This window comes from Streptomyces sp. NBC_01429, from assembly GCF_036231945.1.
GTDB lineage: Bacteria > Actinomycetota > Actinomycetes > Streptomycetales > Streptomycetaceae > Streptomyces.
Genome location: NZ_CP109599.1, coordinates 2,466,053 through 2,521,628, shown reverse-complemented (window position 1 = coordinate 2,521,628; position 55,576 = coordinate 2,466,053). Strand labels below are relative to the sequence as shown.

55 protein-coding genes, 2 tRNA genes, 2 pseudogenes and 1 riboswitch (2 of these 60 cut by a window edge) are annotated in these 55,576 nt (G+C 70.2%); of the genes and pseudogenes, 31 read left to right on the top strand and 28 right to left on the bottom strand.

The window, feature by feature from the left end; genetic code table 11:
* A protein-coding gene (locus OG627_RS10550) for an ABC1 kinase family protein (protein WP_329063730.1) crosses the window boundary here: on the bottom strand, positions 1-822 show its 5' portion. The gene continues 633 nt to the left of window position 1, outside the view; only the first 822 of its 1,455 coding nucleotides appear in the window; its start codon is at positions 820-822; the stop codon falls past the left edge of the window.
* A 58-nt stretch (positions 823-880) separates the two neighbouring features.
* Positions 881-2,029, bottom strand: a complete 1,149-nt coding sequence (locus OG627_RS10545; RefSeq protein ID WP_329063727.1) for a ThiF family adenylyltransferase — start codon at positions 2,027-2,029, stop codon at positions 881-883.
* A 184-nt stretch (positions 2,030-2,213) separates the two neighbouring features.
* Between OG627_RS10545 and OG627_RS10540 the strand changes: the two genes are divergently transcribed.
* The 4 genes from OG627_RS10540 (at position 2,214) to OG627_RS10525 (ending at position 5,926) form a co-directional block, all read left to right on the top strand.
* Positions 2,214-2,768 (top strand): M48 metallopeptidase family protein, encoded by a 555-nt coding sequence (locus tag OG627_RS10540; protein ID WP_329063725.1) that lies wholly within the window; start codon positions 2,214-2,216, stop codon positions 2,766-2,768.
* 108 nt (positions 2,769-2,876) lie between these two features.
* The gene (locus tag OG627_RS10535; RefSeq protein WP_329063723.1) at positions 2,877-4,457 is read left to right on the top strand and encodes a TerD family protein; all 1,581 of its coding nucleotides are present in this window, start codon (positions 2,877-2,879) and stop codon (positions 4,455-4,457) included.
* Positions 4,458-4,470: 13 nt separating this feature from the next.
* Positions 4,471-5,151, top strand: coding sequence for an AIM24 family protein (locus OG627_RS10530; protein ID WP_329063721.1), 681 nt, complete (start codon positions 4,471-4,473; stop codon positions 5,149-5,151).
* A gap of 16 nt (positions 5,152-5,167) precedes the next feature.
* Entirely contained in the window at positions 5,168-5,926 is a 759-nt protein-coding gene (locus tag OG627_RS10525) for an AIM24 family protein (RefSeq protein ID WP_329063719.1), read from the top strand.
* Positions 5,927-6,042: 116 nt separating this feature from the next.
* Here OG627_RS10525 and OG627_RS10520 read toward each other — a convergent pair whose 3' ends face one another.
* Positions 6,043-6,585: an NUDIX hydrolase gene (locus tag OG627_RS10520; protein ID WP_329063717.1), complete on the bottom strand. Its 543-nt coding sequence runs from the start codon at positions 6,583-6,585 to the stop codon at positions 6,043-6,045.
* The gene (locus tag OG627_RS10515; RefSeq protein WP_329063715.1) at positions 6,582-8,078 is read right to left on the bottom strand and encodes a zinc-dependent metalloprotease; all 1,497 of its coding nucleotides are present in this window, start codon (positions 8,076-8,078) and stop codon (positions 6,582-6,584) included. Before OG627_RS10515 ends, OG627_RS10520 begins: the two co-directional genes overlap by 4 nt.
* Before the next feature lie 314 nt (positions 8,079-8,392).
* Between OG627_RS10515 and OG627_RS10510 the strand changes: the two genes are divergently transcribed.
* The 4 genes from OG627_RS10510 to OG627_RS10495 all read left to right on the top strand — a co-directional run bounded on the left by OG627_RS10510 (position 8,393) and on the right by OG627_RS10495 (position 11,687).
* Positions 8,393-9,505: an SDR family oxidoreductase gene (locus tag OG627_RS10510; protein WP_329063714.1), complete on the top strand. Its 1,113-nt coding sequence runs from the start codon at positions 8,393-8,395 to the stop codon at positions 9,503-9,505.
* Between the two features lie 74 nt (positions 9,506-9,579).
* Positions 9,580-10,038, top strand: coding sequence for a molybdenum cofactor biosynthesis protein MoaE (locus OG627_RS10505; RefSeq protein WP_329063712.1), 459 nt, complete (start codon positions 9,580-9,582; stop codon positions 10,036-10,038).
* Positions 10,039-10,279: 241 nt separating this feature from the next.
* Positions 10,280-10,471: a hypothetical protein gene (locus tag OG627_RS10500; protein WP_329063710.1), complete on the top strand. Its 192-nt coding sequence runs from the start codon at positions 10,280-10,282 to the stop codon at positions 10,469-10,471.
* Between the two features lie 127 nt (positions 10,472-10,598).
* On the top strand, positions 10,599-11,687 hold the full coding sequence (locus OG627_RS10495; RefSeq protein ID WP_329063708.1) for a YlbL family protein: 1,089 nt from the start codon (positions 10,599-10,601) through the stop codon (positions 11,685-11,687).
* Between the two features lie 157 nt (positions 11,688-11,844).
* Here OG627_RS10495 and OG627_RS10490 read toward each other — a convergent pair whose 3' ends face one another.
* Positions 11,845-12,408 (bottom strand): PPA1309 family protein, encoded by a 564-nt coding sequence (locus OG627_RS10490; RefSeq protein ID WP_329063706.1) that lies wholly within the window; start codon positions 12,406-12,408, stop codon positions 11,845-11,847.
* A 160-nt stretch (positions 12,409-12,568) separates the two neighbouring features.
* Here OG627_RS10490 and OG627_RS10485 point away from each other — a divergent pair, with 160 nt between their 5' ends.
* The 5 genes from OG627_RS10485 (at position 12,569) to OG627_RS10465 (ending at position 18,495) form a co-directional block, all read left to right on the top strand.
* Positions 12,569-15,538: a UPF0182 family membrane protein gene (locus OG627_RS10485; protein WP_329072550.1), complete on the top strand. Its 2,970-nt coding sequence runs from the start codon at positions 12,569-12,571 to the stop codon at positions 15,536-15,538.
* A gap of 42 nt (positions 15,539-15,580) precedes the next feature.
* A tRNA-Met gene (locus OG627_RS10480) sits at positions 15,581-15,654 on the top strand.
* Positions 15,655-15,848: 194 nt separating this feature from the next.
* The gene (locus tag OG627_RS10475; RefSeq protein WP_329063704.1) at positions 15,849-17,945 is read left to right on the top strand and encodes a tetratricopeptide repeat protein; all 2,097 of its coding nucleotides are present in this window, start codon (positions 15,849-15,851) and stop codon (positions 17,943-17,945) included.
* Between the two features lie 96 nt (positions 17,946-18,041).
* Positions 18,042-18,347, top strand: coding sequence for a hypothetical protein (locus OG627_RS10470; protein WP_329063702.1), 306 nt, complete (start codon positions 18,042-18,044; stop codon positions 18,345-18,347).
* Positions 18,348-18,421: 74 nt separating this feature from the next.
* A tRNA-Met gene (locus tag OG627_RS10465) sits at positions 18,422-18,495 on the top strand.
* A gap of 204 nt (positions 18,496-18,699) precedes the next feature.
* Here OG627_RS10465 and OG627_RS10460 read toward each other — a convergent pair.
* Positions 18,700-19,116, bottom strand: coding sequence for a Fur family transcriptional regulator (locus tag OG627_RS10460; RefSeq protein ID WP_329063700.1), 417 nt, complete (start codon positions 19,114-19,116; stop codon positions 18,700-18,702).
* Positions 19,117-19,243: 127 nt separating this feature from the next.
* Between OG627_RS10460 and OG627_RS10455 the strand changes: the two genes are divergently transcribed.
* Positions 19,244-20,713, top strand: coding sequence for a catalase (locus OG627_RS10455; RefSeq protein WP_329063698.1), 1,470 nt, complete (start codon positions 19,244-19,246; stop codon positions 20,711-20,713).
* A gap of 133 nt (positions 20,714-20,846) precedes the next feature.
* On the opposite strand, the gene OG627_RS10450 is transcribed toward OG627_RS10455, so the two are convergent.
* Positions 20,847-21,251 carry a CBS domain-containing protein gene (locus OG627_RS10450; protein ID WP_329063696.1) on the bottom strand — a complete coding sequence of 135 codons (405 nt, stop codon included), beginning with the start codon at positions 21,249-21,251 and terminating at the stop codon, positions 20,847-20,849.
* A 103-nt stretch (positions 21,252-21,354) separates the two neighbouring features.
* Between OG627_RS10450 and OG627_RS10445 the strand changes: the two genes are divergently transcribed.
* On the top strand, positions 21,355-21,492 hold the full coding sequence (locus OG627_RS10445; RefSeq protein WP_329063695.1) for a hypothetical protein: 138 nt from the start codon (positions 21,355-21,357) through the stop codon (positions 21,490-21,492).
* On the opposite strand, the gene hisN is transcribed toward OG627_RS10445, so the two are convergent.
* Positions 21,486-22,286, bottom strand: a complete 801-nt coding sequence (gene hisN / locus OG627_RS10440) for a histidinol-phosphatase (protein ID WP_329063693.1) — start codon at positions 22,284-22,286, stop codon at positions 21,486-21,488. The genes OG627_RS10445 and hisN overlap by 7 nt on opposite strands.
* Positions 22,287-22,463: 177 nt before the next feature.
* On the opposite strand from hisN, the gene OG627_RS10435 reads away from it, so the two are divergent.
* A complete protein-coding gene (locus OG627_RS10435; protein WP_329063691.1) occupies positions 22,464-23,105 on the top strand; it encodes a TetR/AcrR family transcriptional regulator in 642 nt (213 codons plus the stop codon).
* On the opposite strand, the gene OG627_RS10430 is transcribed toward OG627_RS10435, so the two are convergent.
* The 4 genes from OG627_RS10430 to OG627_RS10415 form a co-directional block, all read right to left on the bottom strand.
* Complete coding sequence (locus OG627_RS10430; protein WP_329063689.1) at positions 23,071-23,394, bottom strand: DMT family transporter; 324 nt, start codon at positions 23,392-23,394, stop codon at positions 23,071-23,073. The two genes, OG627_RS10435 and OG627_RS10430, sit on opposite strands and share 35 nt — an antisense overlap.
* A 131-nt stretch (positions 23,395-23,525) precedes the next feature.
* On the bottom strand, positions 23,526-24,536 hold the full coding sequence (gene rsgA, locus OG627_RS10425) for a ribosome small subunit-dependent GTPase A (protein WP_329063688.1): 1,011 nt from the start codon (positions 24,534-24,536) through the stop codon (positions 23,526-23,528).
* A 4-nt stretch (positions 24,537-24,540) separates the two neighbouring features.
* On the bottom strand, positions 24,541-25,899 hold the full coding sequence (gene aroA, locus OG627_RS10420) for a 3-phosphoshikimate 1-carboxyvinyltransferase (RefSeq protein ID WP_329063686.1): 1,359 nt from the start codon (positions 25,897-25,899) through the stop codon (positions 24,541-24,543).
* A gap of 84 nt (positions 25,900-25,983) precedes the next feature.
* A complete protein-coding gene (locus OG627_RS10415) occupies positions 25,984-26,706 on the bottom strand; it encodes a M50 family metallopeptidase (RefSeq protein ID WP_443073447.1) in 723 nt (240 codons plus the stop codon).
* Between the two features lie 238 nt (positions 26,707-26,944).
* Here OG627_RS10415 and OG627_RS10410 point away from each other — a divergent pair, with 238 nt between their 5' ends.
* The 8 genes from OG627_RS10410 (at position 26,945) to def (ending at position 34,558) form a co-directional block, all read left to right on the top strand.
* The gene (locus OG627_RS10410; protein WP_329063683.1) at positions 26,945-27,760 is read left to right on the top strand and encodes an SOS response-associated peptidase; all 816 of its coding nucleotides are present in this window, start codon (positions 26,945-26,947) and stop codon (positions 27,758-27,760) included.
* Positions 27,761-27,782: 22 nt separating this feature from the next.
* The gene (locus OG627_RS10405) at positions 27,783-28,448 is read left to right on the top strand and encodes an alpha/beta hydrolase family protein (RefSeq protein ID WP_443073446.1); all 666 of its coding nucleotides are present in this window, start codon (positions 27,783-27,785) and stop codon (positions 28,446-28,448) included.
* Between the two features lie 249 nt (positions 28,449-28,697).
* Positions 28,698-29,357 (top strand): sigma-70 family RNA polymerase sigma factor, encoded by a 660-nt coding sequence (locus OG627_RS10400; protein WP_329063680.1) that lies wholly within the window; start codon positions 28,698-28,700, stop codon positions 29,355-29,357.
* Entirely contained in the window at positions 29,354-29,710 is a 357-nt protein-coding gene (rsrA, locus tag OG627_RS10395) for a mycothiol system anti-sigma-R factor (protein WP_329063678.1), read from the top strand. The genes OG627_RS10400 and rsrA overlap by 4 nt, the downstream gene beginning before the upstream one ends.
* Positions 29,711-29,848: 138 nt before the next feature.
* On the top strand, positions 29,849-31,318 hold the full coding sequence (locus OG627_RS10390) for an HD-GYP domain-containing protein (RefSeq protein ID WP_329063676.1): 1,470 nt from the start codon (positions 29,849-29,851) through the stop codon (positions 31,316-31,318).
* Positions 31,315-32,604, top strand: coding sequence for an HD-GYP domain-containing protein (locus tag OG627_RS10385; protein ID WP_329063674.1), 1,290 nt, complete (start codon positions 31,315-31,317; stop codon positions 32,602-32,604). Before OG627_RS10390 ends, OG627_RS10385 begins: the two co-directional genes overlap by 4 nt.
* Positions 32,605-32,715: 111 nt before the next feature.
* Positions 32,716-33,720 carry a tetratricopeptide repeat protein gene (locus OG627_RS10380; RefSeq protein ID WP_329063672.1) on the top strand — a complete coding sequence of 335 codons (1,005 nt, stop codon included), beginning with the start codon at positions 32,716-32,718 and terminating at the stop codon, positions 33,718-33,720.
* A gap of 181 nt (positions 33,721-33,901) precedes the next feature.
* Positions 33,902-34,558: a peptide deformylase gene (gene def / locus OG627_RS10375; RefSeq protein WP_329063671.1), complete on the top strand. Its 657-nt coding sequence runs from the start codon at positions 33,902-33,904 to the stop codon at positions 34,556-34,558.
* Here def and OG627_RS10370 read toward each other — a convergent pair.
* The 4 genes from OG627_RS10370 to OG627_RS10355 all read right to left on the bottom strand — a co-directional run bounded on the left by OG627_RS10370 (position 34,534) and on the right by OG627_RS10355 (position 40,586).
* Positions 34,534-36,690, bottom strand: coding sequence for a transglycosylase domain-containing protein (locus OG627_RS10370; protein ID WP_329063669.1), 2,157 nt, complete (start codon positions 36,688-36,690; stop codon positions 34,534-34,536). The genes def and OG627_RS10370 overlap by 25 nt on opposite strands.
* A gap of 129 nt (positions 36,691-36,819) precedes the next feature.
* Positions 36,820-38,877, bottom strand: coding sequence for a transglycosylase domain-containing protein (locus OG627_RS10365; protein ID WP_329063667.1), 2,058 nt, complete (start codon positions 38,875-38,877; stop codon positions 36,820-36,822).
* Positions 38,878-39,028: 151 nt separating this feature from the next.
* On the bottom strand, positions 39,029-39,994 hold the full coding sequence (locus tag OG627_RS10360; protein ID WP_329063665.1) for a helix-turn-helix domain-containing protein: 966 nt from the start codon (positions 39,992-39,994) through the stop codon (positions 39,029-39,031).
* A 157-nt stretch (positions 39,995-40,151) separates the two neighbouring features.
* On the bottom strand, positions 40,152-40,586 hold the full coding sequence (locus OG627_RS10355; RefSeq protein ID WP_329063663.1) for a ribosomal maturation YjgA family protein: 435 nt from the start codon (positions 40,584-40,586) through the stop codon (positions 40,152-40,154).
* Between the two features lie 81 nt (positions 40,587-40,667).
* On the opposite strand from OG627_RS10355, the gene OG627_RS10350 reads away from it, so the two are divergent.
* From OG627_RS10350 to OG627_RS10335, 4 genes are all read left to right on the top strand, one after another.
* Positions 40,668-41,500, top strand: a protein-coding gene (locus OG627_RS10350) for an IS5 family transposase (RefSeq protein ID WP_443073445.1) whose coding sequence is annotated in 2 segments (ribosomal slippage) — positions 40,668-41,010 and positions 41,010-41,500 — 834 coding nt in all. Because the reading frame shifts where the segments join, the coding sequence is not laid out codon by codon here.
* A gap of 833 nt (positions 41,501-42,333) precedes the next feature.
* Positions 42,334-42,816, top strand: coding sequence for a hypothetical protein (locus tag OG627_RS10345; RefSeq protein WP_329063659.1), 483 nt, complete (start codon positions 42,334-42,336; stop codon positions 42,814-42,816).
* Between the two features lie 24 nt (positions 42,817-42,840).
* On the top strand, positions 42,841-43,260 hold the full coding sequence (locus OG627_RS10340) for a hypothetical protein (protein ID WP_329063658.1): 420 nt from the start codon (positions 42,841-42,843) through the stop codon (positions 43,258-43,260).
* Positions 43,261-43,293: 33 nt separating this feature from the next.
* Positions 43,294-43,557 (top strand): hypothetical protein, encoded by a 264-nt coding sequence (locus tag OG627_RS10335; protein ID WP_329063655.1) that lies wholly within the window; start codon positions 43,294-43,296, stop codon positions 43,555-43,557.
* Positions 43,558-43,758: 201 nt separating this feature from the next.
* On the opposite strand, the gene OG627_RS10330 is transcribed toward OG627_RS10335, so the two are convergent.
* The 3 genes and pseudogenes from OG627_RS10330 to OG627_RS10320 form a co-directional block, all read right to left on the bottom strand.
* Entirely contained in the window at positions 43,759-43,986 is a 228-nt protein-coding gene (locus tag OG627_RS10330) for a hypothetical protein (protein ID WP_329063653.1), read from the bottom strand.
* A gap of 379 nt (positions 43,987-44,365) precedes the next feature.
* A pseudogene (locus OG627_RS10325) lies at positions 44,366-44,734 on the bottom strand (DUF6891 domain-containing protein); the annotation flags it as partial.
* Between the two features lie 133 nt (positions 44,735-44,867).
* Positions 44,868-45,044 (bottom strand): CsbD family protein, encoded by a 177-nt coding sequence (locus OG627_RS10320; RefSeq protein WP_329063651.1) that lies wholly within the window; start codon positions 45,042-45,044, stop codon positions 44,868-44,870.
* 345 nt (positions 45,045-45,389) lie between these two features.
* Here OG627_RS10320 and OG627_RS10315 point away from each other — a divergent pair, with 345 nt between their 5' ends.
* Positions 45,390-45,743 carry a PRC-barrel domain-containing protein gene (locus OG627_RS10315; protein ID WP_329063649.1) on the top strand — a complete coding sequence of 118 codons (354 nt, stop codon included), beginning with the start codon at positions 45,390-45,392 and terminating at the stop codon, positions 45,741-45,743.
* A 104-nt stretch (positions 45,744-45,847) separates the two neighbouring features.
* Here the strand turns inward: OG627_RS10315 and OG627_RS10310 are convergent.
* The 5 genes and pseudogenes from OG627_RS10310 to OG627_RS10290 form a co-directional block, all read right to left on the bottom strand.
* Positions 45,848-45,967 (bottom strand): annotated as a pseudogene (locus tag OG627_RS10310) (alpha/beta hydrolase); the annotation flags it as partial.
* A gap of 230 nt (positions 45,968-46,197) precedes the next feature.
* Positions 46,198-46,632, bottom strand: a complete 435-nt coding sequence (locus tag OG627_RS10305; protein ID WP_329063647.1) for a VOC family protein — start codon at positions 46,630-46,632, stop codon at positions 46,198-46,200.
* A 260-nt stretch (positions 46,633-46,892) separates the two neighbouring features.
* Positions 46,893-47,420, bottom strand: a complete 528-nt coding sequence (locus tag OG627_RS10300; protein ID WP_329063646.1) for a class I SAM-dependent methyltransferase — start codon at positions 47,418-47,420, stop codon at positions 46,893-46,895.
* 159 nt (positions 47,421-47,579) lie between these two features.
* Entirely contained in the window at positions 47,580-47,789 is a 210-nt protein-coding gene (locus OG627_RS10295; protein ID WP_329063644.1) for a DUF397 domain-containing protein, read from the bottom strand.
* Entirely contained in the window at positions 47,786-48,625 is an 840-nt protein-coding gene (locus OG627_RS10290; protein WP_329063643.1) for a helix-turn-helix domain-containing protein, read from the bottom strand. Before OG627_RS10290 ends, OG627_RS10295 begins: the two co-directional genes overlap by 4 nt.
* Positions 48,626-48,807: 182 nt before the next feature.
* Between OG627_RS10290 and OG627_RS10285 the strand changes: the two genes are divergently transcribed.
* A complete protein-coding gene (locus OG627_RS10285; RefSeq protein ID WP_329063641.1) occupies positions 48,808-49,308 on the top strand; it encodes an ATP-binding protein in 501 nt (166 codons plus the stop codon).
* A gap of 112 nt (positions 49,309-49,420) precedes the next feature.
* Positions 49,421-50,641: a phospholipase D-like domain-containing protein gene (locus tag OG627_RS10280; protein ID WP_329063639.1), complete on the top strand. Its 1,221-nt coding sequence runs from the start codon at positions 49,421-49,423 to the stop codon at positions 50,639-50,641.
* A 111-nt stretch (positions 50,642-50,752) separates the two neighbouring features.
* Here the strand turns inward: OG627_RS10280 and OG627_RS10275 are convergent, their stop codons facing one another.
* The 4 genes from OG627_RS10275 to OG627_RS10260 all read right to left on the bottom strand — a co-directional run.
* Entirely contained in the window at positions 50,753-51,775 is a 1,023-nt protein-coding gene (locus OG627_RS10275) for a ribonucleotide-diphosphate reductase subunit beta (RefSeq protein ID WP_443073444.1), read from the bottom strand.
* The gene (locus OG627_RS10270; protein WP_329063634.1) at positions 51,775-54,183 is read right to left on the bottom strand and encodes a ribonucleoside-diphosphate reductase subunit alpha; all 2,409 of its coding nucleotides are present in this window, start codon (positions 54,181-54,183) and stop codon (positions 51,775-51,777) included. Before OG627_RS10270 ends, OG627_RS10275 begins: the two co-directional genes overlap by 1 nt.
* A 157-nt stretch (positions 54,184-54,340) precedes the next feature.
* Positions 54,341-54,467: riboswitch (cobalamin riboswitch) on the bottom strand.
* 123 nt (positions 54,468-54,590) lie between these two features.
* Positions 54,591-54,809 (bottom strand): YbdD/YjiX family protein, encoded by a 219-nt coding sequence (locus OG627_RS10265; RefSeq protein ID WP_329063632.1) that lies wholly within the window; start codon positions 54,807-54,809, stop codon positions 54,591-54,593.
* Positions 54,806-55,576: the 3' portion of a carbon starvation CstA family protein gene (locus OG627_RS10260; RefSeq protein WP_329063630.1), read on the bottom strand. The gene runs 1,488 nt beyond the window's last position; only the last 771 of its 2,259 coding nucleotides appear in the window; the start codon falls outside the window, past its right edge; it ends in the stop codon at positions 54,806-54,808. The genes OG627_RS10265 and OG627_RS10260 overlap by 4 nt, the downstream gene beginning before the upstream one ends.

Sequence of the window (55,576 nt, the reverse complement as noted above, 5' to 3'; positions counted from 1 at the left end):
GCGCGCCGGACCCGAGAACAGGAACCGCGCCAGCAACTGCCCCGCCCGGTCCCGCTGCTCCGGCGTCCCCCCGGAGATCACCTCCGCCAGCGGCACGCCCTCCATCCACTCGGTGACCAGCACCTGCTCGCCCTGGTGCACCACATCCGGCACCACCACATCCGGGTCGTCCGCGAACTCCGCCGCGTGCGCCCGCTGCGCCTCGGCCTCCAAGGCGTAGTCCAGCTCCTCGGACACCCGGTCCCGCAACTCGGTGATCAGCGGCTTGATGTCCATCCCGGGGATCAGCGGCCCGAGCAGCCTGGCGAACCGGCTCAGCTGGGTCAGGTCGGAGAGCAGCGCCTCCCCGGCCCCCGGGTACTGCACCTTGACCGCGACCTCGCGCCCGTCGTGCCAGACCGCCCGGTGCACCTGCCCGATCGAAGCGGCGGCCGAGGGTTTGTCCTCGAACTCCAGGAACAGGTCGCGCCATTCCTCACCCAGCCGCTCCGCCAGCACCGCGTGCACCGTGCGGGTCGGCATGGGCGGGGCCGCCTCCTGGAGTTTGGTGAGCGCCGCCCGGTAGGGCCCGGCGATCTCCTCCGGCAGCGCGGACTCGAAGACGGACAGCGCCTGCCCGAACTTCATGGCGCCGCCCTTCAGCTCCCCGAGGACCTTGAACAGCTGGTCGGCGGTGCGCTGCTGCAACTCCCGGGTGACGATCTCGGCGGACTTCCCGCCGATCCGCTTGCCCAGGCCCCAGGTGGCCCGGCCCGCGAAGCCCAACGGCAGCGTGGCCAACTTCGCGGTGCGGGTGACCGCCTTACGGGGAAGATCGGACATGGGCCCCTCCTCGGATGTGCGGCGACCAGTCCCAGACAACCAAGCCGGTTAACGGCGGCTACCCCGCCATTGTGTCCTGCGCGGCCCCCGACACCGCGACGCGCACCCCTTCTTGATGCCCCGCAGCGCCGCAGCGGCAATCCGGATGCGGCGCGATGTGCTCGGGATGCCACTCCAGCAGTGGCGGCGACACCTCCCATCGCGTGCCGGTACTCGCCGGCAGCTCACCGTCCAGGAACGACAGGGCGTGCGCCGCCGCCAGCCCCGCCACCGCGGTGGCCAGCCCCAGATCGCACGCCGGTACGGGCGTGGCCCGGCGGCCGGAGGCCCACTGCGCCCGCATCCTCGGCCATCCCGGATCGCGCTCCGCCCTCGTCCGCGCGACACAGCCCGCGCACGCCGTGCCCCCCGGCAGGACCAGCGGCCCCACGAGCCCCGTGGCCTCGATCACCCCCGCGTAGAGATGGGGCGTGCCGGTGGCGATCCAGGGCTCGGCGGCCCGGGGGTCGGGCGCGTAGGCCGCGAGCCCGTCGCGCGGCGCCACGATCACCAGCGCGAGCCCCGGCTCCGGTCCCTCCCCGGGCCGCGCGTGCTCCGCCGCGCTCGGCGCCCGGCCCGGCGCCGAGCGCCGCACCAGCCGCCCCGCCGCCGCGTCCCTGCGCTCCCCGACGGACTCGGGCGGCAGCCCGCCGGGCGCCACATCCCCTTCCCGCGCGCACCCGCCGTCCAGCACATCGATCCGCCCCACCCCGGCGGCGGCGAGCACCGCAGCGACGACCGCCCCGACCCGTCCCGCACCCCTGACCTGGACCCGCATCGTCCGCCGCGCGGCCAGCAGCCGCATCCCCGCCCCGGGCTCCGGGTGGACGACGGAGAGCGAGGCGAGATCCGGACGCAGCCGCTCCACGGTCCCCGTCCGCCCGCGCAACGCCTCGGCCGCCGCGCCGCCCGCGCCCATGTCGTCGATCACCCCCGCCGCCGTCAGCCGCCGCACCAGCGCGTCCGCCCGGCCGTCCGGCAGCCCCATCGCGCGGGCCTCCTCCCGCAGCAGCGGCAGTCCGCGCGTCCCGTTCAGCAGCTCCAGAAAAGCGCCTGTCGCCGTATCGACCGGACCCACCAGCACCGCGTGCGCGGGGGTGACCCCGAACTGCACGGTCTGCCGCTCCCGCCAGGCGCGCCGCAGCGCGGGCTTCACCATCGGATGCATGTCCGGCTCCCCGTCCTCGATTTCCGCGTCCGTGTGCTCAGAATGCGGCTTCGCGGCAGACGGTGCGCAAAGTTATCCACAGGCGCGCTCATTAGTCGTTCAAAATGAGTGCGCCATGAAATGGATCAAGGCCGAACCAACGCGAGGCAGGACTTCTCGCACGGCCAGCGGGTAACGTCGTGGCGTGTCCGCCGATCCCGCCCCGCGCCGCTCGGCGACGAGCGCTGTCGAAGTCCGCAGAAGCGCCCGCCGCAGAAGAACGGTCTCGGCGTACCGCGAGGGCGACCGGACCATCGTGCTCATCCCCGCCAGGATGTCCGAGGCGGAGGAGCGGCGCTGGGTGACCGTGATGCTGGACAAGCTCGCCGCGCAGGAGAGCAAGCGCCTCCTCGGCGACGACGAGCTGACCGAGCGGGCCGAACGGCTGTCCGCCCAGTACTTCGACGGCCGGGCCAGACCGCTCACCGTGCGCTGGGTCACCAACCAGAACACCCGCTGGGGCTCCTGCACCCCCGCCGAAGGCAGTATCCGCCTCTCGCACCGCCTCCAGGGCATGCCCGAGTACGTCATCGACTACGTACTCGTCCACGAGCTGGCCCATCTGCTCGTACCGGGACACGGCCCGCGCTTCTGGGAGCTGCTGGAGGCGTACCCCCGCACCGAGCGGGCGCGCGGCTACCTCGAAGGCGTGGTGGCCGCCGAGCGGCTGCCCCAGCTGCCCGTCGTGCGGGAGGAATGAGCGACCGTCGATCGTGTACCGAGTCTGTACCTGCTTGGCCGATTGTCGGAGCCAGCCGTTAGCCTGGCGCGAAGGATTCATCTTCGGGACGGGGGACGGTCGTTACGCATGGCCAGGGAATTCCAGCGCGGCCACAAGGCCCGGGTCAGTGATCTCACGCAGGGAACGGATCTGTACGTCGGCGTACGGATCGAGGCTCCCGGACTGACCTTCGACATCAGCTGTTTCGGTCTCGACGCCGACGAACAGCTCTCGGACGACCGCTATTTCATCTTCTTCAACCAGCCGAAGTCACCCGAGGAATCGATCCAGTTGCTGGGTGCCCAGGCCGGTGACACCGAGTCCTTCAGGGTGACGCTGGACCGGGTCCCCGAATCCCTCCACAAGCTCTCCTTCACCGCGACCATCGACGGCGCCGGGCAGATGTCCGACGTCGGCCCCGGATACATCCGGATCGTCGCGGGCGGGGAGGAAGTCGTCAGATACGCGTTCACCGGCGCGGAGTTCACCACCGAGCGCGCCGTGATGCTCGGTGACTTCTACCGCAAGGACGTCTGGCGGTTCGCCGCCGTCGGCCAGGGCTTCGACGGCGGGCTCGACGCCCTCCTCAAGAACTTCGGCGGCGAGGTGGCCGAGGAGGAGCCGGTCGCGCCGGAGCCGCAGGCCACCGGCCCGGTCCCGGGCTTCGCCCCGCCCGCCGCGTCCGAGCCCGGTGTCGTTCCCGCGCCCGCGCCCGCTCCTTCCTTCGGCGCCCCGGTCGCTCCGCCGGCCCCCGCTCCGGCGCCGCGGCCGGTGCACGCCGCGCAGACGATCGTGGCGCCGCTGTCCGCGCCGCAGGGCGCCGTACCACCGCCCGCGCCCGCACCCGCCCCGTACGGACAGCCCGCACCGGCCCCGTACGGACAGCCCGTACCCGCCCCGTACGGACAGCCCGTACCCGCCCCCTACGGGCAGCCCGTCCCGTCCCCCTACGGACAGCAGTCGCCCGGCGCGCCCCAGGGCGTCCCGCAGGGGGCGCCGCCCGGTGGCGCCGGGCTCCAGGCCGCCCTCCAGAAGTACCGGGAAGTACCCACCGGGCAGCGCTGGACCGCGCAGAACGGCCAGCTGGTCAGGGTCGATCTCGGCATGGACGGCAGCCCGGTCCTCGCCCGGCAGGGCAGCATGGTGATGTACCAGGGCAAGGTCGACTTCGGTTACAAGGGCGCGGGCTTCGTCGGCCGCATCGTCGGCAATGTCACCGGCCAGGAGATGCAGCTGATGCGCTGCACCGGCAAGGGGCAGGTCTTCCTCGCGGAGGAAGGCACCCATCTGCACCCCGTCGAACTCCAGGGCGACGGCATCTGCGTCTCCGCCGAGAACGTCCTCGCCTTCGACGAGAGCCTTCAGTACGAGGTCCGCCGCATCGAGGGCCATGGCATCCCCGGCGGCGCCCTGTTCACCATGGTGTTCCAGGGCACCGGCACCGTCGTCGTGAAGACCCACGGCACCCCGGTGGTGCTGCCCGTGACCCCCACGACCTTCGCCGACTCCAACGCCGTCGTCGCCTGGTCGGCCGCCTCCCAGGTGATCGTCTCCAGCCAGGTCAGCCTGCGCCGCCACGCCTACCCCGGCCACAGCGGAGAGACCGTGAACCTTCAGTTCCGGGGAGCCCCCGGCAACTTCATCGTCGTCCAGCCGTACGAGGTCTGAGGGAGCCCTGACAATGAACCAGCAGCTCACGGGCTACGCCCCCACCCCCGTCGTGGCCCGGATGGAGAACCACGGCCACTCGATGCTCAAGGTCGCGATGGCCACCGGCCAGGACCTGTTCGCACGCACCGGCTCGATGATCGCGTACGAGGGCTTCATCCAGTACGAGCCCAACCCGCCCACCGTCCGCCGGATCGCCTCCCAGTGGGTGACCGGCGAGTCCACGCCGGTGATGAAGTGCTCGGGCGACGGACTGCTCTATCTCGCCGACTACGGCGCGGATGTCGTCGTCATCAACCTCGACAACGACGCGCTCTCCGTCAACGGCTCCAATCTGCTGGCCTTCGACGCGCACCTCCAGTGGGGCGTCGAGCGGGTCAAGGGGCTGGCCAAATTCGCCGGCCAGGGGCTCTGGAACGTACAGATCTCCGGGACCGGCTGGGTCGCCCTCACCTCGCGCGGAACCCCCGTCGTCGTGGACTGCGGCCGGGGCGAGGACGAGACCTATGTCGATCCCGACGCCCTCGTCGCCTGGTCGCCCGCCCTCAAGGTGAAGGGCAAGCGGAGCTTCAAGGCGTCCGCGCTGATCGGGCGCGGCAGCGGCGAGGCGTATCAGATGGCCTTCTCCGGCCAGGGCATCGTGGTCGTACAGCCCAGCGAGGACAGCACCGACCGACTGCGGATCCAGGGCTGAGAGGAGCGAGAACACCATGCAGAGTCCGCTTTTCGCGTACACCGAACAGCAGTCCCAGGACCGTTACGCGGTGCAGAATCCGCAGCTCCTGCGCGTCGCGCTGACCGGCCAGGACGATGTCCTCGCCCGCAAGGGCGCCATGGTCGCCTACCAGGGGCTGATCGACTTCGACGGCGAGTACGAGTCGCACAGCCGACGCCAGACCCGCGCGTACACCGGCGAGGGGCTGGAGCTGATGCGCTGCTCCGGGCAGGGCACGGTCTATCTGGCCAACCTCGCCCAGTACATCCACATCGTGGATGTCGACCAGGACGGCATGACGGTGGACAGCGCCTATGTGCTGGCGCTCGACTCCGCGCTGCACACCGAGGTCGTCGCCGTGGACAGCCAGTACGGAATCTCCGGCTCCGGCAAGTACCAGCTGAACATCTCCGGCCGGGGCAAGGTCGCGCTGATGACCTCGGGCCAGCCGCTGATGATGCGGGTCACGCCGGACAAGTACATCAGCGCGGACGCCGACGCGGTCGTCGCCTGGTCCTCGGCCCTGCGCGTACAGATGCAGGCGCAGACGCACTCCTCGGGCGTACGGCGGCGGCGTGGGAACACCGGCGAGGGATGGGAGCTGAGCTTCCTCGGTGAGGGCTTCGCCCTCGTCCAGCCCAGCGAGGTCATGCCCCCGCAGAACGCGGTGATCGGGCAGGGGCTCGGCGCGCAGTACGGCATCGGCGGCAACGGCGCGCACGGACAGAACCCGACCAACGACTGGGGCCGCTGACGGCGGTCCCGGGGACAGCGGACAGGGACCGCACACGGGGACAGCGCACAGGACGGCAGACGGGTGGGGGCGGGGCCGCGTACACGACGGCCCCGCCCCCCACCCGCTCGTCTCCCTCAGCCGCGCAGCACGGCCCGGGTGCGCTCCAGCAGCCGGACGACCGAGCCGTCGGCCACCTCCGCCACCTCGTCGTAGGCGAACCAGCGCAGGTCGAGCGACTCCTCGCTGATCCTCTCGACGGCTCCGGCCGGGGCCAGCGCCGCGTACTGCACATCCAGATGCCAGTGGCAGGGCGCCGGGATGGCGTGCCGGTCCAGCTGGACGGGCCCGCCCTCCAGCGGCCTCAGCCCCAGGATTCCGGACTCCTCCAGGGCCTCCCGCAGCGCCGCGCGCTCCAGCGTCCCGTCACCCGGCTCGCAGTGGCCGCCCATCTGGAGCCACATACCGAGCTTCTTGTGCAGGGTCAGCAGGACCCGCTCCCGCTCCGGATCGATCACCAGCGCGCTGGCCGTCAGATGCCCGGCCGAGCACGCCTTCCACATGGCGTCCGGATGGGTCGCCAAGTGGTCCAGATAGAGCCCGCGCAGCTCCTGCTGGCTCCCGTCCTGCTGGTCCCCGTACTCCTTCAGTACGAGGACGGCGTCGTCGTGCAGGCTCATTTACCGGTGTCGTCCTTGCCGTCGGTGCTGTCCTCGCCGTCGCCCCGCGGGTCGTCGCCCCGCCGGTCGTCGTCCTTCTTCTTCTGGAGGTCCGGCCCGCCGCTCGCCGCCTCGCCGAGCATCTTGTCCAGCTCGGAGAAGTCCGCCTGCTCGTGGTGGACGAAGCCGTCCGGGTCGTCCAGGTCGGAAGCCGTCGGCAGCATGTCCGGGTGCTCCCAGAGCCGGTCCCGGCCGTCGACCCCGCGCGCGTCCGTGAGCGAGGCCCACAGCCGCGAGGCGTCCCGCAGCCGGCGCGGACGCAGCTGGAGCCCGATGAGGGTCGCGAAGGTCTGCTCGGCGGGACCGCCGGAGGCCCGCCGCCTGCGCAGCGTCTCGCGCAGCGCGTCCGCCCCCGACAGCCTCGGCTTGGCGGCCTCGTGCACCACCGCGTCCACCCAGCCCTCGACCAGCGCGAGCGCCGTCTCCAGACGGGCCAGCGCCGTCTTCTGCTCCGGGGTGTCCTCCGGCTGGAACATGCCCTGCTGGAGCGCCTCCTGAAGCTCCTCGGGGTGCGACGGGTCGAACTGACCGACCACGTCCTCCAGCTTCGAGGTGTCTACCTTGATCCCGCGCGCGTAGCCCTCGACCGCGCCGAACATGTGCGACCGCAGCCACGGCACATGGGAGAAGAGCCGCTGGTGGGCGGCCTCGCGCAGCGCCAGATACAGCCGGATCTCGTCCTTGGGCACACCGAGGTCCTTGCTGAACGCCTCGATGTTCAGCGGGAGCAGCGCGGCCTTGTTGGCCGGGCCGAGCGGCAGCCCGATGTCCGTCGAGCCGACCACCTCACCGGCCAGCACGCCCACGGCCTGCCCGATCTGCTGCCCGAACATGGCGCCTCCCATGGAGCGCATCATGCCGATCAGCGGCCCCGCCACGGACTGCATCTCCTCGGGCAGCACCTCGCCCATGGCGGTGCCCACCCGCTCCGCCACCGGATCGACGAGCTGCTGCCACGCGGGCAGCGTCGCCTCGACCCACTCGGCGCGGCTCCACGCCACCGCCGTGTTCGCACCCGAGGGCAGGGAGGTCACGCCGTCCAGCCAGATGTCGGCGAGCCGCACGGCCTCCTCGACGGCGGAACGCTCGGCGGGCCCGATGCTCGAGTCCTTCGTGCCGTCGGACGTGCCCTGCGAGACGGTCTGGCGGGCGATCTGCTTCGCCATGTCCCAGTTCACGGGACCGCCCTCGTAGCTGAGCATCTGGCCCAGCTGCTGGAAGGCCGCCCCCAGGTCGTTGGGGTTCAGCGAACCGAACATCGCGGCGAACGGGTTGTCGGCGCCGCCGGGGCCGCCCGCGCCGCCCGGGCCCGGCAGCCCGAATCCTGCGAAGGGATTGCCGGGACCGCCCTGGCCACCGGCACCCTGACCACCTCCGGCAGGGTCCTTCTTCTTGCCGTCGCCGTCCTCCGGCTCCTCCGGCGGAAGGCCGAATCCGAATGGGGTGTCACTCACGGGGTTCCTCGGCTCGTAGGGCCACCGGCTTTCTGCCGGTGGCGGCTGCCCGACTGCACCACCCAGCCTAAGCGGGACGGGCTGAGCGGGCCTGGCACGTGGGCCGCGGGCCGCCCGGCGGCTGTGCCCGGACCCTGCCTTCGACCCGTTCCGTCCCCCCGTTTCCCCCGGTTTCACCGGCGGAAACGACCTCGACACCCCGGTGGCTTCCGGGCTCGATGCTCCGTCGGCGGATCGCCTGCGGCAGGATGGACGTCACCTGGTACGTACGTGTCATTCACGTACGTATTGAAGACAACCGCTGGAGACGCCCGGTGAGTTCCCCAGATCCGCAGGTTCGCGCAGCGCGAAACCGCTCAACCACGACCCCGTCCCGCGGCCCCGTCGTCGCGGTCACCGGCGCCGCCACCGGCGTCGGTGACCTGCTCACCCGGCGCCTGGCCGCGTCAGAGGAGATCAAGCAGGTCATCGCCATCGACGAGCGCAGAGGAGAGGTTTCCGAGGCGCAGTGGCACATCCTCGACGTCCGCGACCCGGCCATCGCGGACAAGCTGCGCGGCGTGGACGTGGTGGTGCATCTCGCGCTCGATCTCGATCTGGAGACCGACGCCGCCGCCCGCACGGCCTACAACGTCCGGGGCACCCAGACGGTGCTCACGGCGGCGGCCGCCGCCGGGGTGCACCGGGTGGTGCTCTGTACCTCCGCCATGGTCTACGGCGCGCTGCCGGACAATGACATCCCGCTCTCCGAGGACGCGGAGCTGCGCGCGACCGCCGAGGCCACCGGGGTGGGCGATCTCCTGGAGATCGAACGCCTGGGCCGCCGCGCGCCCCGCGCGCACCCTGGCCTCAATGTGACGGTCGTACGGCCCGCCGTCCTCGTCGGCGGCACGGACACCGCCCTCACCCGCTATTTCGAGTCGCCGAGGCTGCTCGTCGTCGCGGGATCGCGCCCCACCTGGCAGTTCTGCCACATAGAGGACCTGGTCAGCGCGTTGGAGTACGCCGCGCTCGAAAAGGCCGAGGGCGAGTTCGCGGTCGGCTGCGACGGCTGGCTGGAACAGGAGGAGGTCGAGGAGCTGAGCGGCATCCGCCGGATGGAGCTGCCCTCCGCCGTCGCGCTGGGGGCCGCAGCGCGGCTGCACCGGATCGGCCTGACGCCCTCGCCCGCCGGGGATCTCGCCTACACGATGCACCCCTGGGTGGTCAGCGTCAGCAGACTCCATGACGCGGGCTGGCGCCCCCGGTGGACGAACGAGGAGGTTCTCGCCGCTCTCCTGGAGGAGGTCGAGGGCCGCCACACCGTCGCGGGCCGCAGGCTCGGCCGCAAGGACGCCACCGCGGCGGGCGCTGCGGGGGCGACGGTGGCGCTGCTCGGTACGGCGGCGCTCGTGCGCAGGGCGCGCAAGGCGCGGCGCCGGCTGTAGGGGGCGCCGCCCGTGGCGCGCGGCGGGTACGGCGGATGTCCGGGCCGTGCGCGCCGTACGGCACGATGGACCGTATGGCGAGCACGCACCCCCATCCGGGCGAACAGGCTGCACAGGATCCCATCCGGCTGCTGGCGATCCGCGACACCCCGCTGAGCGTCGACGAGGTCTTCCGCGCGGTCGGGGACGACGCGGCGGGCGGCACCGCCCTCTTCGTCGGCACGGTGCGCGATCACGACGGGGGCGCGGACGTCGACGGCCTCGGCTACTCCTGTCATCCGTCGGCCGAGGCCGAGCTGCGCCGTGTCGCGGAGAAGGTCGTCGCCTCGCACGCGGTGCGCGCGCTGGCGGCCGTCCACCGTGTGGGGGATCTGGCGGTCGGTGATCTGGCGGTGGTCGTCGCGGTCTCCTGCGCGCACCGGGGCGAGGCGTTCGAGGCGTGCAGGAGGCTGATCGACGACCTCAAGAGCGAGGTCCCGATCTGGAAGCACCAAAAATTCTCGGACGGCACCGAGGAATGGGTGGGCGCGTAGCGCCTCGGTGAGGGGTGGTGGTCGGGTGACGGGAGGGCGGGTGGGCGCGTAGCGCCTCCTCCAGGGGCGGCGCCTACCGCCTTTCGGCGCAACCTGAAGCCGTGTCAGTGCCTCTACGGCACCCGTACGGCCCGATTTGCGTAACCGCATCCCGGACAGCAGCGTTGGTTCAGCAGATGGTTAATCTGCTGATCGGTCAGTCGTAGACCTCAGCAGACACACACTGAGTCCGGAGGTCGGTATGGCCGCACTTGCCTGGTTGCTGATTCCACTTTTCGCTGTCGTCGGCGCGGCGATATGGGGGAGCTGGGCTTCGAGGGATCGCACCACCGGGGACATAGCCGAGCTGAACGGCTATGCCCGGTTCCGTGACGCCATGGAGAAGGCGGTTCCCGGGGCGGTCCCGGGCGCTGCCGGGTCCGATCCCGTCTGACGCCTCCGCGCCTTCGTGCCTTTGCGTCACCGTGTCACCGGACGAGGCCGCCGCGACCCCTGCCGCGCGGCCCCGTACGGCCCGGCCCCCAAGGCGCACTGACAGACCCTTCCCGTACTGTCGTTCCATGCCACGCCGCACCGCGACGATGCTCGCCTCCACGCTCCTCCTCATCGCGCTTCTCTGCGCGGGAGTGCTGATCAAGGTTCCGTACGCGGAGATGAGCCCCGGGCCCACGGTGAACACCCTCGGTGACGCCGGTGGCGAGCCGGTGCTGCAGATCTCCGATCGCAAGACCTACCCGACGTCGGGCCATCTCAATATGACGACGGTCAGAGTCACCGGGGCGGACTACAACATGAACATCGTGGAAGCGGTCTACGGCTGGCTGGCGCACGACAATATCGTCGTACCGCACGACACCCTGTATCCGGACGGCAAGACGGAAGAGCAGTCCACGCAGGAGAACGCCGAGGAGTTCAGCCAGTCCCAGGAGAGCGCCAAGGTCGCGGCCCTGCGGCAGCTGGACATTCCGGTCTCCGCGCGCACCATCGTCGCCTCCGTGCTGAAGGACAGCCCCGCCGAGGGCACGCTGCACGCCGGAGATGTGATCAAGGCCGTGGACGGTACGGCGGTGAAGGCGCCGGCGGACGTCGCGAAGCTCGTCACCCGGCACAAGCCGGGCGAGGACGTCGTGTTCACCATCGTCCCCGCCAAGGAGGCGAAGGCGGCGGAGAAGGCGCGCAAGGAGCCCACCGTCACCGAGAAGGTCACGATCACCACGAAGAAGTCGGACGAGGGCGACCGCGCCGTGGTCGGCATCCAGGCCGGCACGGACCACACGTTCCCGTTCGACGTGGACATCAAGCTGGCCGACGTGGGCGGTCCGAGCGCCGGGCTGATGTTCGCCCTCGGCATCGTCGACAAGCTCTCCCCCGGCTCCCTCACCGGCGGCAAGTTCATCGCGGGTACGGGCACGATCGACGACGAGGGCAAGGTCGGCCCCATCGGCGGCATCGGGATGAAGCTGGTCGGCGCCCGCAAGGCGGGTGCCCAGTACTTCCTCACCCCGGACCAGAACTGCGCCACGGCCGCCTCGGACATCCCGGCCGGGCTCACCCTGGTCAGGGTGAAGACCCTCGCGGACGCCAAGAAGTCGCTGGACAGGATCAGCGCCGGGGAGACGGCCGGTCTGCCGAGCTGTTCGGCGAGCTGACCGGACGCACCCCCGGCGGGAAGGCGTATGGACTCCGGACGCCGCCGGGCGCCGGAGCGAGAACCCCGAAAGCGCCGGACAGGCCCCTGAGCGCCGCACCCGCGGGAGCGGCGCTCAGGGGCCGCCTGTCATGCCGGGAAGGGGTTCAAAAGGGGGGTCACGCCTCGAAGGTGGCGGCGAGCGCCTCGGCGAGCCCGGGGACCAGCCCCGAGCCGGTGAGGACCTCGTTGGGCGAGTCCTTCTCGCGCAGCCGCAGCGCCGACTCCCGGGCGCCGTCACGCAGCACGGCGACCGTCATCCGTACCTCCTGACGCTCCGGGTGGGCCGAGACCCACTTGGCGAGGGCGGCCTCGTCGAGACCGTCCGGTACGGACGCCTCCGCCGACGGCGGCAGCATGAGCCGCTCGACGGTCATCGCGCAGCCTGCCACCGCCCCGGGCCACGCGATGGTGCCGAGGAACTCGTCCAGCGGGGTGCCGGCCGGGATCTCGTCCTGCTCGACGGGGGTGAGCGGTGCGACGGCCCCGTCCTCGCCGTCGAGCCCGAGCTGGACCGCCAGCTCCGGCTCGTCGGCGCGCAGCCGCGTGGTGTCGACGAGCGCGAACAGCCGGGCGGGCTGATCCCAGCCGAGCCCCGAGGCGTACTCGTCGATTTCGAGCACCGCGCGGGTCAGCGGGCTCGCGGCCATGGGTGTGCCTGATGAGGGAGAAACATTGGACATGGCCAATATCCTGCCTCCTTCGGACCCGGGTGCGGGAACTAGGTAAAGCCTCAGTAAGTTGCATGAGTGGGCTCTACGATCGCGGGGCCCGCTTCAGACACCGAATTACCCGCTGAATCACACGACCGCGAACTTCGAGGTGCGCACGTTGGCTTTCCAGATGCCGGACCGCGGCGGAGGCCCGACAGGGCCACGGATCAGAGTGGGCCGGCCATCCCGTCGGGCCCGGACCCTGCTCATGACTTTGGGCGTGCTGGCCGTACTGGCCATGCTGTTCATCATGTTCGCGGGGTTCTGGACCGACTGGCTCTGGTACCGCTCGGTGAAGTACTCATCCGTTTTCACCACCACTCTCTGGACCAAGATCGGTCTGTTCGCGGTCTTCGGGCTGCTGATGGCCGCTGCCGTCGGGGTGAACATCTGGCTGGCGCACCGGCTCAGGCCGCCGCTGAGCGCGATGTCCATGGAGCAGCAGAACCTCGACCGCTACCGGATGGGCATCGCCCCGTACAAGAAGTGGGTGCTGCTGGCGATCACCGCCCTGATCGGGCTGATCTCCGGAGCCTCCGCCGCCGGTCAGTGGCGCACCTGGCTGATGTGGGTGAACGGGGTGCCCTTCGGGCAGAAGGACCCCCAGTTCAAGATGGACGTGTCGTTCTACGCGTTCGATCTGCCCTGGTACCGCTTCATGCTGGCCTTCGGCTTCGCGGCGGCCGTGCTGTCGCTGATCGCCGCCGCGGTGACCCACTATCTGTACGGAGGGCTGCGCGTCACCAGCCCGGGAGCGCGCGCGACGGCCGCGGCCACCGGGCATCTCTCGGTGCTGCTGGGCGTCTTCGTCTCGTTCAAGGCCGTGGCGTACTGGCTCGACCGGTACGGCCTGGCCGTGAAGTCCAGCGACTTCAAGGCGGCGGGCAACTGGACCGGTCTGCGGTACGTCGACGCCAACGCCTATCTCCCGGCCAAGACGATCCTCTTCTGCATCGCCGTCATCTGCGCCGTGCTGTTCTTCGCGACGCTGTGGCGCCGCACCTGGCAGCTGCCCATGATCGGCTTCGGTCTGATGGTGCTGTCGGCGATCCTCATCGGCGGCCTGTACCCCGGCATCGTGCAGAAGTTCCAGGTCCAGCCGAACGAGCAGGCCAAGGAAGCGCCGTACATCAAGAAGAACATCGACGCCACGCGTGAGGCGTACGGCATCAACACCGCCGATGTGCAGGACTACGGCGGCAAGGGTGACCCGGCGAAGAAGGCCGAGCAGCGCAAGGCCGCCGACTCGGCGGCCAGCTACCGGCTGGTCGACCCCAATGTGGTCTCGCCCGCGTTCCAGCAGCTTCAGCAGGAGCGTAAGTACTACCAGTTCCCCGCCACGCTGGACGTCGACCGGTACAAGGACGCCGACGGAAAGCCGCAGGACACGGTGGTCGGTCTGCGCGAGCTGAACATCACGGGTATCCCGAAGCGCAACTGGATCAACGATCACTTCACCTACACACACGGGTACGGAATGATCGCCTCGAAGGGCACCAACACGGTGACCGACGAGAACGAGGGCACCGTGGGCGCTCCCGACTTCACGGAGTCCGGCCTGCCGACGACCGGACAGATCGCCGGCAAGTACGAGCAGCGCATCTACTACGGCGAGAAGACCGAGCAGTACTCGATCGTCGGTGGTCCGCAGAAGGAGCTGGACTACGAGAAGAACGGCGAGCGGACGACGAGCTACAAGGGCAACAGCGGCGTCGACCTCTCCAACCCGCTGAACCGCGCGGCGTACGCCGTGGCGTTCAGCGAGCCGCAGATGGTCTACTCCGGCGCCATCGGCGAGGGCTCGCGGATTCTCTACAACCGCACGCCCAAGGACCGCGTCGAGGCCGTCGCGCCCTGGCTGACCATCGACGGCGACGCCTACCCGGCCGTGGTCGACGGCCGCATCCAGTGGATCGTCGACACGTACACGACGACCAACGGTTACCCGTACGCCTCGCGTACGACCCTGGGCGACACGACGGCGGACTCGCTGACCGACAGCCAGCGCGCGGTCGTCGCGCAGCAGAACCAGGTCAACTACATCCGCAACTCGGTGAAGGCGACCGTCGACGCGTACGACGGCACGGTCAAGCTGTACCAGTGGGACACCGAGGACCCGGTCCTCAAGACCTGGATGAAGGCGTTCCCCGGCACGGTGCAGCCCAAGAGCTCCATCGACGCCGACCTGATGGCCCATCTGCGCTACCCGCAGGACATGTTCAAGGTGCAGCGTGAACTGCTGACCCGCTACCACGTCACGGACGCCGCGCAGTTCTACAGCGGCAGTGACGCGTGGCAGGTGCCGGACGACCCGACCACCAAGGAGAGCAACTCCGTCCCGCCGTACTACCTCAGCCTGAAGATGCCGGGGCAGGACGACCAGAAGTTCTCCCTGACGACCACCTTCACGCCCAACGGGCGCCCCAACCTGGGGGCGTTCATGGCGGTGGACGCGGATGCCACGAGCAGTGACTACGGCAAGATCAGAGTCCTGAGAGTGACCTCCACGGTCCAAGGCCCACAGCAGGTACAGAGTGAGCTGAACGGTGTGCCGGAGGTCGCGGAGTTCGTCAGGAACCTGAGAGGCACCGACTCGGACATCGAGTACGGCAACCTGCTCACGGTGCCGCTCGACGGAGGCTTCCTGTACATCGAGCCGGTGTACGCGCGAGGCGGCAGCGCCAACTATCCGCTGCTGAAGAAGGTGGCCGTCTCCTATGGAGGCAAGCCGGTCTTCAAGGACAGCCTTCCGGAGGCGCTGAACGCGGTGTTCGGTGCCGAGAGCGAAGAGCAGCCGACGAAGCCGCCCACCGGAGACACCACCAAACCGCCGGCCACCGGCGAAAAGGCGCTCCAACAGGCCATCTCGGACGCCCAGAAGGCGTACGAGGAGGGTGAGTCGGCGCTGAAGAAGCAGGACTGGACGGCGTACGGCAAGGCCCAGAAGGACCTTCAGGACGCTCTCCAGCGCGCCGCTGACGCCGACTCGGGCGGTGGCTCGGGGTCGAGTTCCGGCTCCGGTTCCAAGTCCGGCTCGGACTCCGGCGCGGACGCCGACTCCGGCTCGGATTCGGGCTCGGGGAGCGGCGACAGCAGCTGAGCGGGCTCCACTCCGCGCCGTGGTACGGTTGGGACACAACGGCGCGGGGTGGAGCAGCTCGGTAGCTCGCTGGGCTCATAACCCAGAGGTCGCAGGTTCAAATCCTGTCCCCGCTACTTGAAGGCAAGGGCCCGGATCCTTTAAGGATCCGGGCCCTTGCTATGTGTCCGACCCGAACTGCGTTTCAGGTCGGACGAGTTGGGCCCGTGCGTGTTTGACTTGTCTCTCTGTGGGCATGTCGACAAAACGCTGAAGTGACCTTGATTGGTCGCGGTATACCAGCTGTACGCGCGTGGCAGGTGGTGCGACGATGGAAAATATGGGGGATAGGGCAACTCTGTTGGAGACAGGGCGGTTTGTGCGGCGACACGAAGAGGGCGCTGAGAGCGCTGCCGGCACCGCCGGCCCGGAAGACACCGCCGACGCCGAGGCGCGCCACCGGCGTGCCGCCGACGCCGGCGATACCGCGTCGATGAGTGTCCTCGGCGCACTGCTGCTGCGCCGTGGCGATCTCGACGCCGCCGAGCCGTACCTGCGGGCGGCCACCGCCGAGGGCGAGCGCGCCGCCGCCAACAACCTCGGCGTCCTGCTGTACCAGCGCGGCTACGTGGACGAGGCCTCCGGCTGGTGGCGCATCGCCGCCGTCGCCGGATCCGCGCCGGCCGCCCACGCGCTGGGCCGGCACTACCGGGAGCTGGGCGACGAGCCCGCCGCCGAGTACTGGCTGCGCCAGTCCGCCGAGCAGGGCCACGCCCTCGGCGCTTACGCCCTCGCCGACCTGCTGGAGCACCGCAGCGACGTCGGGGCCGAGCGCTGGCTGCGCGCCGCCGCCGAACAGGGCCACCGCGAGGCCGCCTACCGGCTGGCCCGCGCGCTGGAGCGGCGGGCCCGTGAGACGGCGCGCACCGGCGCCGACGTGGTCTACAGCAGCGGTACGGGACCGCCGACATCGGGCCGTATCCGGCTGAGGCCGCAGCCGGTCCGGCCCATGGACACCGGTACGGGCTTCAGCACCGGCACGACGTTCGGCACCGGTACGGGCACCGGCTTCAGCACGGGCACGGGCTTCGGTGCGGGCACGGGCTTCAGCACGGGCACGGGCTTCGGTGCGGGCACCGGCACCGGCTTCCCGACGGGCACCGGCGGCAGGGCGGCCGGTGGAGGGGCGACGGCGGCCGGTGCGGCCACCGGGTCCGCGCTGATCGCCGAAGCCGCCCAGTGGTACCGCCAGGCCGCCGCACGGGGCCACCGCAGGGCCGCGCTGTACCTCGGCGCGATCCTGGAGAAGCGCGGCGACCTCAAGGAGGCCGGCCGCTGGTACCTGTCCTCCGCCAAGGACGGCGAGTCCCGGGCCGCCTGCGCCCTCGGCTTCCTGCTGCGCGACGCGGGCGACGAGGAGAGCGCCGCCGTCTGGTGGCTGCGGGCCGCGCAGGAGGGCGACGGGAACGCCGCCAACGCCCTCGGCGCCCTGCACGCCGCGCGCGGCGAACAGCAGACGGCCGAGCGCTGGTACCGGGCCGCGATGGACGCGGGCGACGTCAACGGCGCCTACAACCTCGGGCTGCTCTGCACCGCCCAGGACCGTACGGCCCAGGCCGAGCAGTGGTACCGGCGCGCCGCCTACGCGGGCCACCGGGAAGCGGCCAACGCCCTCGCCGTCCTGCTGCTCCAGGCCGACGACCCGACGGGTGCCGAGCCCTGGTTCTCCAAGGCGGCGGAGGCGGGCAGCGTGGACGCCGCGTTCAACCTGGGGATTCTGTACGCGGGGCGGGACGACGACGCCACGGCCCTGGTCTGGTACGAGCGTGCCGCCGCGGCCGGCCACACCGAGGCGGCCCTCCAGGTCGGCATCGCCTGCCTGCGGGACGGCGACGACCGGTCGGCCGAGCGGTATCTGCGCTGCGCGGCGGGCGGCGGCAGCGCCGAGGCCGCCTTCCGGCTGGCGACCGTGCTCGACTCGCGCCAGCCGCCGCCCGGACCGCCCGCGCTCGGCGAGCCGCGCACGGCGAAGAGCGAGTGCGAGCAGTGGTACGAGCGCGCCGCCGAGCAGGGGCACCGCCGTGCCCAGGTGCGGGTCGGCATGCTGGCCGCCGCGCGCGGGGACAACGGCGACGCCGCCCGCTGGTACCGGGAGGCCGCGGAGGCGGGCAGCCGCAACGGCGCCTTCAACCTCGGGCTGCTGCTCGCGCGGGAGGGCGGCGAGCGGGAGGCCGCCCTGTGGTGGACCCGCGCCGCCCAGGCCGGTCACGGCAGGGCCGCGCTGCGGCTGGCGCTGCTGGCCGCCCGCAGGGGCGAGCTGACCGAGGGTCAGCGCTGGTGCGCGCGCGCCGTGGAGCTGGGTCCCGCCGAGGTCGCGGAGCGGGCGGCCCGGCTGCGCGAGGCGCTGCACCAGGAGCTGACCGCCTGACCGCGCCGGCCGGTCCGGCGGGTCGGTGCTGGTCCTGGGGGCCACCGGCACCGTGGGGCAGCTCGCCGTCCAGGGGGCCGCGCCACCGAGCAGGCCATGCCCGCGCCGCTGAAGGCCCGTACCGACCGTTCGAAGCCACTGGCCTGGATCGAGATCGGCTCCGTGGCCGGCCGGGAGATCACCTTGCCCTCGTCCGTACTGCGCGCCGCGAATCTGAACCTCATGGGCAGCGGCCAGGGTTCCGTGACCGCCGCCGGCATCCTCGCCGAACTGTCCTCCCTCGTCGCGGAGATCACCTCGGGCGCCGTGGCGGTGGACCCGCTGCCCATGCCGCTGGACCGGGTCGAGCGGGCCTGGAGCACGCCGACGGCTCCTGGCCGGCGCATCGTCCTGACCCCCTGAAGCGCCGGTGGTCCCACCCCCTCTCTCATGGATTTGCGCTGGTCGGCGGCGCGACGTAATGTTGCGTTCAGCGGCGCGGGGTGGAGCAGCTCGGTAGCTCGCTGGGCTCATAACCCAGAGGTCGCAGGTTCAAATCCTGTCCCCGCTACTGAAACCGAAGGCCCGGATCTCGTAAGAGATCCGGGCCTTCGGCATGTGCGCGACGTTCGCCGGTGTGCGCCAGGACATGCGTGCGTGGTGCCGGGAAACGCAGAATGCGCCGGTGCGGTACGCACCGGCGCATTCTGCGCGGGATGTTCTGTGGAAGTCGGGAGTGCCGCTGGCGCGGACGCGTTACGCGGACGTGCGGTCCTTACGCGGACGTGCAGTTCGGACAGGTGCCCCGGTAGGTCACCTCGACGCCCGAGATCGTGAAGCCGAAGCGCTCACCCTCGGGCAGGTCCGCCAGTGGGTCGCCCGCCGGGTGGACATCGCGGATGGCGCCGCACTGGGCGCAGACCAGGTGATGGTGCGGCCGGTGCGCGTTCGGGTCGTAGCGCTTGGCGCGGCGGTCCGTGGAGACCTCGATGACCTCGCCGAGCGTGACCATCTCGCCCAGGGTGTTGTAGACGGTGGCCCGAGAGATCTCCGGAAGCCTGGCGACGGCGCGTGCGTGCACCTCGTCGGCCGTCAGATGTACGTGGTCCCCGTCGAGGACCTCGGCCACCACGCGCCGCTGAGACGTCATGCGCCAGCCGCGTCCGCGAAGTCGTTCCAACAGGTCACTCATGGGGGCCAGCCTAACAGTGAAGGGACCCAGGTCCCGAACCAGTGCGACTTTGGATGTTTGCTTGACTTGGACTTAGTCCATTGTAGGATCGAGATCGGCAATCGCCAAGGGACAGGAATCGCAGTAAATGACGCTGGAGGCGCACGTGACGCAGGGACCGCTCACCACGGAGGCCGGAGCGCCGGTCGCCGACAACCAGAACAGCGAGACCGCGGGCGCCGGTGGTCCCGTTCTGGTGCAGGACCAGGCACTGCTGGAGAAGCTGGCGCACTTCAACCGTGAGCGCATTCCGGAGCGCATCGTGCACGCCCGGGGCGCCGGCGCGTACGGCACCTTCACGCTGACCCGTGACGTCTCCGAGTGGACCCGGGCGAAGTTCCTCTCCGAGGTCGGCAAACAGACCGAGACGTTCCTGCGCTTCTCCACCGTGGCGGGCAACCTCGGCTCGGCCGACGCGGTGCGCGACCCCCGCGGCTTCGCGCTGAAGTTCTACACCGAAGAGGGCAACTACGACCTCGTCGGCAACAACACCCCGGTGTTCTTCATCAAGGACGCCATCAAGTTCCCCGACTTCATCCACACCCAGAAGCGAGACCCGTACACCGGCTCGCAGGAGGCGGACAACGTCTGGGACTTCTGGGGTCTGTCGCCCGAGTCCACCCACCAGGTGACCTGGCTGTTCAGCGACCGCGGCATCCCGGCGACGCTGCGCCACATGAACGGGTACGGCTCGCACACGTACCAGTGGAACAACGAGGCCGGCGAGGTCTTCTGGATCAAGTACCACTTCAAGACCGACCAGGGCATCAAGAACCTCGCCCAGGCCGACGCCGACAAGCTCGCCGGTGAGGACCCCGACTCCCACCAGCGCGACCTGCGCGAGGCCATCGAGCGCGGTGACTTCCCGTCCTGGACGGTGCAGATCCAGGTCATGCCGGCGGCCGACGCGGCGACCTACCGCTTCAACCCGTTCGACCTGACCAAGGTCTGGCCGCACGCGGACTACCCGCCGATCGAGATCGGCAAGCTGGAGCTGAACCGGAACCCGGAGAACATCTTCGCCGAGGTCGAGCAGTCGATCTTCTCGCCGGCCCACTTCGTGCCCGGCATCGGCCCGTCCCCGGACAAGATGCTCCAGGGCCGCCTCTTCGCCTACGGCGACGCCCACCGCTACCGCGTCGGCATCAACGCCGACCACCTGCCGGTGAACCGTCCGCACGCCACCGAGGCGCGGACGAACAGCCGGGACGGCTTCCTGTACGACGGCCGTCACAAGGGCGCGAAGAACTACGAGCCGAACAGCTTCGGCGGTCCCTTCCAGACGGACCGGCCGCTGTGGCAGTCCGTCCCGGTCACGGGCGGCACGGGCAACCACGAGGCCCCGAGCCACTCCGAGGACAGTGACTTCGTCCAGGCGGGCAACCTCTACCGCCTGCTGTCCGAGGACGAGAAGGCCCGGCTGGTCGACAACCTCGCCGGGTTCATCTCGAAGGTCTCGCGCGACGACATCGCCGAGCGCGCGGTGAACAACTTCCGCCAGGCGGACGGTGACTTCGGCAAGCGACTGGATGCCGCCGTCCAGGCCCTGCGCGGCTGACGGTCCAGCCGAGACGGAAGGGGCCGGGTCCTTGACGGGATCCGGCCCTTTTCGCCGTTCTCGCGCGCGGCGGCGCGGGGCTCGGGCGCGGGCTCCGGTGCGGGGCTCCGGTGCGGGGTCGCCCGCGGCTGGCTCAGGCGCCCGTCAGTACGGCGGCCTCCCGCCGGGCGGGTGCCCAGCAGCGGATGATGTCGCGTACGGAGACGATGCCGACGGGCTCCCGGTCGTCGAGGACGATCAGGTGCCGGAAGCCGCCGGTCGTCATGGCCGCCGCGGCCTCCTCCAGCGTCCAGGCCGGCGCCGCGAAGACCACGGCGTTGGTGGTGTGGGAGCAGGCCGTCTCCGTATCGGGGCTCTGGCCCGCACCGAGCGAGTTGAGGATGTCCCGCTCGGTGAGAATGCCGATGCCGCAGTGGTCGGTGTCGAGGACGACGGCGGCACCGACGCGGCGCGCCGACATCAGCCGGGCCGCCTGGCGGAGCGTATGCGTGGGGCCGATGGTCAGAACCACCGAACTCATGGCGTCACGGACGAGCATGGGGTGGAGCCACCTCCTAGGTGAACCGTTCGCGAAGCGTTGTGAGGGGTTTCGAGAAACGATTCACAAGTTCACAAGTGGGGGGACTCTCAGGGTGGCACTCTTGAGCGCGGTCAGCAAGGGTCGCTGGGAGCGGGCGCGGGGCGTGCGCGAATCCGACAAACGCCCCGGCTCGGCCGCGCCGCCCGCCGCCGGCCGGGCGCGCGACCCGCTGCCGCCGGGGCGCGCGCACCGTCAGTAGCGCTGGTTCAGATAGCCGAGCAGCTCCTCGTGCAGTACCCCGTTCGACGCCGCCGCGTTGCCGCTGTGCGGCCCGGGACGCCCGTCGAGACCGGTGAAGCTGCCGCCCGCCTCCTGGACGACGATCGCGGGCGCCGCCATGTCCCACAGCGACAGCTCGGGCTCGGCGCAGATGTCCACCGAGCCCTCGGCGACCATCATGTACGGCCAGAAGTCGCCGTAGCCCCGGGTGCGCCAGCAGGCCCGGGTCAGATCCAGGAAGCCGTCGAGCCGCCCCTGCTCCTCCCAGCCGCTCAGCGAGGAGTACGCGAACGACGCGTCCCGCACCCGCGAGACGTTCGAGACGCGCAGCGGGGACGCCGAGGTCAGGCTGCGCCCGGTGTACGCGCCGCCGCCCTTCGCCGCCCACCAGCGCCGGCCGAGCGCCGGCGCCGAGACCACGCCGACGACCGGCTCGTAACCGCCCTCCGCGGCCACCATCAGCGAGATCAGCGTCGCCCAGACCGGCACGCCGCGTACGTAGTTCTTGGTGCCGTCGATCGGGTCCACGACCCAGCGGCGCGGGCCCGTCCCCTCGACGCCGTACTCCTCGCCCAGGATCGCGTCGCGCGGCCGTGCCCGCTTGAGATTGCTCCGGATCAGCTCCTCGGCGGCCTTGTCGGCCTCGCTCACCGGGGTCATGTCCGGTTTGGTCTCGACCTTGAGATCCAGCGCCTTGAACCGGTCCATGGTCACGGCGTCGGCGGCGTCCGCCAGGACATGGGCGAGACGCAGGTCATCGTGGTAATCGGGCATGGGCGTCACAGTATCCACCGGGCGCCCCGCCCGGCCACGGGGTCCGCTCCGTGGGAAGCGGGTGATCCGGCGAGAAGCGGTCGACGGTCTTGACAGACAGCGACGACCCGTCAACTCTGAGCGCATATTCGAGCCCGACCCGACCTCACCTGCCCCGGCCCGGCCCCGGAGACAACGATGCCATCAGCGCGCGAAGCCCTGCTCGACGCCGCCCTCTCGGCCCTCGACGAGCTGCCCTGGTCCACGGTCAGGATGGTCGACGTGGCGTCGGCCGCCGGTCTCTCCAGGCAGACCCTGTACAACGAATTCGGCAGCAAGGACGGGCTGGCCCGCGCGTTACTGCGGCGCGAGGCCGACCGCTATCTGCACGGTGTGGAACGGCTGCTGCGGGAGCGGGTGGACGCCGCCGACCGGCTGGTGTCCGTCGCCGAGTGGACGGTCGGGGAGGGCAGGGCCCGGCCGCTGCTGCGCGCGCTGCTGACCGGCTGCTGGGGGCCGTGGCTGCCCGAACCCCGGCCCGTACGGCCCTCGGCGTCCCCGTCCGTCGTCCCGGCCCAGCGCCGCGCCGACGCAGGACCGCCCGCCGCCACGGAGCTGGTCGCGCTGGTACGGGACCGATCGGCGGCGGCGCTCGACCGCAGCCGCATCGATCAGGGCCGCGCCGAGCTGCTGCACCGCTGCGAGCTGGCCGTGCGCCTCGCGCTCGCCCACCTCGTCGCCCCCGGCGGGGACTCCGTGGGACCGCTGGTCCGCACGGCCGTCACCGCCGTGCCGTCCGCGCTGCTCAGTGCGCCGAGCCCGAGAGCTGGAGTCCGATGACCCCGACGATCACCAGCGAGATGGAGACCAGTTTGAGTACGGAGACGATGTCGCCGAGGAAGATCATCCCGTAGATCGCGGTGCCCGCCGCGCCGATGCCCGTCCACACCGCGTACGCGGGGCCGACGTCGAGCTTGCGCAGCGCCAGCGTCAGCAGCCCGAAGCTGCCGAGCGCGAAGGCGGCGAAGGCGATCGTCGGCCACAGCCGGGTGAACCCGTGGGAGAGCTTGAGACAGACGGCGAAACCCGTCTCCAGGATTCCGGCGACCACAACCAGCAGCCACGCCATCGTCAAGGCCTCCCCGTGTCGGTGACTCCTGGTCCGGGACCCCCGGTCCGGTTCGTCCGGCTCCAGGGGTCTGGTCCTGCCTGGTGTGATTATGGCTTTACCAGTGCGTGGTGATCGCAAACGTACGCGACTCAGTCGCCCTCGCGTCGCTCCCGCGTGGCGAGAAGTCGCCGCAGCGAGTACAGCCGCGCCGGTTCGGCGTGGCCCTCGGCCACCCACGCGTCGAGCGCGCAGTCCGGCTCGTCGTGGCTGCACGCGCGCGGGCAGCCCTCCGTGCCCGGCACCAGGTCGGGAAAGGCGAGGATGACCCGGGACGGATCGACGTGGTGCAGCCCGAAGGAGCGGATGCCGGGCGTGTCGATCACCCAGCCCTCCGCCTTCGCCAGCGGCAGCGCGAGCGCCGAGGTGGTGGTGTGCCTGCCCCGCCCCGTGACCGCGTTGACGCTGCCGGTGATGCGGTGCCGGTCGTCCGGTACGAGCGCGTTGACCAGGGTCGTCTTGCCGACGCCCGAGTGGCCGACGAACGCCGTGACCCGGCCGTCCAGATACTCGCGCACGAGATCCGCCGCATGGCCGCTCACCAGCTCGTCGCGGCGGGTGACGACATAGCGGATGCCGAGCGTCCGGTACGTCTCCAGCAGCTCGTCCGCCGACGCCAGGTCCGACTTGGTCAGCACCAGCAGCGGTTCGAGCCCCGCGTCGAACGCCGCGACCAGACAGCGGTCGATCAGCCGGGGGCGCGGCTCGGGGTCGGCGAGTGCCGTGACGATCGCCAGCTGGTCGGCGTTGGCGACGACCACGCGCTCGTACGGATCGTCGTCGTCCGCCGTGCGCCGGAGCACCGAGCGGCGCTTCTCGATCCGTACGATCCGCGCCAGCGTGTCCTTCTTGCCGGACAGATCGCCCACGAGGAAGACCTGGTCACCCACGACGGCGGCCTTGCGGCCCAGCTCGCGCGCCTTCATCGCGAGGACGACCCGGTCGTCGACGAGGCAGGTCAGCCGGCCCCGGTCGACGGTGAGGACCATGCCCTCGGCCGCGTCCTCGTGCTTGGGCCTGATGTTCGTCCGCGGGCGGTTGCCCTTGGGGTTGGGGCGGGTGCGGATGTCGTCCTCGTCCGGGTTCTTGCCGTAGCGCCGCATCGCGTCAGGCTCCCGATCCCGCTCCCGCGAGCATGTCCGTCCACATCCGCGTGAAATCGGGGAGGGTCTTGGCGGTCGTGCCGACGTTCTCGATCTCCACCCCCTTCACCACCAGGCCGATGATCGAACCGGCCGTGGCCATGCGGTGGTCCTCGTACGTGTGGAACACGCCGCCGTGCAGCGGGCGCGGGCGGATGTGCAGTCCGTCGGCGGTCTCGGTGACATCGCCGCCCAGCTCGTTGATCTCCTTGGTGAGCGCGGCCAGCCGGTCGGTCTCGTGCAGCCGCAGATGGGCGACGCCGCGCAGGGTCGAGGGCGAGTCCGCGAGCGCGGCGACGGCCGCGATCCCGGGCGTCAGCTCCCCGACCTCGCTCAGATCGAGGTCGACGCCGTGGATCCGGCCGGTGCCCGTGAAGGTGAGGCTGGTGGACTCGGCGGTCTCGGTGAACTCGCAGACACCGCCCATGGCGGTGAAGATCTCGCGCAGCGCGTCACCCGGCTGGGTGGTCCTGACCGGCCAGTCGGGGACGGTCACCCGGCCGCCGGTGACCAGCGCCGCCGCCAGGAACGGCTGGGCGTTGGAGAGATCGGGCTCCACGGTCAGATCGCGGCCGAGCAGCGCGCCGCTGGAGACCCGCCAGACATTGGGCTCACCGCCGGTCTCCGGCTCGTCCACCTGGGCGCCGACCCCGCGCAGCATGTCGACCGTCATCCGGATGTGCGGCATGGAGGGCAGTACGGAGCCGGTGTGCCGCACCTCCACGCCCTGGTTGAAGCGCGCGCCCGACAGCAGCAGCGCCGAGACGAACTGGGAGGACGCGGAGGCGTCGATCTCCACCGGACCGCCGTCCAGCGCGCCACCGCCGTGCACGGTCAGCGGGAGGGATCCCCGGCCGTCGTCGTCGATCCGGGCGCCGAGGACGCGCAGCGCGTCGATGACGCTGTGCAGCGGACGTTCGTACGAGCGCGGGTCGCCGTCGAACCGCACCGGGCCGTCGGCCAGCGTCGCCACGGGCGGCAGGAAGCGCATCACCGTACCGGCGTTGCCGACATCGACCGTGACCGGGCCGTGCAGCCCCGAGGGGATCACCCGCCACGCCTCGCCGGTGGCGCCGTCGCCGGTGGAGCTGGACGAGACGGTCTCCTCGATGCCGACGCCCATGGCCCGCAGCGCCTCGGCCATCAGCAGGGTGTCGCGCGAGCGCAGCGGGCGGCGCAGCCAGCCGGGCTCGGCGGCCAGCGCGGCGAGGACCAGACCGCGGTTGGTGACCGATTTGGATCCGGGCACGGTGACCGTCGCTTCGACGGCCCCGCTCGCGTAGGGGGCGGGCCAGAGGGCGGAGTGCGTGGGACTTTCGGTCATGGCCAACACTTTAGTGGTTCCTGACGAGCCCCGATCCTGTTCAAATGCACTGAAACCGGGGCGTAATCGCAAGGTGATAAGGGGCTACACGTCCAGCAGCCAGCGCCCGCCGCCGATGAGCGAGCAGAGCGACACGGCGTGGAAGAACAGCAGCCACACCAGGGGCGGCGTGTGCGTCAGCCGCCCCAGCTGGTCCGCGTCCGAGTCCCCGGCGCCGCCCCGGCCGCGCTTGGACTGAAGCTCGAACGCCGGGCGTACGCCCCCCAGCAGCAGGAACCACACGGCGGTGTACGCGAACGCCGACTGGACCTCGGGACCGGTCAGCCAGGATATGAGCAGGAACGCCGCCCCGGTCAGGACCACGGTGAGCGCGCCGTACGCGTTGCGGATCATCACCAGCATCGCCAGCAGCAGCGCCGTGGCCAGCCACAGCAGCAGGGTGATGCGGTGCGCGGAGAGCAGCCACGCCCCGCCGAGCCCGAGCAGCGGCGGGGCCGTGTAGCCGGCCGCCGCGGTGAGGATCATGCCGATGCCGGTGGGCCTGCCGCGGCTGACGGTCAGCCCCGAGGTGTCCGAGTGCAGCCGGATCCCGTCCAGCCGGCGCCCGGTGACCAGGGCTATGAGCCCGTGGCCGCCCTCGTGCGCGATGGTGATCGCGTTACGGGAGAGCCGCCAGAGCGCGTGCGGTACGACGGCGACGAGCGCGACGGCCGCCGTCACGATCACCAGCCACTGGTCGGGCGCGGGCTGACTGCCGAAGACGCGATCCCAGAGATCGCCGAGCGAGGCGGGGTCGATGCTGGCCATTTCTCCGGGGCTCCTCAACTGGGTGTGCGTCGTGGCAGTCTGGCACTCATACGCGGTACGGGTGAAAGACGCTCACCCGCCGCCGGCCGTTCCGGCGGGGCGGGGACGCACAGGTGGTTCACAGGCGACGACGTCGTGCGGACAGCCCTTCCGGGCGAGCGGAACGGTCCCGGACCCGGTGAATTAGGCTTGTCGGCGGTACCAAGGGAGTTGATGGGGCCGAGGGGGCTGTAGGGGAATGTGCGGACGGTACGCGGCGAGCCGGCGGCCCGAGGACCTTCAGGGGGTCTTCGGTATCGAGAAGTGGGAGCCGGCCGAGACCCTCGCCCCCGACTGGAACGTGGCGCCCACCAAAGAGGTCTACGCCGTTCTGGAGCGCCCTCTCAAAGAGGCGCCCGATCCCCGGCCCGTCCGGCAACTGCGGCGGCTCAGGTGGGGACTGGTGCCGTCCTGGGCGAAGACCCCCGAGGGCGCGGCGCGCATGATCAACGCGCGGTCGGAGACCGTGCACGAGAAGCCCTCGTTCCGGCGGGCGTTCGCCGCGCGGCGCTGCATCCTGCCGGCCGACGGGTACTACGAGTGGGTCACCGGCTCCGACGAACGGCAGCTGGAGGAGCAGGGGAAGAAGAAGCGCTCGCGCAAGCAGCCGTACTTCGTCACCCCCGCCGACGGCTCGGTGATGGCGCTGGCCGGGGTGTACGAGTTCTGGCGGGACCCGACGCTGCCGCCCGACCATCCGGCCGCCTGGTGGGCGACCTGCTCGGTCCTCACCACCGAGGCCGAGACCACGCCGCTCGGGGTCGCCCCGGCCGAGGGGCCCGGGGCGCTGGCCGACATCCACCCCCGGATGCCGCTGATGCTGACGCCGGAGCGCTGGGACGCCTGGCTCGACCCGGCCCGTACCGACCCGGAGGAGCTGCGGAGCCTGCTCGCGCCGCCGCCGGCCGGGCTGATGCGGGCGTATCCGGTGGCGACGGCCGTCAGCAATGTCCGCAACAACGGTCCCGAGCTGCTGGAAGAGCTTGCCGCGCCCGAGGAGAGCACGCTCTTCTGAAGATCCCTCCCCGGGCGGCAGGATGGGCCGGGTGACCACAGACACCCAGACCGTCGACACCCCCGCCGGGGACGCCAGGATCACCTGGCACCGCGCCGGGAGCCCCCGTCTCGTCCTCGCCCTCGGGCACGGCGCCGGGGGCGGCATCGAGGCGCGCGACCTGCGCGCGCTGGCCGGCGCGCTGCCCGCGCTCGGCGTCACCGTCGCCCTGGTGGAGCAGCCCTGGCGGGTGGCGGGAAAGAAGGTCGCGCCCGCGCCGAAGACCCTCGACACGGCCTGGCGGGCGCTGTGGCCCGCGCTCGCCTCGGACGGGCCGCCGGTCGTCGCGGGCGGGCGCAGCGCCGGGGCGCGCGTGGCCTGCCGCACGGCGCGTGAGCTGGGCGCGCGCGCCGTGCTCGCGCTGAGCTTCCCGCTGCACCCGCCGGGCAGGCCCGAGAAGTCCCGGGCCGCCGAGCTGCTGGAGACCGGCGTCCCCGCCCTGGTCGTGCAGGGCGGGAACGACCCCTTCGGGAAGCCGTCCGCTTACCCGGACCCGGCGGCCGGGAGCGTCCCGTACGAGCTGGTCGAGATCCCGTACGGCGACCACGGTTTCGCCGTACCGAAACGGGCGCCGTACACGCGGGACGAGGCGCTGGAGCTGATCACCCGGTCGGCGGCGGCCTGGCTGGGCGGGCTCCGGGAATGTTGAGCACGGTGTCCCTGTTGTCAAGGGCACACCGGTTACATCGCGCATCGAGAGGGAGTCCGTCGTATGGGTTCGACCATCTGCCCGCGCCGTTCAGACGCCACTGACCTGGAGTGGACCGTCCTTTCCGCGGCCAAGACCGGCGCCGGCCGGGCGGTCGGCGGAGCGGACCGACAGGCCCCGTCGCGACAAGGTCGACTATTCTCCGATTCGAGTGGGTCCGCATTCGGATCCGCCACAGCGTTGGAGGAGGTGGGTCCGGTCACAGGGACCGACGGAGCGACCGACGACGGCCGGATCGAGGAGACCACCGCCGAGCGCAATGCCCGGTTCGAGCGGGACGCGCTGGGCTACCTCGATCAGATGTACTCGGCCGCGCTGCGCATGACGCGCAATCCGGCCGACGCCGAGGACCTCGTGCAGGAGACCTATGCCAAGGCGTACGCCTCCTTCCACCAGTTCCGCGAAGGGACCAACCTCAAGGCGTGGATGTACCGCATCCTCACCAACACCTTCATCAACTCGTACCGCAAGAAGCAGCGTGAACCCCAGCGCAGCGCCGCCGAGGAGATCGAGGACTGGCAGCTGGCGCGCGCGGAGTCGCACATGTCGACGGGCCTGCGCTCGGCCGAGTCCCAGGCGCTGGACCACCTTCCGGACTCGGATGTGAAGTCCGCGCTCCAGGCGATTCCCGAAGAGTTCCGCATCGCCGTGTATCTCGCCGACGTCGAGGGCTTTGCCTACAAGGAGATCGCGGACATCATGGGGACACCCATCGGCACGGTGATGTCACGACTCCACCGCGGCCGCCGCCAGCTGCGCGGCATGCTGGAGGACTACGCCCGTGACCGCGGGCTCGTCCCGGCGGGTGTCGGAGAGTCGTCGGATGATCGGAAAGGTTCGGACTCATGAGCTGCGGAGAGCCGCATGAGACGGATTGCGCCGAGGTCCTCGACCACCTCTACGAGTTCCTCGACCACGAGATGCCCGACAGCGACTGCACCAAGTTCGAGGTGCACTTCGAGGAGTGCTCCCCGTGCCTGGAGAAGTACGGCCTTGAGCAGGCCGTGAAGAAGCTGGTCAAGCGGTGCTGCGGATCGGACGACGTACCGGCCGACCTGCGCTCCAAGGTCATGGGCAGGATCGATCTCATCAGGTCCGGGCAGGCCGTGCCCGACCACGATGTGGGCACCGCGCCCGAGGCGCCGGCGCACCACGAGGTGTCACCCGCGGGCGCCGACCTCCCCGGCCTGGCCAAGGAATAAGGTCCGCACGCCGTCCCGTACAGCCTGATAGCACCCTTGTCACTCGAAGGTGCTAATCACCTCCATTCGGCCGATCATCGCCCCCCAACTCGCTAGCCTGACGCTCTGTTCGGGCCGGTCCGAGGGGGGCGAGGACGCGTGAGGGCGATACCGGGTGCGGCACACGCGTACATCCTGTGCGTCGCGCTGTGCGCGGCCGCCTGCGTGTATCCCGCGCCGCACGGCTCCACCCCGTGGCGGGCGGTCGCGCTGCTGGCGGCGGTCTACGCCTTCTGCGAGCTGCCCGCCCGCTGCCGCCTCCTGGGCCGGTCGGTGAGCGGCTCCGTACCGGTCGCCGCCGGGTCGTTCTTCCCCGTGCTCATCGCCGCCGCGCTGCTGCTGCCGCCCGCCGCCGCCGCGCTGGTGGCCGTGCCGGGCGCGCTGTGCGGCCGGGTCGAGCGCCGGCCGAGGACCGCGCGGCGGATCTGGCGCGCGGCGCAGCTCGCCGTCGCCACCTGGGCGGCGGCGCGGGCGCAGGTGGTCTTCGGCGGTCCCGTCGCGCTCGGCGGCGGCGGATACGGGCTCACCGTGCCCGACTTCCCGTACGTCCTGCTGCCCGCGGGCGCCGCGGCCCTCACCTTCTGCCTGGTGCTGTGCGCCCTGGACGGCGGCATCCTCGTCACCGCCGAGCGGCTGCCCGCGCGCACCGCCTGGCGCGGACTGCTGTCCCGCTCGCTCGCCCCGCACGGCGCGCACGGGCTGGCCGGGCTGATGATGGCGGTCCTGTGGCGCAGCCCTTACGGACCGGTCTCGGCGCTCCTCGTCCTGCTGCCCATGTACATCTCCTGCTGGGTCTTCGCCCAGTACCACCGCGAGCGCGCCGCCCACCAGGCCACCATCAGGGCGCTGGTCCAGGCCGTCGACATCAAGGACACCTACACCCGGGGACACAGCGAGCGGGTCGGCCACGCCTCCGTGCTGATCGCGCGGGAGATGGGCATGGAGCGGGAGCGGATCGAGACGCTCCGCTTCGCCGGGATCCTGCACGACGTCGGCAAGCTCGGCGTCCCGACCCGGGTGCTGCGCAAGGACGGGCCACTGACCCCGGAGGAACGGCGGGTGATCGAGCTGCATCCCGAGTACGGGCACGAGATGGTGCGGGGCATCGGCTTCCTGGGCGAGGCCCGCTCGGCGATCCTGCACCACCACGAACGGCTGGACGGCAGCGGCTATCCGTACGGGCTGGCCGGGGACCGGATCCCCGAGTTCGCCCGGGTGGTGGCCGTGGCCGACGCGTTCGACGCGATGACCTCCACCCGCTCGTACCGGCGCGGGCGGCCGGTGCCCGCCGCCGTGGCGGAGCTGGAACGGTGCGCGGGGACGCAGTTCGACCCCGAGATGGTGCGGGCGCTGGCGCGCGCCCTCGACCGGCACGGCTGGCGCACCGCGGTCACGGCGGACGAGGCACGGACGCCGCCCCAGGGCCACGCGCCCGCCCCGGAAGCCGCCCCCGCCGACTCGCCCCCCGACCCCGCACCGGCACCCCGGCCCCCGGCCGCGGCGCGCGGAAACGTCCCTCCTGCCAGGACCGGCACACCGGGCCGCGCCTCCCGGGGCGGTCCGCGATGACGGCGGCCACCCTCGGGACCGCCGCCGCGCGCCGCCACCCCGTCCCCCTCACCGTCCTCGGCGTCTACGGCGCGGCCGCGCTGCTGACCCTCGCCGGGCTCGGCTCCACCCTCTGGAACGGGCTCGCCGAGCCCCGTATCGCCCTCGCCTTCGGCGTACTCGTCGCCGTCGGGGAACTGGCACGCTGGGGCGCCGTGCCCGGCGAGCGCGAGCCCGCGCCGCTCGCCGCCGCCGGGGCACTGGGCTACGCGCTGCTCGGCGAGAACGCCGGACAGCAGACCCACCACGGCGTCCTCCAGACCGTCACCGTCGTCCTGGCGGCGGCCCTCGCCGGGGCCGTCCCCCATGTCGCCAGAGGAGCCGGGCCCGCCCTGGACCACCTGGTCAGACGCGTCCTCACCACCGGATTCGCGGCCGTCTGCTTCCAGCCGCTCTACAACGCCGGCGAACTGCGCCACCAGCTCGGAGCGGGCCCCGGCTACGCCCTGCTCCTCCTGCTGCTGCTCGTGCTCACCGCGCTCTGCGACGCCGTACTGACCGCCCTGATCCTGCGCGCCCGCACCCGTCACCCCTTCGGGCCGCTGCTGCGCGACGAACTGCGGGCGCTGCTGCACATCGGCTCCGCCGTGTGCGCGACCGGCGCCGTCATCGCGCTCGGCGTCGCGGTCGCCGGCCTGTGGGCACTGCCGGTCTTCTGCGTACCGCTGCTGCTCACCCAGCTCTCCTTCCGCCGCTACGCCGCCGTGCGCACCACCTACCGGCAGACCATCGCCTCCCTCGCGCGCGCCACCGAGATCGCCGGATACACCCCGCACGGGCATGCCCGCCGCGTCGCGGAGCTGAGCTGCGCCGTGGGCCGTGAGCTGGGGCTCTCCGGCCCCGAACTGACCGTTCTGGAGTACGCCGCCCTCATGCACGACATCGGCCAGCTCTCCCTGGTGGACCCGGTCCCCGACGGCGCCACGGCCCTGCTGCCGATGGCCGAGCAGCGGCGCATCGCCCTGCTCGGCGGCGCGGTGGTCCGGCAGACCGGGGTGCCGTCCGCCGTCGCGACCGTCGTGGAACGGCAGGCCGACCCGTACCGGGAGCAGCCCATGTCCGCCCGGATTGTCCGCGCCGTGAACGCGTACGACGACCTGGTCGGGGAATGTGCCAGTGCGAGCGGACCGCTCAGCGCCCTGGAGCGGCTGCGCCTCGGCACGGCGTACGACTACCAGCCCGAGGTGGTGGAATCCCTCGCGCGCGTCCTGTCCAGGAGCCGCCCGGTGCCTGGTCGGAAGGGGTAACCCATGGGTAATGAGCGGGCGCCCGACCGAGCATGGTTGGATGCGAAGCAGAGGGTGTCGAAGAACAGGGTGTCCGGGGGCACTGACCCGAGCGACCGGCAGGCGGGAATCGTGAGGATCTTCGGGAAGGTACGGCATCGGCCCTCCGCCTCGTGGCGGCAGGCCACCGACCGCGCGTTCACGCTGATCGGTGACGGCCGGTACGACGACGCGGGCGCGCTGCTGACGCGCGCGGCGGATCTGGAACCCTGGCTCTCCGAGTCCTGGTTCAATCTGGCGCTGCTGCACAAGTTCCGGCACGACTGGGAGCAGGCCCGCGCCGCGGGACTGCGGGCCGTCGCGCTGCTCGACAAGGAGACCGGCGCCCCCGACTGGTGGAACGTCGGGATCGCCGCCACCGCGCTCCAGGACTGGCCGCTGGCCCGCCGTGCCTGGCAGGCGTACGGGCTGCGGGTGCCGGGCAATCCGCACACGGCCGAGGCCAACGGCGAACCGGACGGCATGGAGCTGGGCAGCGCCGCCGTCCGGCTCTCGCCCGAGGGCGAGGCCGAGGTCGTCTGGGGCCGCAGGCTCGACCCGGCCAGGATCGAGGTCCTGTCCATCCCGCTGCCGTCCTCCGGGCGGCGCTGGGGCGAGGTCGTCCTGCACGACGGCGTACCCAACGGCGAGCGGACCACCTCGGCGGGCCCGGACGGCGCCACCCGCGCGTACCCCGTCTTCGACGAGATCGAGCTGTGGGCCCCCTCGCCCGTGCCCACCTGGGTGGTGCTGCTGGAGGCGGCGACCGAGGCGGACCGGGACGCCCTGGAGCGGCTGGCTGCCGACGCCGGATTCGCCGCCGAGGACTGGTCCTCGTCCGTACGGCTGCTGTGCCGCGCCTGCTCGGAGAGCCGGATGCCGAGCGCCGAGGGCGACGGCGAGCACCTCGACCCGCACGACCACAGCGAGCCGGGCCACCCCGGGCCGCTCGGCCACCGCACGGCCGGTGAGCTGTGGGCGCCGGAGCGCGAGTGCGGCATCGCGGCCCCGCCCGGACTGGTGCGCGGGCTGCTGGACGGCTGGGTCGCCGACAGCCCGGACACCCGGGAGTGGCGCGACCTGGAAGAGGTCTGCTGAGAGATTCCGGGGCAGGGACCGGGGCAGGGACCGGGGGAGTGCCGCGGGACTGCGCGGGCGAGCGCCCGGCGGACTGCCGCCGAACGGCTCCCGGGCCCGGATGCTGCGCATAGGCTGTACGGGCACATCGCACGGATCGTGCAGGCAGCACATCGGGTACCGAGGAAGGCGTACTGCGGACATGGCGCAGCAGGAGACGGACCAGCGGATCGACAACGGGACCTCGGTGGCGGAACCGGGCGACGGGTTCGTCGTGGACACGGAGGACGCCGAGGCGCGCGAGCTGGCGTACCGGGAGCGCGGCACGTCCCGCCCGATCACCGTCGTCGGGAACCCGGTGCTCCACAAGGAGTGCCAGGACGTCACGGAGTTCGGTGACGAACTGGCCGCGCTGATCGACGACATGTTCGCCAGCCAGCGCACGGCCGAGGGCGTGGGCCTGGCCGCCAACCAGATCGGGGTGGACCGCAAGGTCTTCATCTACGACTGCCCGGACGACGACGGGGTGCGCCACGTCGGCGTCGTCTGCAACCCGGTGCTGGAGGAGCTGCCGCCGGGGGAGCGGGTACTGGACGACTCCAACGAGGGCTGCCTGTCGGTGCCGACGGCGTACGCGTCGCTGGCGCGCCCCGACTACGCGGTGGTGCGCGGCCAGGACGCGCAGGGCAATCCGATCAAGGTGCGCGGCACGGGCTACTTCGCCCGCTGCCTCCAGCACGAGACGGACCACCTGTACGGCTACCTCTACATCGACCGGCTCTCGAAGCGCGACCGCAAGGACGCGCTGCGGCAGATGGAGGAGAACACCCCGCGCTACGAGGTCGTCCCCAACGACTGAGAGCCGGCGGCCTGATTCCCCTCGCCCCGGCCCCCCTGGCCCTGGCCCTCATCGCCCTGATTCTCTTCGCCCTGGTTCCCGGCGGTCCCTGAGCTGTCCGCCGGGAACAGGTCCTCGGGCGGTGACACGGGTGCCACCGGGACCGGGGTGAACGAGTCCGGCGCCACCGTGAGCTGGTAGTCGCTCCAGATCCGCGGCGGGAAGACCGTGCCCTGCTCCGAGTCGTCGCCGCCCACCCCCGCCATGTCGAGCAGCCCCGCGCTCTCCGGCTCCGTACGGAACATGGTGACCGAGGTGGACAGCTCCTTGGTCGCGCCGATGAACCAGGCCGACTTCATCCCGTCGTCAGCGCCGGTCCTGCCCGCCCAGACCGGGGCGCCGAACCACTGGTCGCGGGTGGGGCCCAGCGTGCTCGTCCCCACCCGCTGGAGCGCCTCGCCGACCTCCAGGGCCACCGCGGGGTCCATCGCGCGCCGCGCCTGCGGCGGCTCGAAGCCGCTGAGCACGGCGCCGTCGCGCTCCACCCGCGTCACCGAGTACGGCTCCCGGCCGGTGCCGTCGCCCGCGAAGGCCGTGTACGCGCTGGCCAGCCGGACCGCGCTGGGCGTGGAGGTGCCGACCGGGAAGGACGGATCCAGCTGGGCCATGCTGTCCTCGCGCAGCCCGGTCGCGACCGCCATGTCCTTGACCTTGTCGAGGCCGACGTTCTCGCCCGCCGCGACGAAGGCGTCGTTCCCGGAGCCCACCAGCGACTCGTTCAGCCCCGGCGAGGAGGGCACCCCGGAGAGGTCCGCGGGGACGAAGCCGAGCCCGCCGTACTCCAGCGCGGCGGCGTACACGAACGGCTTGAACGCCGAACCGGCCGGGACGCTGGAGGTGTCGGCGTTGTTGGTGAAGTGTGTGACGGCGTCCTCGCCGCCGTAGACCGCGACGACCGCCCCGTCCCCCGACCGTACCGAAGCCGCTCCGACCTGCACGTTCCGATCGCTCTCGCGGGTCTCGGGGGCCAGGTTCTGGCGCCGTATCCGGTCGACCGAGTCGGCCAGCGCGAAGACCTTGTCCTTCTCGAACGTGGTGAAGACGCGCAGCCCGCCGTCGGCGAGGTCCTGGTCGGTGATGCCGGAGCGGTTCTTGAGGTACTTGTTGGCGATGTCGACGAGATAACCGATCTGCCCGGCCTGGCTGTTGGGCTTGACGGGCTGCTTCGGCTCGGGGAACCGCGTGTAGCCGGCCCGCTCGGCGGCGCTCATCGCGCCCGTCTCGACCTCACGGTCCAGGATGTAGTTCCAGCGCCGCTCGGCCCGCTCGTGGTGGGAGGGGCTGAGGGACGGGTCGAGGGTGTCCGCGCCCTTCAGGATCGCGCTGAGCAGGGCGGCCTGACTGGGATTCAGATCCTTCGCCGAAATCCCGTAGTACGCCTGCGCGGCGGCCTGGATGCCGTACGAATCACGCCCGAACCAGCTGGTGTTGAGATACCCCTCCAGGATCTCCGCCTTGGAGCGCTGCTGGCTGATCTTCAACGACAGGAAGAACTCCCTTGCCTTCCTGCTCAGGGTCTGGTCCTGGCTGAGGTAGGCGTTCTTCACGTACTGCTGGGTGATGGTCGAACCGCCCTGGATCTCCTCGCCCTTGACCATATTGAGCCCGGCGCGCACGATGCCCCGGTACGAGACGCCCGAGTCCGTGTAGAAGTCGGCGTTCTCCGCGGCCACCACGGCGCGCTGCACGGAGACCGGGATCTGCGCGAGGCGCACCTCCTGCCGGTTCACATCGCCGACGCTGACCATGCGCGTTCCGTCGGCCCAGTAGTAGACGGTGGCCTGGCGGCGGGCCACGTCGTGCTCGGCCGGTATCTCGATGTTCGCGTAGACGAAGGCGAACAGCCCCGCCAGCGCGGCGCAGGAGAGCAGGGCGCTCCCCGCGAGCAGCCGCCACGAGGGAACCCAGCGCCGCCAGCCCCGCCGGCCGGCCCGGGGAAAGTCGACGCGCCGCCCGCCTCTGCCGTCCCTGGGGTCCGCGCCGGCCGGGCCCGTGTTCATGCCCATGCCCATACCCATGCCCACGCCCGGGTGGGGCCAGTCGGCGGCGGACTGTGCGGTGCGGCGCGCGTGGGGTGTGCGGGGCGGCTTCATCAGCGCGGACCTCTCTCCTCAGTCATGAGAGCGGTACGGATTGACGGGGTTCGGTGTTCAATGTTCCGGTACCCGACCGGAGTCGTGACCCGGGCGGCATCTCCCGGCCGGGGGTTCCCGTCCGCCGGGCTACCGCGAGACCCTCGCCGGTTCCTGGTCCACCGCCGGTGGCATCACGCCCGGCGCGCTGGGGACCGCGGCGAAGGAGTCCGGCGCCACCGTGCGCTGGTAGTCGGTCCAGATGCGGGGCGGGAAGACACCGCCCCGCTCGGAGTCGGCGCCGCCCACCCCGTTCATGGGCAGCAGCTGCGGCTCGTCCGGCTTCGTACGGAACATCGCGACCGAGGTGGACAGCTGCGGAGTGGCCCCGATGAACCACGCCGACTTCATACGGTCGTTGACCCCGGTCCCGCCCGCCCAGATCCGGCCGCTGAACCAGTGGTCCCTGGTGGGACGCAGGGAGTTCCAGCCCACGTCCTGAAGGGCCCGGCCGACCTCCAGGGCCACCGACTCGTCCATCACGCGCCGCTCCTCGGGCGGCTCGAACCCGTCGAGCGCGACGCCGTCGCGCTCGACCTTCGTCACCGAGTAGGGCTCGGTCCTGGTGCCCGCGTTGACGAACGTCGTGTACGCGCCGGCCAGCCGGACGGCGCTGGGGGTCGAGGTGCCGAGGGCGAAGGTCGGTTCCAGCTTCGCCATGCTCTCCGGGCGCAGCCCTGCCGCGACCGCCGTGTCCCTGACCTTCTTCAGGCCGACGTCCTTGCCCGCCTGCACGAAGGCCGCGTTGCCCGAGGTGATCAGGCTCCTGGACAGGCGCGAGGACAGGGTCGCGTCCGGGCTCCCGGACACGGCCTCCGCGCCGGACACGGGTGCGCGCGGGGCGTCGAGACCGGCCGTCCGGAATCGCTCGCCCCGCCCCTCCAGGGCGGCGGCGAACACGAACGGCTTGAACGCGGAGGCCGCGGGCACCCCGGCGGTGTCCGCGTTGTTGCTGAAGTGCTTGATGGCGTCCTCGCCGCCGTACACCGCGACGATCGCCCCGTCCGAGGGCCGTACCGAGGCCGCGCCGAACTGCACATGGCGGTCGGCCGCGCGCTTCTTCGGGTCCAGGCTCTCCTTGCGTACCTTCTCCACCGCCCGGGTCAGCGCGCGCACCTTGTCCTTCTCGAAGGTGGTGTGGACGCGGTAGCCGCCGGCGGCGAGATCCTTCCCGGTGAGCGAGCCCTTGCTCTTGAGGTACTTGTTGGCGATGTCGATGAGATAGCCGATCTGCCCGGCCTGGCTGGTCGGCTTGACCGGCTTCTTCGGCTCGGGGAAGTCCTGGTACGTGGCCCGCTCCGCCGCGCTCATCGAGCCGGTCTCCACCTCACGGTCCAAAATCCACTCCCAGCGCTCCTCGGCCCGCTTGCGGTGGTCGGGGCCGAGCGCCGGATCGAGGGTGTCCGCGCCCTTCAACATCGCTGCGAGCAGGGCGCCCTGACTGGGATTCAGGTCCTTGGCGGGGACACCGTAGTAGGCGTCGGCCGCCGCCTGGATGCCGTACGCGTCGCGTCCGAACCAGCTGGTGTTGAGATAGCCCTCCAGGATCTCCGCCTTGGTGCGCTGATTGCTGACCTTGAGCGACAGGAAGAGTTCCTTGACCTTCCGGGTCACCGTCTGGTCCTGGCTGAGGTAGGTGTTCTTCACATACTGCTGGGTGATGGTCGAACCGCCCTGTGTCTCCTCGCCCTTGACGATGTTGAGGGCCGCGCGGCCGATGCCCTGGAACGAGACGCCGGAGTCCGTATAGAAGTCGGCGTTCTCGGCCGCGATGACGGCGTTCCGGACGGGGTCGGGCACCTGGGACAGCTCGACGTCCTGCCGGTTCACATCGCCGACGCCGACCATGCGGCTGCCGTCGGCCCAGTAGTAGACGGTGGCCTGGCGGCGGGCCACGTCGTGCTCGTCGGGTATCTCGATGTGCGCGTACATCCAGGCGAAGGCGCCGCCCAGGACGGCGCAGGCGCCGAGGAGGAGTCCGGTGACCAGCTTCCAGGACGGCAGCAGGCGCCGGAGGCCGCGTCGGCGGGCGGGGGCGGTCGTGGGGGACTCCGCCGACTCCGTTGACGCGGTGGGGGATCCGGCCGTGGGCTTCTTCGGGTGGCGCGGCTTCTTACGGCGCGATCGCAGCGTGTGGGGCAGCTTCACCGGCGCGGACCTCTCTCGTCTGGTGCTGGACTCCGGAGAGAAGATCACGCCAGGGGCGCCGCCGTTGTGCCCGTCACACAATGGTCTTAATGTGCCACCGACCGTCGTGTTCCGACCGCGAAAAGTAGCCGGCCGCTTCGTGGCCCCCGCCTCACGCCACCTGCGAGGGCCCCCGGAAGGTACGGCGGTACGTGTGCGGTGTCGTCCCGAGCACCCGCAGGAAGTGGTGGCGCAGCCCCGCCGCCGTACCGAACCCGGCCCGGCTCGCGACGCTGTCCACCGTCTCGTCGGTGGCCTCCAGCAACTCCTGTGCGAGCAGCACCCGTTGACGCAGCAGCCAACGGTACGGAGTGGTCCCCGTCTCCTGCTGGAAGCGGCGCGCGAAGGTGCGCGGCGACATGTGGGCCCGCGCCGCCAGCTCCTCGACGGTCACCTCGCGGTCCAGGTGCCGTTCCATCCAGCCGAGCACCTCGCCGACCGTGTCGCAACGGCTCCTGGGCAGCGGATGCTTGACGTACTGGGCCTGGCCGCCGTCGCGGTGCGGCGGGATCACCATCCGGCGCGCGATCGCGTTGGCGACCTCGGTTCCGTACTCCTTGCGTACGAGATGGAGGCAGGCGTCGATCCCCGCCGCCGTGCCCGCCGAGGTGATCACCGGATCCTCGTCCACGTAGAGCATGTCCGGCTCGACGACGGCCAGCGGAAAGGCGCGCGTCAGCGCCGCCCCGTGCCGCCAGTGACCGGCGCACCGGCGCCCGTCCAGCAGTCCGGCGGCCCCGAGCGCGAACACCCCTGAACAGAGGCTGAGCACCCGCGCGCCACGCTCCACGGCCCGGCGCAGCGCGGCCAGAAGTTCGGGAGGAAAGTCGCGGGCCTCATAGGCGTCGCCCGACGGCACCGCGATCAGATCGGCTTCTTCCAGCCGATCGAGGCCGGGCGTCGCGCCGATGGTGAACCCGGCGTGCGTGCGGACCGCCGGCCCCTCGGCGGAGACAACGGCGAAGTCGATCAGGGGCACGCCCTCTTCGGTGCGGTCATGCCCGAACACCTCGCAGACGACGCCCAGTTCGAAGGGATGGACTCTGTCGAGCACTACCGCGGCCACATTCCTCAGCATGCCGTCAGTGTGGCAGCTATTCGATGGTTCATGACAGTCCTGCCACTGCTTTCTGTCGCGCGGGAGCGCCACAGTAGAGGCATGAACACTTTCCTGACAGTTCTCGCCCTTATCGCCCTGTTCGTCCTGCTGGCCGGGGCACCGCTGTTCTGGCACCTCAAGGACCGGGCGATCGACCGCCAGTTGCGCGCGGCCGAGCGGCCACCGGAGGCGCGGCGGACCGCGGCAGTGACGTATGGATGGCCCAGCAGGCACCCGCGCCCACGGCGTACCACAGCAGGTCCGGCACATTGAAGGTCGACCCGAGCACGAGCCGGGCGACCACACTGCGCCCGGCCCACTCGGCCGGCACCCCCGTCAGCTGAAACAGCTCGACGGCCCAGCTGAACGCGAGCGCCCCCGTGGCGGCGGCGAGTGGCCGCAGGCGGGGGCGCGCCAGTACGACGAGTGTGTACACCAGCACGGTATAGAGCGCGTCCCCGCCGAACTTGGCCACGTCCCCGCTTCCGGCGGCCCGTATCCCGAGCCCGGCGCCGACGGTGAGCAGGGCGGCGACGGCCGCGACGAGGCGCGTACACGCGAGATCCCCCATGCGCGGCAGCCTAAGAACCCCTAACGAAATGATCTTCGTGGTGGTTGGATCACTCCGGGACTGGTGATCCGGGGGTGTGTGGTGGCTCGGCCGAAGCCGTGGGAAGTCGACGGCGAGTTGTGGGCTGTGGTCGAGCCGCTGCTGCCGAAGGTGGAGCGTCGCACCCGGCATCCCGGCCGCAAGCGGCATCCGGACCGGCTGGTGTTCCAGGGCATCCTGTTCGTCCTGCACACCGGGATCGGCTGGGAACACCTGCCGCAGGAACTCGGCTTCGGCTCGGGCATGACGTGCTGGCGCCGCCTGGCCGAGTGGACCGAGGCCGGCGTGTGGGCCCGACTCCACGAGGTCCTCCTGGCCAAGCTCCGCAGCGCGAACGCTCTGGACTTCTCCCGGGCGGCCGTGGACGGCTCCCACATCCGGGCGTTAAAGGGGGATCCAAGACGGGACGAAGCCCTGTCGACCGGGGCAGGACGGGCAGCAAGCATCACCTGATCACCGATGCCACCGGCATTCCGCTCGCTGTCACCTTGACCGGTGGCAACCGCAATGACGTCACGCAGCTGATCCCGCTCCTCCAGGCGGTGCCGCCGGTGCGGGGCAAGCGAGGCCGGCCCCGGCGCCGCCCCGACGTGGTGCTGGCCGACCGCGGCTACGGCCACGACAAGTACCGCCGCCTGGTCTGGGACCTCGGTGTGAAACCGCTCATCGCCCGCCGGGGCACCGAGCACGGCTCCGGACTCGGCACTCAGCGCTGGGTCGTGGAACGCGCCTTCGCTCACCTGCACTGGTTCCGCCGCCTGCGCATCCGCTGGGAGATCCGTGACGACATCCACGAAGCCTTCCTGAGTCTGGGGTGTGCGCTCATCTGCTGGCGCCGCCTTTCACGACTCGCCCGGGACACTCCTGCCCAGTAGCCATTCCCGGACGCTCGGGGAGCTGTCCAGGAGTCGACTGACCTCCACGCCCTCGTCTCGTGAGGTCACTCTCGGCAGAGGGGCGAAGTCATCAGGCATGACGTCCAACAAGCTCATCACACGGTCTCCCGCATGAAGCGCGATGAGCAGTTCGCACCGCAGCTGGCGTGGGATGCCAGGACGATGGGGCAGGCTGTTCCACAGAGTCGGCCACAGGTAGTGGGTCCCATCGGGCGCCGCATTCGCCTGCACCCATGCCGGGTCCAACCGCTGGTTGAGGCTGAGCTCGCATGCCCGCTCCTCCAGCTTGACCAGCGAGGCCGTATCGAGGGCCTTCAACTCCCGAGGCACCGGCTCATCCGAGTTCATCGCCCCATGCTGCCCGACAACACCCCACCACCCGGAACCGACCCATCGAAGATCATTTCGTTAGGAGTTCTTAGAGGCGACGCAGCCGATCGGCCGTGAGATCACCCCACAAATCGGACACCAGTCTTTGAACTGCGACTTCAAGTCGGCAGGGGCTCAATCTCATGCGCTCTCATTCCTTCCACGCGCATCACGGTGCGGTGATCGCAGACATGAAGCCGACGCTGCGGGCCAACTGCCTAGCATGCTCGCCCTCTCCTTTCTCACCTCAAAAATTAAAAAAACAGCAAAATCAGACGGGGACATGTCATAAGGTCGGACACGTATGCGGGCCCGCATCAACCGTGCACGAACAAGACCAAAGGAGCTCTATGAGACCCATCCGAACCCCCCCTTCGCGGACAAGACGCCGGATATCCCGGCAGCTCGGCGCGCTGATCGCCTTCGGTGCATCCCTGCTATTGGTGTTAACCACCGCCACCACCGCCCAGGCGCACTACGTGTACCAATCCGACGAAGTGTGGTCCAACACCGATTCCTCCAAGTGCCTGTACACCTATGCGGAGGTCTCCCACGGCAGCAGAGGAGGCTACGCCAAGTCCTACGGGCTGGCCTCCTCCGGCATCCCCTTCTCCCAGGCGTGCATCCTCATCTGGAACCGGCCCCCGGGCAACCTCAAGACCGCGTGGCAGTACTTCTACTGGGACGGCTCCCAGTGGGGCGTGTGCCGGCAGCTCCTGGGCACCCAGTACCCCGACGGCACCTGGAGCGGCTACGCCAACACCACCGAGGCATCCAAGATGGAACTCACCCACGACTTCGGGATCGCGCCACCCTGCGGCGGCGGCTACTACGCCACCCGGGGGATGTCCAACGTCTCTTACGGCGGCGCCTGGTACGGGACCAACGTTCTCATCTGGTCCGGACAGCACTTCATCGAGCCGTAACCCGCAAGGAACTGGAGACACTGCATGAAGAAGACCCGCATATCCCTCGCTGTGGGAGCGGTGGCCGGCGTGCTGCTGCTGGGCGCCCTGGCGGCGAACGCCTCCGCCGATGAGTCGCCCCGCCCCGCCAACAGCGGGCAGACCGAGAAAGCCGCGGTGCCGCCGGCGCCGCCCGCCCCGGAGTGGGTCAACCCCGACGGCACGGTGGACCAGTCCAAGATGCCCGAAGAGCTGCCGCTGATCGGGGCGGACGGCAAGGTGGCCAAGGACGCGAACGGCAAGCCCCTCATGGTCAAGACGCGCGTCGAGCTCGCGCAGTCCGGTGCGCCCCAGGTGCCCGCGGCCGGTCCCCGGGCCGAGGAGCAGCGGTCCACCAGCACGGACGCAGAAGGCCGCAAGACGGAGACCGTCGAGGTCGAGGCGTCCGTTCCGCCCGCGCAGTGACCTGACGAACATGCAGGAAAAGAAGGACACCGTATGAGCAGACTGCTGGAAGCGGTGTGTGCGCTGACCGTGGGCGTCCTCGTCGCGCTCCTTGTATGGGGTACCGACGATGGCGCCGTTCAGGTGGCGTGGCGAGAGGGCCAGCTGAGCGGCGTGGCGGTCATGTTCGTGGCGGCGTGTGCGCTGTGGCTGGTGCTGTGGCGCAGGCGTACCGGGCGCGGCTGGCTGGCATGGCCGCTTACGGTGCTGCTGTGCGGTGCGGCTGTCGCGCTGATCATGGCGGCCATGGCCGGTTGACCGGCGCAGGCAGGTGGGGCTCCCTGTTCTCGTGGACGGGGAGCCCCACTCGCGTTTTCGGGCCAGGGACTGCTGTTAAGGATCTTAGCGAGAGGGGCGAGAGGTATCCGTGCGTCACGGCTTCCGTGTTGCCGGCCTGGTCCGGTTCCGGGCGTCACGCCTCCGATGGCAAGGTCGCCCGGAACCGTTTCTGACACGAAGTCAGGCACTGTCCAGCACGGCGCTGCCGGTCGTCTGGGCACACGTCGTCGCGGTCACCCAGGCGGGGTCGGTGCGCACTGTGCCGAGGACGCGCCGGTTCTTGAGGTGGGCAAAGCCGTGCTCGACACCCGGGGCACCCGCCCCGTCCGGGCCGACGCCCCTCAACAAGGTCTTCGCGTGGGTGCCGTTGCGCTGTTGCCGTTGCTGATCCCGGACCGTGCTTCTCATCGGTGAGCCCGCCCCCAGCACGGACTCCAGCACCACCTGGTGAGCCGCACCTGGTACGCACCGATAACCACGCGCATGGTCAGACCCGCGATCGGAATGAGGGGCAGTGCGGCACGGGGAGGGGGCTGATTCGGGGTGTTAATACCAAGATCCGGGCACCGGTGTGGCTTTTTTTCCGGTTTCCATGCGGAATGCCCGCCAGCCTCTACGAAACTGTCCGATCAGTCCGCACTTGCACTGGTAATGGGAGCATTTGACCGAATGGCGTTTGCCCCGAACGTGTTACTACAGTCACAGAGCGCGAGCCCACTCTTAAGGGCCCGGTCGGCCTCCGGGCCCGGCTGGCCTACGGGGACCGGTCGGCCTCCGGTGCCTGGTCGAGCGGCGGCACCTCGCGGGCGGCCCCCATGTCCAGCGGCGACCAGGCCGGTCCAGTGTCCCAGCCGGTCTCCTGGCGGGCCCAGCCGGTCATCGCCGCGATCACGGCCCCGGAACCGTCGACCACCGCCTGGAAGTGCCGGCCTGCGGCGCCGTCGCGGTGCTCCAGCGTGTAGTCCCCGCCGGTCGCGTCGGTCCCGCCCGCCTCGTGCCAGACCTGGGCGAAGACGTCGGGCAGGTCGGGTATCCGGTGGACCACCAGGAACCGGTCACCGTCCCCGCCGATGCGCCGGATCAGCCCGGCCAGCTACTCGGCGGACACGCGGACGTACCGCTCCCCGTTCTCGGTCTTCACCACGATCTCCAGCATGCGCGGACTCTGACACACGCCTCTGACAACGGGCCCCCGGCTCGACTCCGCGGTCATGGCTGATCCCGGCAGCCTGGGAAATCGGCTGCCGGGATCAGCGGCGTGATGGGTGCTGCCTGGAGAGGTGAGCGTGTTACTTGGGCTTGAAGGCGTCCTTGGCCTTCTCCTTGGCCTGCCGCAGATCACCCTTCGCCTCCTCGGCATGCCCCTCGGCCTGCATGGAGTCGTTGCCCACCGCGCCTCCGACAACCTTCTTGACCTTGCCCTTGGCCTGCTCGCCCTTGGCCTGAGCCTTCTCGTCCGCAGCCACAATCGCCACACCCTGTCGTACTCGAAAATAGTGTCAGTCCCCGTCTCGCCACTTATCCCGCACCCAAACCCAACAGTTGCCACAGGGAAATTATCGTGACTCTGCGTGTGTAAAAGATGCATAAGATCTGCGGGTTCGGAGCGGGATGTTGACCCGGTGTGCCCAGTTCTCCCAGGGAATCCAGCGAGCATCCAGCGGGAATCCATTATTTCTCCAGGCAAATGTGTGGGGTCCTGAATGAGGGGCAGCCGGTGTTTCGAGAGCGCGTCACCGAATTTTCGGAGACGCCGGTCCTGCTCCGCGATTTTGGTCGTGGAGTGGGAAATTCGATGAAGGAGCCGTTTTATGAGTGACAACATCTGGGGCTACCAGCCGACCTCCGGCCACACTGCGGGCACCGACCTGATCGGCTACAAGGTCGAGGCCACCGACGGCAGTATCGGCAAGGTCGACAAGCACTCGGACGACGTCGACTCCTCGTACCTCGTGGTCGACACCGGTGTCTGGATCTTCGGCAAGCACGTCCTCCTGCCGGCCGGCACCGTACGCACCGTCGACCAGGACGAGCGCAAGATCTTCGTCGACCTCACCAAGGACCAGATCAAGGACTCGCCCGAGTTCGACAAGGACAAGCACGTCGGCGACGCCGGATACCACGACCAGGTCGGCGGCTACTACGGCAGGCACCGCCGCCCCTGACGCCACGGCGTCACGCTGAAAGCGGTGGGGGCCCGGCCGGAGAGTCTCCGGCCGGGCCCCCACGCCAGGGCGATTCCCACGCCAGTGCGATTTCTTCGAGTGCCCTATCTCCCCTGCCCTGCGAGCGTGTCCAGGATTTCCGCGACCCGGACGGGATCCAGAGGGCCGACGTGTGACGCCCCGGGAAAATCGTGCACGCGAAAGCTGTTGCCGGGCGTGAACGCGCCAGTGCCATGCCCCCCACCGCGAGTCCCAGCCCACGCAATGCTGTCCGCCGGGTGGCACCTGTTCGTTCGTCGCTCGTCGCATTCATCATGGGCACGACGCTATGAACGGCCCGCTCGGCCCGCCAGCGGTCCAGCACCAGCACGGGGGTGGGCCCAGCACCACCTTCCAGTACAGCTGTTGATCACACGCACAGAAGGCCATCTTCGCTTCGCATCGCGGAGGATGCTCAGTCGAGACAGAACTCGTTGCCCTCGATGTCCTGCATCAGGATGCACGACTCGTTCTCGTCGTCGGCCAGCTGCGTTTGCAGGTGTACCGCGCCGAGCGCGACCAGTCGTGCGCATTCGGCCTCCAGTGTGGCGAGGCGCTCCTCACCCACGAGTCCGGTGCCGACCCGCACGTCGAGATGCACCCGATTCTTGACGACCTTGTCTTCGGGAACGCGCTGGAAGAGCACGCGCGGGCCCGCACCCGAGGGGTCACTGCACGCGAAGTAGATGACCTGATCCTCGGGCGGCAGCGAGTGATGGTAGTCCTCCCAAGTGGCAAACCCCTCCGGGACCGGCGGTACGACGTACCCCAGCACCGCGCACCAGAAATCGGCGAGGCGCGCGGGTTCCGCGCAGTCGAAGGTGACTTGGAACTGCCTGATCGCTGACATCAGCGCACCATAACAGGGGGAGTTCTGTCGCTCATCTCCTTTATTGGACAGCCATGTTGTCGGGAGGGCAGCTCCTACCGGGCTGCCGTGGCGAACTCTCAGGACAAGCAACGGGGAGTGATGTCCAGTCAGTAGGGTGCGCGGGCCTGGACGATCAGGGTGCCCAGATTCTCCGGATCGGGAGCCTCAAGGACGCGGGCATCGACTTCCAGGAAGCCGTAGTTGATGAGGACCCCCTGCCACATCTCCTCCGAGTAGGCTCAGCGTTGGATGGGCAACACCTTGCCGGTGAAGCCGTTTCCGTACATGCCCTGCGCGCCGTAACAGCCCTCCACGGCCGGCGCTTGCGAGAACACGAGCACGCCGCCGGGGGCAAGGTGTTCGCGGATGGCCGGGATCAGGCGGCGCGGGTCGGTGAACCAGACCGCGCCCCAGATCGAGTAGATCGCGTCGTAGCTCTCTTCAGTGTGCCGAAGATGGTCCACGGCTTCCCGGAGGAGGAATCGGGCCCCTGCCACATCGGCCCAGCGTTCCTCGGCATGTCTCACCTGGACGGGCGAGAGGTCGACGCCCGTGGCTTCGACGCCTTTGCGAGCGAGGTAGGCAACCTCGCTTCCGCCGCCGCAGCCCAGTTCCAGCGATCTCCCGGGCTGGCACAGGAGTTCCTCGGCAGGGCCGTGGTGATCGTACTGAGTCCAGCCAAAACCTTTGTCGGTCGACTCGCTTACCGTTCCGACCTCTGATACGGCGCCCGCTGCGTAGCGATCCCAGTATTTCTCAGCACTCATGCGGTGGCGTTCCCCGGAAACTGGGGGTCTGGGATCCCGCTCCCAGAGCGGCGAGCCGATTGCGAACGCATGCGCACCCGAGGTGGAGCTTCCACTTCGACCCGGAGACCGTCGGCTTCTTCAATCCCAGTGGCGAATTCGCCACTGGGACCACCCGTGTTACGGCCGTCCGGCGAAGGAGACGAAGTCCGTCCAGGCGGGAGCCGGGACCTGGAGGGCGGGGCCCTGGGCTCTCTTGGAGTCGCGGATGTGGATGGTGGTGGGGGCGACTGCCACTTCTACGCAGTTGCCGCCGTCCGAGCCGGTGTAGCTGCTCTTGAACCACGTCAGTTGGGCGGCGGCGGGCTGCTCCACCTGCTCCGTACTCATGCTTCTCCTGCCATGCGCTGGATAAGACGTGCGGACTCATCGCTGTTCAGAGCCTGCGTGCGCAGCTTCCCATAGCGCAGCCCGAAGGTACTGACCCTTGCCGGATTGGTGATCACCAGCCCGGCCCCATGGGATTCGATGTAGCCGACGTGCCTGTGCTCCGCAGTCTCCATGACGACCATAGGACCGTTCAGCCCCAGGTGGAAGCCGCGAGCTGTCGGCATGATCTGGATCTCTACGTTGAGCAGTGCCCCCTGGGTCAGCAGGTGTTGAAGCTGCCTCTTCATCACTCCCTCGTCGCCAACCGCCGCCGTCAGCGCCGACTCCGCGATGATGAAGCACAGTTCCACCGCCGGTGTGCGCGTCAGAAGCTTCTGTCGGCTGAGCCTTGCTTCCACGTGCTGCTCGATGATCTCCTCGGGCAGTACCGGGCAGTGCCGTGAGAAGAGCGCCCGTGCGTACTCCTCTGTCTGGAGAAGTCCGGGGATCAGCAGCGGCTCGAAGTCGTACCTGCTCACCGCATCCGTCTCGATCACCGCGAAGTTGTAGAAGAACGCCGGAAGCTTCGCCAAGTCCACATCGTCCTGCAACACCGCCAGCGTCCCGCCCGCGTCCAGCCTCACCTCCGCCGCATCCGTGAACGCCGACTTCGCCGGCCTCCGGCCCTGCTCGATGGAGGCGACCTGTTCCACCGAGTAGCCCACCGCCTCGGCCAGTTGCTCCTGAGTCAGTCCGGCCCGTTCCCGGTGGAGCTTCACCAACTTGCCGTAGCCGACCCAGATCCCCGGCTTGTCGTCGTCCTGGACGCGTTGCTTCTTCGCGCGGCTGGTTCCCATACGCCTCACACCCCAATGTGTGTGCCGATGCAGGCATTGCCTTGCCTTTTGTGCTGCAACGCCCGACCTGCCGGGACCGTCACGGAATGCGACCCGTACAAAAACCGTCCCGACCCGTACACGGCCGTCAGGTACGGCCGTCCTCCCTGGTGAGGGTAGTCGCGTGACGGGAGCGTCACCCTATGAAGTCGCAGACTCCCCCCGCCGCCGTCTCCACCGGACCCGCCCTCCCCGCCGAGCTTGCCTCCCCGCCGCCCCTCTCGCCCCTCCTTCCGCCCTCCCGGATCAGGCTCAGTTCCAGCCATCGTGGCGCCCGCCTCGCCCGGTTGCTCGGCGCGCAGCAGCTCGACGAGTGGGGGATTCCCCGGACGACCGCCGCCTCCGCCGTGATCACCGCCGTCGTCGCCGAGTTCGCCGCCAACGCCGTCACCCATGGGCGTACGCCCGGACGGGACTTCGAGGTGCGCCTCGCCCTCGCCGCCGAGCTGGTACGGGTCGAGGTCATCGACACCCGGCCCGACCGGCTGCCCAGGGCGCCCGGGATCTCTCCCCGGCCGTCGGTGTACTCGACCGGTGGGCGCGGGCTGTTGCTGGTCGCCGCCTTTGCCGACCGGTGGGGGTGGGTGGTGCGCGACCCGTACACCAAGTCCGTGTGGGCGGAGGTGGGTCATCGGGCCCGTTGAGTGCCTCTCTCATTCTCGCTCGCAGAGTGATTGGTCGTCACTTAGAGTGGACAGCGGCTCAATTGAACGAGGTGAGGGTGGATTAAGGATGAAGACGAAGTGGAGAGCGAAGGTGGGAGCCGTTCGCCTCGCCCCCGTTCTGGCCGCGTTGCTCGGTGCGTCGCTCCTGGCCGCGCCCACCGTCGCGCAGGCGGCCGACACGGTTCCGCTGACCAGTACCTTCAACCACCCGGCGGGGACCGGCGCAGAGCAGAACGCGATCAGGAACCAGTTGGTCTCCCTGATCCAGCGGTCGCCGTCGGGGTCGCGTATTGACGGTTCCATCTATCTGTTCACGGACACCACGGTGAGCGCGGCGCTGGTCGCGGCCAAGGAGCGCGGTGTCAAGGTGAAGATGATCATCGACGGCGACAGTGTCGACACGGGCGGCTCCCAGTACGACACGCTCAAGGCGGGGCTCGGCACCACTCTCTCCGCCGACTCCTGGGTTCTGGCCTGCCCGGTCCCGCGTGGCTGTCTGGGCAACCGGAAACTCAACGCTGACCACACCGGCGCCATCAACCACAACAAGTTCTTCCTCTTCTCTCAGGTCGGCGACACGGACGGGGTCGTGTTCCAGACCTCCGCGAATCTGACCACCACCCAGCGCACCAAGTACTTCAACAACGCGGTGACCATCCCGGACGCCGGATCCGGTCTCTACACCACCTACCGCGCCTACTGGGAGGACCTCAAGAAGCACGGTTCGTCGGGGAGCGGCCTCGACCACTACTACAAGACCCAGCAGAGCGGTAAGTACAAGACCTACTTCTTCCCGCGCAAGGAGGACTCGGGCACCTATGACAAGGACCCCTCCACGGACACCATCGTCTCGCTGCTGAAGAACGTCAGCTGCGCGGGCGGTGTCACCCGTATCCGGGTCGGAATGTATGCCTTCACCCGGGTCCAGGTCGCCGACAAGCTGGTGAGCCTGAAGCAGGCCGGGTGCCGCGTCGACCTCCTCCACAACGATGAGTCAGGCAACCTCGGCACCGCCGTGGGGAACGCGGTCAAGGGCAACCTCACCACCGTCTCGCGGTGCAAGGGAACGACGCAGAACGCCGACGGCACCACCCGCGCCATCGGTGTCCACTCCAAGTACCTTCTGATCGAGGGCACTTACCTGGACGCCACCGGACGCAAGCTCGTCTTCACCGGGAGCCACAACTACACGTTCCCGAATCTCCGCTCCTACGACGAGACCCTGCTGAAGATCGACAACGCGGCGGTGTACGACAGCTTCAAGGCGAACTTCGAGTCGATGCGCACCGGTTCCTACTGCACCCAGTACTGACCTCGGGCCGCTGACCTCGTACCTCTGACCCCGTACACACGATCACTCCGTGTACGGGGTCAGCCCAACTCAAGCCCGGCAGAGACCGGAAGCAGAGACCGGAAGCGGAGACTAGAAGTCGTCGTCGAAGCCGACCGTGCCCTCCACCGCGACCTGGTACGCCGACGGACGCCGCTCGAAGAAGTTCGTCAGCTCCTGCACGCCCTGCAACTCCATGAACGAGAACGGGTTCGAGGAGCCGTACACCGGCGGGAAGCCCAGCCGCTGGAGGCGCTGGTCCGCCACGCACTCCAGGTACTCGCGCATCGACTCGGTGTTCATGCCCGGCAGGCCCTCGCCGCACAGGTCGCGGCCGAACTGGAGCTCAGCCTCGACCGCCTCCTTCAGCATGTCCGTGACCTGCTGCTGGAGCTGGTCGTCGAAGAGTTCCGGCTCCTCCTTGCGTACGGTGTCCACGACCTCGAAGGCGAAGTTCATGTGCATCGTCTCGTCGCGGAAGACCCAGTTGGTCCCCGTGGCCAGGCCGTGCAGCAGGCCGCGCGAGCGGAACCAGTACACGTACGCGAAGGCGCCGTAGAAGAACAGCCCCTCGATGCACGCCGCGAAGCAGATCAGGTTGAGCAGGAAGCGGCGGCGGTCCGCCTTCGACTCCAGGCGGTCGATCTTCTCGACCGAGTCCATCCACTTGAAGCAGAACTGCGCCTTCTCGCGGATCGACGGGATCTCCTCCACCGCGTCGAACGCCGCCGCGCGGTCCTCCGGGTCGGGGAGGTACGTGTCCAGCAGCGTCAGATAGAACTGGACGTGGACGGCCTCCTCGAAGAGCTGGCGCGAGAGGTAGAGCCGTGCCTCGGGGGAGTTGATGTGCTTGTAGAGCGTCAGCACCAGGTTGTTCGACACGATCGAGTCGCCCGTCGCGAAGAACGCGACCAGCCGGCCGATCATGTGCTGCTCGCCGGGGGTGAGCTTGGCGAGGTCGGCGACGTCCGAGTGGAGGTCGACCTCCTCCACCGTCCAGGTGTTCTTGATCGCGTCGCGGTAGCGCTCGTAGAAGTCCGGGTAGCGCATGGGCCGCAGGGTCAGTTCGAAGCCCGGGTCCAGCAGGTTCTTCTGTGCGGAAGTGTTGTTCGTCATTACTGGCATGCCTCGCAGGACTCGGGGTTCTCCAGGGAGCAGGCGATCGCGTCCTCAACAGAGGCCGCCTGCGCGGGTACGGGGGTGGGCTCCGGCCGCGACGCCTGCTGCGAGCCCGCCGCCCGCGCGATCCGCGTCGCCGGGCGCGAGCGCAGGTAGTACGTCGTCTTGAGCCCCTTCTTCCAGGCGTACGCGTACATCGAGCTGAGCTTCCCGATGGTCGGCGTCTCCAGGAACAGGTTCAGCGACTGGCTCTGGTCCAGGAACGGCGTACGGGCGGCGGCCATGTCGATCAGTCCGCGCTGCGGGATCTCCCACGCCGTACGGAACAGTTCCCGCACCTCCGCCGGTACCCAGCCGAAGCCGGCCACCGAGCCGCTGGACTCGCGCAGCGCCTCGCGGGTCTGCGCGTCCCAGACGCCGAGCCGCTTCAGTTCGTCCACCAGGTACGAGTTGACCTGGAGGAACTCGCCCGACAGCGTCTCGCGCTTGAAGAGGTTGGAGACCTGCGGCTCGATGCACTCGTACACGCCGGCGATCGAGGCGATGGTCGCCGTCGGCGCGATCGCCAGGAGCAGCGAGTTGCGCATGCCCGTCGTGGCGATCCGGGCGCGCAGCGCGTCCCAGCGCTCCGGCCAGTTCAGCTCCACGTCGTAGTGGTCGGGGTGCAGCACCCCGCGCGCGGCGCGCGTCTTGGACCAGGCGGGCAGCGGGCCGTTGCGCTCCGCGAGGTCGCAGGACGCCTCGTACGCGGCGAGCATGACGCGCTCGGCGATCCGCGTCGAGAGCGCGGCGGCCTCGGGGGAGTCGAAGGGCAGCCGCTTCTTGAAGAAGACGTCCTGGAGACCCATCGCGCCCAGGCCCACCGGGCGCCACTTCGCGTTGGAGCGGCCGGCCTGCTCGGTCGGGTAGAAGTTGATGTCCACGACGCGGTCGAGGAAGGTGACGGCCGTGCGGACGGTCTCGTCCAGCCGCTCCCAGTCGATCTCGCCCGACTCCAGCACGAACGCGCCGAGGTTGACCGACCCCAGGTTGCAGACCGCCGTCTCGCCGTCGTCCGTGACCTCCAGGATCTCCGTGCAGAGGTTGGAGGAGTGCACGGTGTGGCCGGGCTCGGCGGTCTGGTTGGCGGTACGGTTCGACGCGTCCTTGAAGGTCATCCAGCCGTTGCCGGTCTGGGCGAGGGTGCGCATCATCCGGCCGTACAGCTCGCGCGCGGGGATGGTTCTACGGGCCAGTCCGTCCGCCTCCGCCTTGCGGTACGCGGCGTCGAACTCGTCGCCCCACAGGTCCACCAGCTCCGGCACGTCGGCCGGGGAGAACAGCGACCAGCTCCCGTCCGACTCGACCCGGCGCATGAACTCGTCCGGGATCCAGTGCGCGAGGTTCAGGTTGTGCGTACGCCGCGCCTCCTCGCCCGTGTTGTCGCGCAGTTCGAGGAACTCCTCCAGGTCCGCGTGCCAGGTCTCCAGGTAGACACAGGCCGCGCCCTTGCGCCGGCCGCCCTGGTTGACGGCCGCGACCGACGAGTCGAGCGTGCGCAGGAACGGGACGATGCCGTTGGAGTGGCCGTTCGTCCCCCGGATCAGCGAACCGCGCGAGCGGATACGGGAGTACGAGAGCCCGATGCCCCCCGCGTGCTTCGAGAGCCGCGCCACCTGGTGGTAGCGGTCGTAGATGGAGTCCAGCTCGTCCAGCGGGGAGTCCAGCAGATAGCAGGAGGACATCTGCGGGTGCCGGGTGCCGGAGTTGAAGAGGGTGGGGGAGGAGGGGAGGTACTCCAGCCGGCTCATCAGCGTGTAGAGCCGCTCGACCTCGGTCACGGCCCGGTCGCTCTCGTCCTCCGCGAGCCCGGCGGCGACGCGCGCCATGAAGTGCTGCGGGGTCTCGATGACCTGGCGGGTGATCGGGTGCCGCAGGAGGTAACGGCTGTAGAGCGTCCGCAGCCCGAAGTAGCCGAAGCGGTCGTCGGCGGCGGTGTCGATCATCGCGTCGAGCCGGGCAGCGTGGAGCGCGACGAAGGCGGCGGTACGGTCCGCGATCAGACCCTCGCGGTGCCCGGTCGTGACGGAGGCGGAGAACGACACGGCGCCCTGGGTCGCCGCCTCGTCCGCGATCGTGCGCGTCAGCAGTCTGGCCGCGAGCCGGGAGTACGCCGGGTCCTCGGAGATCAGTCCGGCCGCCGCCTCGGTGGCCAGCTCCCGCAACTCGGCCTCGTCCGAGCGGGCGTTGCGGCCCCGCAGCGCGGCGGCGGCGACCCTGCCCGGGTCGGTGTCGGGCAGATCGGCGGTCAGGTCCGTCAGGGTCCGCAGCAGCGCGGTGCCGGGTCCGTCGGCCTTCGGCTCGGCGGATTCCGTAACGGCTGGGACCGGATCGACTGAGACCGGATCGGCTGGCGCGATGGTCACGGTGGGGCTCTCCCTCGCTCGGCTCTGGGCCAACGGAGGGAAACGGGGGACCGGCCGTACGCAGGGGGACGCGGCCCGTGTCCGGGCAGCACCTACCGCGTACGGCGTCCACCGGCCCAACCGCGAGGCCCGGACGTCTGGGCGTCCGGATCGGGTCGAGCCGGACGCACCGTCGGCAGGTACCCGGACTTACGCGGGCGTGACAAAACACGCCAACGCATACCGTTGCGGGACAGTTCCGGATTCGCACCGGATTCCCCTGCGTCGACAGCGAGGTCGAGCATACATCTGGGGGGCGCGCGGTGCGGCACCCCCCAGATGTTGTGTCGTGGGTCGCTTCGGTTACGGTCGCTGGTACCGCTCCCGGTACCCCTCCCGGCACCGCTGTGCCTTCGTGGTGCGGCCGTTCAGCAGCAGCGGAAGCCCTCGCGCGGGTCGGCCTCGCGGGCGTCCGTGCGGCTGCGTTCGAAGGCCCGGCGGCTCATGATCCGGGCCTCCGGGGCGTGGGCGGTGGTGTGGGCGACGTACCGGTCGTACCCCGACTCGCCGGTCAGCTCGCGCACGTACCAGCGGATCCGCCCGGCGATGTGCCGCGCTCTGGCGGTCACGGTCACGGCCGCCGTCATGAGGCGCCGCTTCCCGGTCCCGCTCCCGCGCCCGCCGCCACCTTCGCCTCCGCCTCGGCGGCGGCCAGCTCCGCCTTCTCCTCCTGGGTGGGGATCATCCCCGCCGGGGCGACGATGCCGGACCTGACGTACGGCGCCTCCGACAGTTTCACGCTCTCCGGTGCGCGGATCGCCTTGAGGCAGACCCGTCCGGCGTCCGCGATGACCACGAGGATCAGGAGCGCGAAGAGGGCCGAGAGGACCCCGTCCACCGTGGAGTTGGTCACGACGGTGTGCATGTCGTCCATCGTCTTGGCCGGCGGCAGCACCTCGCCCCGGTCGATGGCCGACTGGTACACGTCGCGCTGGGTGAAGAAGCCCACCTTCGGGTCGCCGGAGAAGATCTTCTGCCAGCTCGCCGTGAGGGTCACGGCGGCGTCCCAGGCGAGCGGTACGGCGGTCACCCAGGCCCATTTCAGCCGTCCTGACTTGACCAGCAGCGTCGTGCAGACGGCGAGGGCCACCGCAGCCAGCAGCTGGTTGGCGATGCCGAAGAGCGGGAACAGCTGGTTGATGCCGCCCAGCGGGTCGTGGACGCCGACCCACAGGAAGTAGCCCCAGCCGCCGACCACCACCGCGCTGGCGAACCAGACGCCCGGCTTCCAGCTGACCTGGCGCATCGGCTTGTACACGTTGCCGAGCATGTCCTGGAGCATGAAGCGCCCGACACGGGTGCCCGCGTCCACCGTGGTGAGGATGAACAGCGCCTCGAACATGATCGCGAAGTG

Excerpts from the sequence above, each read along its gene's own strand:
- OG627_RS10335 (WP_329063655.1), top strand. The coding sequence starts at position 43,294 with ATGAGCAGACTGCTGGAAGCGGTGTGTGCGCTGACCGTGGGCGTCCTC.
- OG627_RS10405 (WP_443073446.1), top strand. The coding sequence starts at position 27,783 with ATGGGCCGGGTGACCACAGACACCCAGACCGTCGACACCCCCGCCGGG.
- OG627_RS10485 (WP_329072550.1), top strand. The coding sequence starts at position 12,569 with ATGCCGGACCGCGGCGGAGGCCCGACAGGGCCACGGATCAGAGTGGGC.
- OG627_RS10470 (WP_329063702.1), top strand. The coding sequence starts at position 18,042 with ATGCCCGCGCCGCTGAAGGCCCGTACCGACCGTTCGAAGCCACTGGCC.
- OG627_RS10475 (WP_329063704.1), top strand. The coding sequence starts at position 15,849 with ATGGAAAATATGGGGGATAGGGCAACTCTGTTGGAGACAGGGCGGTTT.
- OG627_RS10275 (WP_443073444.1), bottom strand. The coding sequence starts at position 51,775 with ATGACGAACAACACTTCCGCACAGAAGAACCTGCTGGACCCGGGCTTC.
- OG627_RS10435 (WP_329063691.1), top strand. The coding sequence starts at position 22,464 with ATGCCATCAGCGCGCGAAGCCCTGCTCGACGCCGCCCTCTCGGCCCTC.
- rsgA (WP_329063688.1), bottom strand. The coding sequence starts at position 24,536 with ATGCGGCGCTACGGCAAGAACCCGGACGAGGACGACATCCGCACCCGC.
- OG627_RS10430 (WP_329063689.1), bottom strand. The coding sequence starts at position 23,394 with ATGGCGTGGCTGCTGGTTGTGGTCGCCGGAATCCTGGAGACGGGTTTC.
- OG627_RS10295 (WP_329063644.1), bottom strand. The coding sequence starts at position 47,789 with ATGAGTACGGAGCAGGTGGAGCAGCCCGCCGCCGCCCAACTGACGTGG.
- OG627_RS10525 (WP_329063719.1), top strand. The coding sequence starts at position 5,168 with ATGCAGAGTCCGCTTTTCGCGTACACCGAACAGCAGTCCCAGGACCGT.
- OG627_RS10450 (WP_329063696.1), bottom strand. The coding sequence starts at position 21,251 with ATGCTCGTCCGTGACGCCATGAGTTCGGTGGTTCTGACCATCGGCCCC.
- OG627_RS10495 (WP_329063708.1), top strand. The coding sequence starts at position 10,599 with ATGCCACGCCGCACCGCGACGATGCTCGCCTCCACGCTCCTCCTCATC.
- OG627_RS10520 (WP_329063717.1), bottom strand. The coding sequence starts at position 6,585 with ATGAGCCTGCACGACGACGCCGTCCTCGTACTGAAGGAGTACGGGGAC.
- OG627_RS10460 (WP_329063700.1), bottom strand. The coding sequence starts at position 19,116 with ATGAGTGACCTGTTGGAACGACTTCGCGGACGCGGCTGGCGCATGACG.
- OG627_RS10330 (WP_329063653.1), bottom strand. The coding sequence starts at position 43,986 with ATGAGAAGCACGGTCCGGGATCAGCAACGGCAACAGCGCAACGGCACC.
- OG627_RS10505 (WP_329063712.1), top strand. The coding sequence starts at position 9,580 with ATGGCGAGCACGCACCCCCATCCGGGCGAACAGGCTGCACAGGATCCC.
- OG627_RS10360 (WP_329063665.1), bottom strand. The coding sequence starts at position 39,994 with ATGCTGAGGAATGTGGCCGCGGTAGTGCTCGACAGAGTCCATCCCTTC.
- OG627_RS10535 (WP_329063723.1), top strand. The coding sequence starts at position 2,877 with ATGGCCAGGGAATTCCAGCGCGGCCACAAGGCCCGGGTCAGTGATCTC.
- OG627_RS10415 (WP_443073447.1), bottom strand. The coding sequence starts at position 26,706 with ATGGCCAGCATCGACCCCGCCTCGCTCGGCGATCTCTGGGATCGCGTC.
- OG627_RS10490 (WP_329063706.1), bottom strand. The coding sequence starts at position 12,408 with ATGTCCAATGTTTCTCCCTCATCAGGCACACCCATGGCCGCGAGCCCG.
- OG627_RS10300 (WP_329063646.1), bottom strand. The coding sequence starts at position 47,420 with ATGAGTGCTGAGAAATACTGGGATCGCTACGCAGCGGGCGCCGTATCA.
- OG627_RS10315 (WP_329063649.1), top strand. The coding sequence starts at position 45,390 with ATGAGTGACAACATCTGGGGCTACCAGCCGACCTCCGGCCACACTGCG.
- OG627_RS10305 (WP_329063647.1), bottom strand. The coding sequence starts at position 46,632 with ATGTCAGCGATCAGGCAGTTCCAAGTCACCTTCGACTGCGCGGAACCC.
- OG627_RS10545 (WP_329063727.1), bottom strand. The coding sequence starts at position 2,029 with ATGCATCCGATGGTGAAGCCCGCGCTGCGGCGCGCCTGGCGGGAGCGG.
- OG627_RS10455 (WP_329063698.1), top strand. The coding sequence starts at position 19,244 with ATGACGCTGGAGGCGCACGTGACGCAGGGACCGCTCACCACGGAGGCC.
- OG627_RS10340 (WP_329063658.1), top strand. The coding sequence starts at position 42,841 with ATGAAGAAGACCCGCATATCCCTCGCTGTGGGAGCGGTGGCCGGCGTG.
- hisN (WP_329063693.1), bottom strand. The coding sequence starts at position 22,286 with ATGCCCGATTACCACGATGACCTGCGTCTCGCCCATGTCCTGGCGGAC.
- OG627_RS10355 (WP_329063663.1), bottom strand. The coding sequence starts at position 40,586 with ATGGGGGATCTCGCGTGTACGCGCCTCGTCGCGGCCGTCGCCGCCCTG.
- OG627_RS10500 (WP_329063710.1), top strand. The coding sequence starts at position 10,280 with ATGGCCGCACTTGCCTGGTTGCTGATTCCACTTTTCGCTGTCGTCGGC.
- OG627_RS10385 (WP_329063674.1), top strand. The coding sequence starts at position 31,315 with ATGACGGCGGCCACCCTCGGGACCGCCGCCGCGCGCCGCCACCCCGTC.
- OG627_RS10265 (WP_329063632.1), bottom strand. The coding sequence starts at position 54,809 with ATGACGGCGGCCGTGACCGTGACCGCCAGAGCGCGGCACATCGCCGGG.
- aroA (WP_329063686.1), bottom strand. The coding sequence starts at position 25,899 with ATGACCGAAAGTCCCACGCACTCCGCCCTCTGGCCCGCCCCCTACGCG.
- rsrA (WP_329063678.1), top strand. The coding sequence starts at position 29,354 with ATGAGCTGCGGAGAGCCGCATGAGACGGATTGCGCCGAGGTCCTCGAC.
- def (WP_329063671.1), top strand. The coding sequence starts at position 33,902 with ATGGCGCAGCAGGAGACGGACCAGCGGATCGACAACGGGACCTCGGTG.
- OG627_RS10370 (WP_329063669.1), bottom strand. The coding sequence starts at position 36,690 with ATGAAGCCGCCCCGCACACCCCACGCGCGCCGCACCGCACAGTCCGCC.
- OG627_RS10290 (WP_329063643.1), bottom strand. The coding sequence starts at position 48,625 with ATGGGAACCAGCCGCGCGAAGAAGCAACGCGTCCAGGACGACGACAAG.
- OG627_RS10530 (WP_329063721.1), top strand. The coding sequence starts at position 4,471 with ATGAACCAGCAGCTCACGGGCTACGCCCCCACCCCCGTCGTGGCCCGG.
- OG627_RS10285 (WP_329063641.1), top strand. The coding sequence starts at position 48,808 with ATGAAGTCGCAGACTCCCCCCGCCGCCGTCTCCACCGGACCCGCCCTC.
- OG627_RS10410 (WP_329063683.1), top strand. The coding sequence starts at position 26,945 with ATGTGCGGACGGTACGCGGCGAGCCGGCGGCCCGAGGACCTTCAGGGG.